Source organism: Bradyrhizobium betae, from assembly GCF_008932115.1.
GTDB lineage: Bacteria > Pseudomonadota > Alphaproteobacteria > Rhizobiales > Xanthobacteraceae > Bradyrhizobium > Bradyrhizobium betae.
In genome coordinates, this window is the sequence record NZ_CP044543.1 from 3,157,810 (window position 1) to 3,213,104 (window position 55,295).

At 65.5% G+C, this 55,295-nt stretch carries 56 protein-coding genes and 1 pseudogene (2 of these 57 only partly in view); 32 read left to right on the forward strand and 25 right to left on the reverse strand.

What is annotated here, in order from left to right; all coding sequences use genetic code 11:
• A protein-coding gene (locus tag F8237_RS15055) for a complex I NDUFA9 subunit family protein (protein WP_151645759.1) crosses the window boundary here: on the forward strand, positions 1-488 show its 3' portion. 478 nt of this gene lie to the left of the window's left edge; 488 of the gene's 966 nt are visible here — the last part of the coding sequence; its start codon lies off the left edge, out of view; the stop codon is at positions 486-488.
• A 186-nt stretch (positions 489-674) separates the two neighbouring features.
• On the opposite strand, the gene F8237_RS15060 is transcribed toward F8237_RS15055, so the two are convergent.
• The 3 genes from F8237_RS15060 to F8237_RS15070 form a co-directional block, all read right to left on the reverse strand.
• Entirely contained in the window at positions 675-1,415 is a 741-nt protein-coding gene (locus F8237_RS15060; RefSeq protein ID WP_151645761.1) for an SDR family oxidoreductase, read from the reverse strand.
• A gap of 3 nt (positions 1,416-1,418) precedes the next feature.
• A complete protein-coding gene (locus tag F8237_RS15065; RefSeq protein WP_151645763.1) occupies positions 1,419-2,744 on the reverse strand; it encodes an FAD-binding oxidoreductase in 1,326 nt (441 codons plus the stop codon).
• Positions 2,745-2,938: 194 nt separating this feature from the next.
• On the reverse strand, positions 2,939-3,745 hold the full coding sequence (locus F8237_RS15070; protein WP_151645765.1) for an undecaprenyl-diphosphate phosphatase: 807 nt from the start codon (positions 3,743-3,745) through the stop codon (positions 2,939-2,941).
• 169 nt (positions 3,746-3,914) lie between these two features.
• Between F8237_RS15070 and F8237_RS15075 the strand changes: the two genes are divergently transcribed.
• Both F8237_RS15075 and queG read left to right on the forward strand, forming a co-directional pair.
• Positions 3,915-4,607, forward strand: coding sequence for a glutathione S-transferase family protein (locus F8237_RS15075; RefSeq protein WP_151645767.1), 693 nt, complete (start codon positions 3,915-3,917; stop codon positions 4,605-4,607).
• 32 nt (positions 4,608-4,639) lie between these two features.
• The gene (queG, locus tag F8237_RS15080; RefSeq protein ID WP_374761614.1) at positions 4,640-5,797 is read left to right on the forward strand and encodes a tRNA epoxyqueuosine(34) reductase QueG; all 1,158 of its coding nucleotides are present in this window, start codon (positions 4,640-4,642) and stop codon (positions 5,795-5,797) included.
• 10 nt (positions 5,798-5,807) lie between these two features.
• On the opposite strand, the gene F8237_RS35915 is transcribed toward queG, so the two are convergent.
• Positions 5,808-6,026 (reverse strand): hypothetical protein, encoded by a 219-nt coding sequence (locus F8237_RS35915; protein WP_154696360.1) that lies wholly within the window; start codon positions 6,024-6,026, stop codon positions 5,808-5,810.
• Here F8237_RS35915 and F8237_RS15085 point away from each other — a divergent pair.
• Positions 6,016-6,816 (forward strand): acyl-CoA thioesterase domain-containing protein, encoded by an 801-nt coding sequence (locus tag F8237_RS15085; RefSeq protein ID WP_151645771.1) that lies wholly within the window; start codon positions 6,016-6,018, stop codon positions 6,814-6,816. The two genes, F8237_RS35915 and F8237_RS15085, sit on opposite strands and share 11 nt — an antisense overlap.
• A gap of 8 nt (positions 6,817-6,824) precedes the next feature.
• Here the strand turns inward: F8237_RS15085 and F8237_RS15090 are convergent, their stop codons facing one another.
• Together F8237_RS15090 and F8237_RS15095 are read right to left on the reverse strand one after the other, a co-directional pair.
• Positions 6,825-7,292: a nuclear transport factor 2 family protein gene (locus tag F8237_RS15090; protein WP_151645773.1), complete on the reverse strand. Its 468-nt coding sequence runs from the start codon at positions 7,290-7,292 to the stop codon at positions 6,825-6,827.
• A gap of 148 nt (positions 7,293-7,440) precedes the next feature.
• Positions 7,441-8,229 (reverse strand): alpha/beta hydrolase, encoded by a 789-nt coding sequence (locus tag F8237_RS15095; protein ID WP_151645775.1) that lies wholly within the window; start codon positions 8,227-8,229, stop codon positions 7,441-7,443.
• A gap of 244 nt (positions 8,230-8,473) precedes the next feature.
• Between F8237_RS15095 and infC the strand changes: the two genes are divergently transcribed.
• Positions 8,474-9,013: a translation initiation factor IF-3 gene (infC, locus tag F8237_RS15100; protein WP_143846126.1), complete on the forward strand. Its 540-nt coding sequence runs from the start codon at positions 8,474-8,476 to the stop codon at positions 9,011-9,013.
• A 63-nt stretch (positions 9,014-9,076) separates the two neighbouring features.
• Here the strand turns inward: infC and F8237_RS15105 are convergent, their stop codons facing one another.
• Positions 9,077-9,481 (reverse strand): hypothetical protein, encoded by a 405-nt coding sequence (locus tag F8237_RS15105; protein ID WP_151645777.1) that lies wholly within the window; start codon positions 9,479-9,481, stop codon positions 9,077-9,079.
• 275 nt (positions 9,482-9,756) lie between these two features.
• Here F8237_RS15105 and rpmI point away from each other — a divergent pair, with 275 nt between their 5' ends.
• Together rpmI and rplT are read left to right on the forward strand one after the other, a co-directional pair.
• Positions 9,757-9,957 (forward strand): 50S ribosomal protein L35, encoded by a 201-nt coding sequence (gene rpmI, locus F8237_RS15110; protein WP_008143958.1) that lies wholly within the window; start codon positions 9,757-9,759, stop codon positions 9,955-9,957.
• 80 nt (positions 9,958-10,037) lie between these two features.
• Positions 10,038-10,397 carry a 50S ribosomal protein L20 gene (gene rplT / locus F8237_RS15115; RefSeq protein WP_014438774.1) on the forward strand — a complete coding sequence of 120 codons (360 nt, stop codon included), beginning with the start codon at positions 10,038-10,040 and terminating at the stop codon, positions 10,395-10,397.
• Between the two features lie 14 nt (positions 10,398-10,411).
• On the opposite strand, the gene F8237_RS15120 is transcribed toward rplT, so the two are convergent.
• Complete coding sequence (locus F8237_RS15120; protein WP_151650556.1) at positions 10,412-10,819, reverse strand: hypothetical protein; 408 nt, start codon at positions 10,817-10,819, stop codon at positions 10,412-10,414.
• Between the two features lie 133 nt (positions 10,820-10,952).
• Between F8237_RS15120 and pheS the strand changes: the two genes are divergently transcribed.
• Genes pheS through F8237_RS15135 form a run of 3 tightly spaced genes read left to right on the forward strand, consistent with a single transcriptional unit; the run spans position 10,953 to position 15,207 of the window.
• Positions 10,953-12,035, forward strand: a complete 1,083-nt coding sequence (gene pheS, locus F8237_RS15125) for a phenylalanine--tRNA ligase subunit alpha (protein WP_151645779.1) — start codon at positions 10,953-10,955, stop codon at positions 12,033-12,035.
• The gene (gene pheT, locus F8237_RS15130; protein WP_151645781.1) at positions 12,032-14,440 is read left to right on the forward strand and encodes a phenylalanine--tRNA ligase subunit beta; all 2,409 of its coding nucleotides are present in this window, start codon (positions 12,032-12,034) and stop codon (positions 14,438-14,440) included. Before pheS ends, pheT begins: the two co-directional genes overlap by 4 nt.
• Positions 14,437-15,207 carry a sulfite exporter TauE/SafE family protein gene (locus F8237_RS15135; RefSeq protein ID WP_151645784.1) on the forward strand — a complete coding sequence of 257 codons (771 nt, stop codon included), beginning with the start codon at positions 14,437-14,439 and terminating at the stop codon, positions 15,205-15,207. Before pheT ends, F8237_RS15135 begins: the two co-directional genes overlap by 4 nt.
• Before the next feature lie 163 nt (positions 15,208-15,370).
• On the opposite strand, the gene F8237_RS15140 is transcribed toward F8237_RS15135, so the two are convergent.
• Complete coding sequence (locus tag F8237_RS15140) at positions 15,371-16,768, reverse strand: flavin monoamine oxidase family protein (protein WP_151645786.1); 1,398 nt, start codon at positions 16,766-16,768, stop codon at positions 15,371-15,373.
• A 192-nt stretch (positions 16,769-16,960) separates the two neighbouring features.
• On the opposite strand from F8237_RS15140, the gene F8237_RS15145 reads away from it, so the two are divergent.
• On the forward strand, positions 16,961-17,941 hold the full coding sequence (locus F8237_RS15145; RefSeq protein ID WP_151645788.1) for a YiiX/YebB-like N1pC/P60 family cysteine hydrolase: 981 nt from the start codon (positions 16,961-16,963) through the stop codon (positions 17,939-17,941).
• Between the two features lie 106 nt (positions 17,942-18,047).
• On the opposite strand, the gene F8237_RS15150 is transcribed toward F8237_RS15145, so the two are convergent.
• On the reverse strand, positions 18,048-18,323 hold the full coding sequence (locus F8237_RS15150) for a metal-sensitive transcriptional regulator (RefSeq protein ID WP_007598521.1): 276 nt from the start codon (positions 18,321-18,323) through the stop codon (positions 18,048-18,050).
• Positions 18,324-18,385: 62 nt separating this feature from the next.
• Here F8237_RS15150 and F8237_RS15155 point away from each other — a divergent pair, with 62 nt between their 5' ends.
• Together F8237_RS15155 and nikR are read left to right on the forward strand one after the other, a co-directional pair.
• Complete coding sequence (locus tag F8237_RS15155) at positions 18,386-20,839, forward strand: heavy metal translocating P-type ATPase (protein ID WP_151645790.1); 2,454 nt, start codon at positions 18,386-18,388, stop codon at positions 20,837-20,839.
• Between the two features lie 56 nt (positions 20,840-20,895).
• A complete protein-coding gene (gene nikR, locus F8237_RS15160; RefSeq protein WP_151645792.1) occupies positions 20,896-21,342 on the forward strand; it encodes a nickel-responsive transcriptional regulator NikR in 447 nt (148 codons plus the stop codon).
• Positions 21,343-21,538: 196 nt separating this feature from the next.
• Here nikR and F8237_RS15165 read toward each other — a convergent pair whose 3' ends face one another.
• Complete coding sequence (locus F8237_RS15165; RefSeq protein WP_151645794.1) at positions 21,539-23,182, reverse strand: S53 family peptidase; 1,644 nt, start codon at positions 23,180-23,182, stop codon at positions 21,539-21,541.
• 268 nt (positions 23,183-23,450) lie between these two features.
• On the opposite strand from F8237_RS15165, the gene F8237_RS15170 reads away from it, so the two are divergent.
• Together F8237_RS15170 and F8237_RS15175 are read left to right on the forward strand one after the other, a co-directional pair.
• Complete coding sequence (locus F8237_RS15170; protein WP_151645796.1) at positions 23,451-24,623, forward strand: phosphorylase family protein; 1,173 nt, start codon at positions 23,451-23,453, stop codon at positions 24,621-24,623.
• An 86-nt stretch (positions 24,624-24,709) separates the two neighbouring features.
• On the forward strand, positions 24,710-25,450 hold the full coding sequence (locus F8237_RS15175; protein ID WP_151645799.1) for a sulfate transporter family protein: 741 nt from the start codon (positions 24,710-24,712) through the stop codon (positions 25,448-25,450).
• Between the two features lie 21 nt (positions 25,451-25,471).
• Here the strand turns inward: F8237_RS15175 and nth are convergent, their stop codons facing one another.
• Positions 25,472-26,224 (reverse strand): endonuclease III, encoded by a 753-nt coding sequence (gene nth / locus F8237_RS15180; protein WP_162006059.1) that lies wholly within the window; start codon positions 26,222-26,224, stop codon positions 25,472-25,474.
• Positions 26,225-26,246: 22 nt separating this feature from the next.
• On the opposite strand from nth, the gene F8237_RS15185 reads away from it, so the two are divergent.
• Both F8237_RS15185 and F8237_RS15190 read left to right on the forward strand, forming a co-directional pair.
• Positions 26,247-26,765, forward strand: a complete 519-nt coding sequence (locus F8237_RS15185) for a DUF2244 domain-containing protein (protein WP_151645803.1) — start codon at positions 26,247-26,249, stop codon at positions 26,763-26,765.
• A 54-nt stretch (positions 26,766-26,819) separates the two neighbouring features.
• A complete protein-coding gene (locus tag F8237_RS15190) occupies positions 26,820-27,716 on the forward strand; it encodes a methylated-DNA--[protein]-cysteine S-methyltransferase (RefSeq protein WP_151645805.1) in 897 nt (298 codons plus the stop codon).
• 97 nt (positions 27,717-27,813) lie between these two features.
• Here F8237_RS15190 and F8237_RS15195 read toward each other — a convergent pair whose 3' ends face one another.
• The 8 genes from F8237_RS15195 to dnaK all read right to left on the reverse strand — a co-directional run bounded on the left by F8237_RS15195 (position 27,814) and on the right by dnaK (position 35,163).
• Positions 27,814-28,437, reverse strand: a complete 624-nt coding sequence (locus tag F8237_RS15195; protein ID WP_151645807.1) for a 2,3-bisphosphoglycerate-dependent phosphoglycerate mutase — start codon at positions 28,435-28,437, stop codon at positions 27,814-27,816.
• An 82-nt stretch (positions 28,438-28,519) separates the two neighbouring features.
• Positions 28,520-29,335: a 4-hydroxy-tetrahydrodipicolinate reductase gene (gene dapB, locus F8237_RS15200; RefSeq protein ID WP_151645809.1), complete on the reverse strand. Its 816-nt coding sequence runs from the start codon at positions 29,333-29,335 to the stop codon at positions 28,520-28,522.
• A 144-nt stretch (positions 29,336-29,479) separates the two neighbouring features.
• Positions 29,480-29,791 (reverse strand): DUF1330 domain-containing protein, encoded by a 312-nt coding sequence (locus F8237_RS15205; protein WP_151645811.1) that lies wholly within the window; start codon positions 29,789-29,791, stop codon positions 29,480-29,482.
• A 23-nt stretch (positions 29,792-29,814) separates the two neighbouring features.
• A complete protein-coding gene (pyrF, locus tag F8237_RS15210) occupies positions 29,815-30,525 on the reverse strand; it encodes an orotidine-5'-phosphate decarboxylase (protein ID WP_151645813.1) in 711 nt (236 codons plus the stop codon).
• Positions 30,526-30,531: 6 nt separating this feature from the next.
• Positions 30,532-31,110 carry an NADPH-dependent FMN reductase gene (locus F8237_RS15215; RefSeq protein WP_151645815.1) on the reverse strand — a complete coding sequence of 193 codons (579 nt, stop codon included), beginning with the start codon at positions 31,108-31,110 and terminating at the stop codon, positions 30,532-30,534.
• 57 nt (positions 31,111-31,167) lie between these two features.
• Positions 31,168-31,767: a class I SAM-dependent methyltransferase gene (locus F8237_RS15220; protein WP_151645817.1), complete on the reverse strand. Its 600-nt coding sequence runs from the start codon at positions 31,765-31,767 to the stop codon at positions 31,168-31,170.
• An 88-nt stretch (positions 31,768-31,855) separates the two neighbouring features.
• Entirely contained in the window at positions 31,856-32,986 is a 1,131-nt protein-coding gene (dnaJ, locus tag F8237_RS15225) for a molecular chaperone DnaJ (RefSeq protein ID WP_151645819.1), read from the reverse strand.
• Positions 32,987-33,261: 275 nt separating this feature from the next.
• Positions 33,262-35,163, reverse strand: a complete 1,902-nt coding sequence (gene dnaK / locus F8237_RS15235) for a molecular chaperone DnaK (RefSeq protein WP_151645821.1) — start codon at positions 35,161-35,163, stop codon at positions 33,262-33,264.
• Positions 35,164-35,560: 397 nt separating this feature from the next.
• Here dnaK and F8237_RS15240 point away from each other — a divergent pair, with 397 nt between their 5' ends.
• Both F8237_RS15240 and pncA read left to right on the forward strand, forming a co-directional pair.
• Positions 35,561-36,502: a hypothetical protein gene (locus tag F8237_RS15240; RefSeq protein WP_162006060.1), complete on the forward strand. Its 942-nt coding sequence runs from the start codon at positions 35,561-35,563 to the stop codon at positions 36,500-36,502.
• A 169-nt stretch (positions 36,503-36,671) separates the two neighbouring features.
• Entirely contained in the window at positions 36,672-37,394 is a 723-nt protein-coding gene (pncA, locus tag F8237_RS15245) for a bifunctional nicotinamidase/pyrazinamidase (RefSeq protein WP_151645825.1), read from the forward strand.
• Between the two features lie 60 nt (positions 37,395-37,454).
• Here pncA and grpE read toward each other — a convergent pair whose 3' ends face one another.
• Both grpE and hrcA read right to left on the reverse strand, forming a co-directional pair.
• The gene (gene grpE, locus F8237_RS15250) at positions 37,455-38,069 is read right to left on the reverse strand and encodes a nucleotide exchange factor GrpE (protein WP_151645827.1); all 615 of its coding nucleotides are present in this window, start codon (positions 38,067-38,069) and stop codon (positions 37,455-37,457) included.
• A gap of 101 nt (positions 38,070-38,170) precedes the next feature.
• Positions 38,171-39,253, reverse strand: a pseudogene (gene hrcA, locus F8237_RS15255) (heat-inducible transcriptional repressor HrcA); the annotation flags it as partial.
• 174 nt (positions 39,254-39,427) lie between these two features.
• Here hrcA and rph point away from each other — a divergent pair.
• The 3 genes from rph to hemW are packed head-to-tail and all read left to right on the forward strand — an operon-like array spanning position 39,428 to position 41,989.
• Positions 39,428-40,141 carry a ribonuclease PH gene (rph, locus tag F8237_RS15260; RefSeq protein WP_151645829.1) on the forward strand — a complete coding sequence of 238 codons (714 nt, stop codon included), beginning with the start codon at positions 39,428-39,430 and terminating at the stop codon, positions 40,139-40,141.
• An 11-nt stretch (positions 40,142-40,152) separates the two neighbouring features.
• A complete protein-coding gene (gene rdgB / locus F8237_RS15265; RefSeq protein ID WP_151645831.1) occupies positions 40,153-40,788 on the forward strand; it encodes an RdgB/HAM1 family non-canonical purine NTP pyrophosphatase in 636 nt (211 codons plus the stop codon).
• 16 nt (positions 40,789-40,804) lie between these two features.
• Positions 40,805-41,989 carry a radical SAM family heme chaperone HemW gene (gene hemW, locus F8237_RS15270; protein ID WP_151650558.1) on the forward strand — a complete coding sequence of 395 codons (1,185 nt, stop codon included), beginning with the start codon at positions 40,805-40,807 and terminating at the stop codon, positions 41,987-41,989.
• 119 nt (positions 41,990-42,108) lie between these two features.
• Here the strand turns inward: hemW and F8237_RS15275 are convergent, their stop codons facing one another.
• Complete coding sequence (locus F8237_RS15275; RefSeq protein WP_201280196.1) at positions 42,109-43,362, reverse strand: penicillin-binding protein activator; 1,254 nt, start codon at positions 43,360-43,362, stop codon at positions 42,109-42,111.
• A 338-nt stretch (positions 43,363-43,700) separates the two neighbouring features.
• Here F8237_RS15275 and rsmI point away from each other — a divergent pair, with 338 nt between their 5' ends.
• The 7 genes from rsmI to F8237_RS15310 all read left to right on the forward strand — a co-directional run bounded on the left by rsmI (position 43,701) and on the right by F8237_RS15310 (position 50,908).
• On the forward strand, positions 43,701-44,651 hold the full coding sequence (rsmI, locus tag F8237_RS15280; RefSeq protein WP_151645833.1) for a 16S rRNA (cytidine(1402)-2'-O)-methyltransferase: 951 nt from the start codon (positions 43,701-43,703) through the stop codon (positions 44,649-44,651).
• On the forward strand, positions 44,638-45,069 hold the full coding sequence (locus tag F8237_RS15285) for a YraN family protein (protein ID WP_151645835.1): 432 nt from the start codon (positions 44,638-44,640) through the stop codon (positions 45,067-45,069). Before rsmI ends, F8237_RS15285 begins: the two co-directional genes overlap by 14 nt.
• A 10-nt stretch (positions 45,070-45,079) precedes the next feature.
• A complete protein-coding gene (gshB, locus tag F8237_RS15290; protein ID WP_151645837.1) occupies positions 45,080-46,024 on the forward strand; it encodes a glutathione synthase in 945 nt (314 codons plus the stop codon).
• 458 nt (positions 46,025-46,482) lie between these two features.
• Positions 46,483-47,301: a Flp pilus assembly protein CpaB gene (gene cpaB / locus F8237_RS15295; protein WP_151645839.1), complete on the forward strand. Its 819-nt coding sequence runs from the start codon at positions 46,483-46,485 to the stop codon at positions 47,299-47,301.
• A gap of 13 nt (positions 47,302-47,314) precedes the next feature.
• Positions 47,315-48,832, forward strand: a complete 1,518-nt coding sequence (locus tag F8237_RS15300; protein WP_151645842.1) for a type II and III secretion system protein family protein — start codon at positions 47,315-47,317, stop codon at positions 48,830-48,832.
• A 52-nt stretch (positions 48,833-48,884) separates the two neighbouring features.
• Positions 48,885-49,619, forward strand: coding sequence for a CpaD family pilus assembly protein (locus tag F8237_RS15305; RefSeq protein WP_151645844.1), 735 nt, complete (start codon positions 48,885-48,887; stop codon positions 49,617-49,619).
• Positions 49,616-50,908: a CpaE/TadZ family protein gene (locus F8237_RS15310; RefSeq protein ID WP_151645846.1), complete on the forward strand. Its 1,293-nt coding sequence runs from the start codon at positions 49,616-49,618 to the stop codon at positions 50,906-50,908. Before F8237_RS15305 ends, F8237_RS15310 begins: the two co-directional genes overlap by 4 nt.
• A 79-nt stretch (positions 50,909-50,987) precedes the next feature.
• Here F8237_RS15310 and F8237_RS15315 read toward each other — a convergent pair whose 3' ends face one another.
• Complete coding sequence (locus F8237_RS15315) at positions 50,988-51,761, reverse strand: tetratricopeptide repeat protein (RefSeq protein WP_151645848.1); 774 nt, start codon at positions 51,759-51,761, stop codon at positions 50,988-50,990.
• Positions 51,762-51,841: 80 nt separating this feature from the next.
• Complete coding sequence (locus F8237_RS15320) at positions 51,842-52,087, reverse strand: PilZ domain-containing protein (protein WP_027534981.1); 246 nt, start codon at positions 52,085-52,087, stop codon at positions 51,842-51,844.
• Between the two features lie 227 nt (positions 52,088-52,314).
• Between F8237_RS15320 and F8237_RS15325 the strand changes: the two genes are divergently transcribed.
• From F8237_RS15325 to F8237_RS15335, 3 genes are all read left to right on the forward strand, one after another.
• Positions 52,315-53,853, forward strand: coding sequence for a YifB family Mg chelatase-like AAA ATPase (locus tag F8237_RS15325; RefSeq protein WP_151645850.1), 1,539 nt, complete (start codon positions 52,315-52,317; stop codon positions 53,851-53,853).
• Between the two features lie 121 nt (positions 53,854-53,974).
• Positions 53,975-54,448, forward strand: coding sequence for a hypothetical protein (locus F8237_RS15330; protein WP_151645852.1), 474 nt, complete (start codon positions 53,975-53,977; stop codon positions 54,446-54,448).
• 125 nt (positions 54,449-54,573) lie between these two features.
• Positions 54,574-55,295 carry the 5' end (the start) of a response regulator gene (locus F8237_RS15335; protein ID WP_162006377.1) on the forward strand. Its footprint extends 1,504 nt past the window's final position, so the window shows 722 of its 2,226 coding nt (coding positions 1-722); the start codon lies at positions 54,574-54,576; the stop codon falls past the right edge of the window.

A 55,295-nucleotide genomic window follows, 5' to 3' on the forward strand; every position in this document is an offset into this window, starting at 1 on the left:
CCGAGGACCAGTTCACCAACCGCTTTGCCGCGCTGGCCCGGATGTCGCCGGTCATGCCGCTGATCGGCGGCGACACCAAGATGCAGCCGGTCTATGTCGGCGACGTCGCCACCGCGATCGCGGATGCCGTCGACGGCAAGGCCAAGGCGGGCGCCACCTACGAGCTCGGCGGACCGGAAGTGCTGACCATGCGTGAGATCATCGAGGCGATCCTCGAGATCGCCGATCGCAAGCCGATGCTGGTGCCGCTGCCGTTCGGCCTCGCCCGTTTCCAGGCCAATTTCCTGCAATTCGCGCCGGGCATGCTGAAGCTGACGCCGGACCAGGTCACGCTGCTTGCGCGCGACAATGTCGTGTCGGATGCGGCGAAGGCCGCCGGCCTGACGCTGGAAGGACTCGGCATCACGGCCGATTCGCTCGAAGCGGTCGCCCCGCAATATCTCTGGCGCTTCCGCCCGCAGGGCCAGTTCCAGCGCAAGAGCGCGTAGGTTTCTTTCTTCACCTCGCCCCGCTTGCGGGGAGAGGTCGGATCGCTCTTGCGATCCGGGTGAGGGGGTACAGGTCTCTCGACCATCTCACGTGGGGAGAGAGGCCCCTCACCCCAACCCTCTCCCGGTAAGAACGGGGCGAGGGAGCACACTGCCGATGCGGCTGCAGCGCAAGCCCATCAAGTTTTAAAACCTCAGCTTCTTGAACACCGCTTCCGGCAGCGTCTTGATGATCAGCATCACGAGGCGCCATTTGCCGCTGACGTAGACGACATCGGTCTTGTTCTCGACGGCGCCGAGGATCGCGTCGCCCACCACCGGCGCATCCACGGTGAGCGGGCCGATCAGCTTCATGCCCTCGGTCATCCTGGTGCGGACGAAGCCCGGCTTCACCGTGACGACGTGAACGCCGCCGCGGCTCGCGCGCGCGCGCAGGCCTGAGAGAAACGCCGAGAAGCCTGCTTTCGCCGAGCCGTAGACATAGTTCGAGGCGCGGCCGCGATCGCCTGCGACCGAAGACACACCGACGATCGTGCCGGTGCCGCGGCCTAAGAATTTTTCGGCGAACAGGCCGAGGATCAGCGACGGGCCTTCGTAGTTCGAGCGCATGATCGTGGTGGCGTGGGCGAGATCGCTCTCGGCGTTCTCCTGCACACCCAGCAGGCCGACGATCGAGATGACGACGTCAGGCAACGCCGGAAGCCCGTTCACGAATCCCTCGAACGAGGCGGTGTCGAGCACATCGAACTTGTAGAGACCAACAACGACATCGTAACGCGCGCGCAGGTCCGCGGCGTCGGGCTCCAGCGCGGCGACATCGCGGCCCGCGAGGGCGACATCGTATCCGGCCTTGGCAAAGGCGCGCGCGGCAGCGCGGCCGATATCGGAGGAACCACCGAGCACAATTGCGGTCTTGCGTGATGTCACGGCTTAAACCTCATCGAACAGGCGTTGTGAAAGTTTCGAGCGAATGTTTCCGGCGGGATCGAGCGATCTGCGGATCGCGTTGAAGCGTTGGAGGGCCGGATAGCCGACCTCGAACGTCGTGCGCGACTGGCGCGCGTCCTTGGCGAGATAGAGCCTTCCGCCGGCGGCGACGACGAGGCGGTCGACCTCGTCGAGGAAGTTCATGATGTCGCCCTTCACCGGAAAATCCAGCGCCAGCGTATAGCCGGGCAACGGAAACGACAAAATGCCGTCGCCCTCGCCGAGCTTCTTGAGCACCGCGAGGAAGGACGCGTCGCCGCGCTGTGCGACGCGACCCAGGATCTCGCCGAGCACGGCGCGCGCGCCAGCTTGCGGAATCACGCATTGATGCTGAAGGAAGCCGCGACGTCCATAGATGCGATTCCAGTCGGCGATAGCGTCGAGCGGGAAGAAATAGGGGTAGAGCGAGACCACATGGCTGCCGCCGGCGCGCCGCGCGCCCATGCGGTAGTAGAGCTCGTTGAAGGCGCGGATGCTGGTGCGATTCAATGTCATCGCCGGCAGGTCGACGGGCACGGCGAGCCCGGGATTCTTGCCGACGGGAAATGCCGCGGCGCCGTCGGCAAGTTCGCCCGGCCCTGCATGCTCACCGAGATAGATCAGCGAGCGGCCGAGATCACGCCCTTTCGCCGCGCAATCGATCCACGCCACCGAATAGGTCGCGGCATCGCCGTCGTCGAGCGCACGCATCGCGGCATCGAGATCGGATGCGGCGATCACCCGCTCGCGGATCCAGCCAGTCTCGACGGCGCGCAGCCGCATCGTCGCTTCGAGAATGATTCCGGTGAGGCCCATGCCGCCGATGGTCGCGAAGAACGCATCGGAATTCTCCTCGCGCGAGGCCTCGATGGTCTCGCCCTGGCCCGTGCGCAGCAGGATGCTGTCGACATAGCGGCCGAAACCGCCCTCGCAATGATGGTTCTTGCCGTGGACGTCAGCGGCAATGGCACCGCCGACGGACACAAAGCGCGTGCCGGGAACGACGAAGGGCAGAAAGCCGCGCGGACCGAACGTGTCGATCAGGTCCGACAGCAGCACGCCGGCTTCGAGGCGGATGCGCCCGGTCGCGGGATCAAACGACCTGACCCGGTCGAAGCCTGTCATGGCGACGGTTCTGACGGCGCCGATCGCGGCATCGCCATAGGCGCGGCCGTTGCCTCTGGCCACCGAGCCGGCCACCACGGCTTCGCCCACGGCCTCGAACGACCGCGGCCGCAGGAGTTCGCTATCGACGACCGGGAAGCGTCCCCAGCCGCTGACGAGGGTCATGGTTCAGCTCCTGTGCAGGGCGAACCGCCCCGCGTGGAAACTGCCTACCGATCAAAAGCTTATATTGCGTTGAGAAAAGCCGGCATAGCCGGGCGGGATAGCCCGGATGGAGCGTAGCGCAATCCGGGGCCGTCAGCGCGTGTGGCACGATTCCCGGATTTCGCTTCGCTCCATCCGGGCTACGGCTCAATCGCTTAACGTCCCAGCGCCAGCGCGATCAGGCCGAGGGTGCCGACGATGACGCGCCACCAGGCGAACACCACGAAGCCGTGGCGGGTGACGTAGGACAGGAACGTCTTCACCACGATGATTGCGGTGATGAACGACACCACGAAGCCGATCGCGACGATGCCCATGTGGTCCATCGTCATCTCGGAGCGGTTCTTGTAGAAGTCATAGGCGAACGCGCCGATCATGGTGGGAATGGCGAGGAAGAACGAGAACTCCGCCGCCGCGCGCTTGTCGGCGCCCAAGAACATCGCCGCGACGATGCTGGCGCCGGAGCGCGACACGCCCGGGATCATCGCGACGCACTGCGCGATGCCGATATAGAGATACATCAGCAGCGGAAAGCGGGTGGCATCATGCTCGCGCGCCTTGAGATCGAGCCGGTCGACCCACAACAGGATGGCGCCGCCGACGATCAGCGAGAAACAGACGACCCACGGATTGAACAGCAGGCTCTTGATGTATTTGCCGGCGACGAGGCCGACGATGACTGCGGGCAGGAACGCGACCAGCACGCCGATCACAAAGCGGCGCGCATCGGCATCGCCGGTGAACATGCCGATCGCGACGTCCCACAATTTCTTGAAGTACAGCACGACGATCGCAAGGATCGCGCCGAGCTGGATCAGAACGGTAAACGAATCCCAGAACGCGCCTTCGCCAAGATGGAAGAAACGCTCCGCAAGCAGCAGGTGGCCGGTCGAGGAAACGGGAAGGAACTCGGTCACACCCTCGATGATGCCGAGGATCACTGCCCGTATTGCGTCTGACATATTTACGGTCCATTTCCGCTGGAAAAACGGGGTTCTTCTCGCCTATTCCCCCCAATGCTGCAATCGCAAAATGCGACATCTCGCCCTTGCTTCGCGGTTTTGAAGGACTAGTGTGGCGCCGCACAAACATTGATGGATTCTTAAGCACCATCACATAGTCAAAGGCTTCATGTTTACGCTGTATCATCATCCGTTCTGTCCGCATTCGCGCTTCATCCGCCTGATCGCGGGGGAATACGGACTCGAAACTCGGCTGGTCGAAGAGCGCAGCTGGGAGCGGCGCGAGGCATTTCTGCTGCTCAATGCGGCAGGGACGACGCCGGTCCTGGTGGACGAGGAGCAGCCGCCGATCCCCGGCGCGGCCATCATCGCCGAATATGTCGACGAAGCCTATGGTCACGAGATGGGGCCCAAGCGCCTGATGCCGGACACCATTGCCGAGCGCGTCGAGGTGCGCCGGCTGATGGCCTGGTTCAACGAAAAATTCTTCGAGGAAGTCTCTCATCCTCTCGTCACCGAGCGAATCTACAAGCGCTTCATGAGCGAGGACAACGGCGGCGGCGCGCCCTCGGCCGACGTGATGCGCGCGGCCAAGGCAAATGTACGCTATCATCTGGCCTATATCGGCTGGCTGGCGCAGACGCGTAACTTCCTCGCCGGCGACCGGCTCACTTATGCGGATCTCGCCGCCGCGGCGCATCTCTCGGCGATCGACTATCTGGGCGACGTGCCATGGAGCGAGGACGACGCGGCAAAGGCGTGGTACGCGCGGGTGAAATCCCGCCCGTCGTTCCGTCCGCTGCTGAGCGAATGGCTGGCCGGCGTGCCGGCGTCGCGGACCTACGTGGACCTGGATTTCTGATGAAGGTCGTCATGCCCGGGCTTGTCCCGGGCATGACGAGTGTGGATGCATCGGTGATGAAATCCAGCATCGACATTGATGAGATTCGGACGGCGCTTGCGCACGAGGCGCGCGCGCTCGGCTTCGACTGCATCGGCGTCACTGTGCCGGGTACGATCGAGAACGCGGGACAGCATTTTCTCGAATTCATCGCTTCGGGCGGCCATGGCGACATGGACTGGCTGGCCGCGCAACCGGAGCGCCGCGTCGATCCGCGCGGGCTGTGGGCCGACGTGCGCAGCGTGATCATGCTCGGCGTCAATTACGGCCCCGACTCCGATCCGCTCGAGATCCTCAAGCAACGGACTCGCGCGGCGATCTCGGTCTATGCGCAAGGTGACGACTATCACGACCTCATCAAGAAGCGCCTGAAGGCGCTGGCGCGCTGGCTGGTCGCGACCGCACCGTCGGAGGTGAAGGTGTTCGTCGACACCGCCGCGGTGATGGAGAAACCGCTGGCGCAGACCGCGGGTCTCGGCTGGCAGGGCAAGCATACCAATCTCGTCTCCCGCGAATTCGGCTCCTGGCTGTTTCTGGGCGCGATCTACACCACGCTCGAGCTGCCGCGCGACGATGCCGAGATCGATCATTGCGGCTCGTGCCGGGCCTGCCTCGAGATCTGCCCGACGTCGGCGTTTCCCGCGCCCTACAAGCTCGACGCGCGGCGCTGCATCTCGTATCTCACCATCGAGAACAAGGGACCGATCCCGCGCGCGTTTCGCAAAGCCATCGGCAATCGCATCTATGGCTGCGACGATTGTCTTGCGGCGTGCCCCTGGAACAAGTTCGCGCAAGAGGGCCGCGAGGCGAAGCTCGCCGCGCGCGAGGAATTGCGGGCGCCGGATCTCGCCGAACTCGCACGGCTGGATGACGCTGCGTTCCGTGCGCTGTTCACGAAGTCGCCGGTGAAGCGCATCGGCCGCGACCGGTTCTTGCGGAACGTGCTGATCGCGATCGGCAACTCCGGCGAGATAGCGCTGGCCGCGGAGGCGCGACGATTGCTGGAGGACGAGAGTCCGTTGGTGCGTGGGGCCGCGGTGTGGGCGTTGGGGCAGTTGGTGCCACGAGATGAGTTCGTCGCGATGAAGTCTGCCGCGATGGGCACAGAGCGCGACGAAAGCGTGCATGAGGAGTGGCACGCCGCCTCCTAATCCTCCGCTGTCATCCCCGCCACCGGGTCTCGCCTTCGGCGAGCCCGATGACAGGCTCCGGCGGGGGATCCAGTACGCTGCGGCCTATCGATTCAATCGCTGCCATCTCGGAGTACTGGATCGCCCGGTCAAGCCGGGCGATGGCACCGTTGTTGCGGCCACAGTGCATGCTCTCCCCACCCTTGATTTCCCCGCAGCTTCCTTCAAGGTCGCGCGTCATGACAAACATGCCTTTCTTCACCCGCGACGGCGACACATTCCACCCGACGGAAGTCGCCAACGGTCCGTGGGATCCGAACTCGCTGCACGGGCGCGTCATCGTCGGCCTGCTCGGCTTCGCCATCGAGGAGCGCCATTCCGGGCCTGAATTCGTGCCGGCGCGGCTCACCGTCGACATGTTTCGGCTGCCGACCATCGACAAGCCGATTCACGTGACGACGCGCCTGGTGCGCGACGGACTGCGTATCCGCGTGGTCGAGGCGGAGTTCTTGTCCGGCGGCGTCAGCATGGCGCGCGCCTCCTGCCAGTTGCTGCGCCGAACGCAAAATCCCGACGGCAATGTCTGGTCGCCGCCGAACTGGGACGCACCGAAGCCGGCCGACATTCCCAAGCCGACCGATCCGAGACTCGGCATGAACGGCAAATGGACGACGCGGCCGATCGTGGGCCACATGGGCTCGCTCGGTCCGCGGCGGCTGTGGATGAGCGAGGTGCGCGAGCTGGTGGCGGGCGTGCCGATGACGCCGTTCGTGCATGTCACTGTCGGTGCCGATTTCGCCAGCCCGTTTGCGAATGCCGGCGACAAGGGGCTCGGCTACATCAACAGCGACGTCACGATCTATCTGCACCGGCTGCCGGTGACGAACTGGATCGGCTTCGACGTGGTCAATCACCAGGCCACCGACGGCGTCGCGATCGGCGAATGCTGGCTCTATGACGAAGAGGGTCCGATCGGCACCGCCACGGTCGCAGCGCTGGCGCAGCGCAAGCCGATGGCGAAGCTGCCACCGCCGCCGTAGGGCGACCGTCAGGACAAATGCCGCTGCATCTCCGGCCGTGCCTTCAGCTCGGCACCCTGCTTGGCGACGATCTTGGCAATACGCTCCGGCGCGAACTTCAGATCGACGAAGGCCGTCGCGGTGTTGGCGACTTCGTGATAGTTCACGATCCTGCCGTCGCGGAGCGTCATGATCGCGACACCCTCGAACATCGCCCGCGCGCCGCCCGCCTCCGGCAAGGTCGAGCGATAACTGAAGGTGTAGCGCGCATAGAGCGTGGTGCCGTCGGTGACGGGATCGTGCATGTCCCAGCGAAAATCGGTCGCCGTGCGATAGAACCAGTCGTCGACCATCGCTGCGATTTTGGAGCGGCCTTCGAAGGCGCCGTAGAAGACGTCATGATAAACGCCGTCCTCGGTGAATAGCTCGGCGAACGCTTTGCCGTTACGCTGTTCAACAGCGTCGCAGAAGGCGCGCAGCATGGCGGTGGTGGTCATTGGCGTTTCTCCCGATCTCCCTCTCCGTCATGCCCCGGCTTGACCGGGGCATCCAATACGCCGAGGCTTCTCGGCTCAATCACGACCGCTGGTGGAATACTGGATCATCCGCCTTCGCGGATGATGACATCGAATTCTGAGCATCACTTCACCCGATCTCGGCCACCGCGGCAAGAATGCGCGCGATGTCCTGCGGGCGGGAGAGGCGGTGATCGCCGTCCTGGATCATGGTCAGCACGACATCGTCGGCCGGCAGGCGATGGGTCAGCGCGAAGGCGTGCTGCCAGGGCACGTCAGGATCCTGCGCGCCCTGCAGGATGCGGACGGGACAGCCGAGATCGATCGCGCTGCCGAGCACGAGATGATTGCGCCCCTCCTCGATCAGGTTTCGCGTGATCGGATAGGGCGAGCCGTCGCCATAGTCCGACGGACGCAGCCAGAAACCCTTGGTCTCGATCTCCTGCTTCACCTCGGGCGAGAAATTCTTCCACATCAGCTCCTCGGTGAAGTCGGGCGCCGGCGCGATCAGCACGAGCCCCGCCAACGACGCTTTGCTGGTCCGCTTCCTGATCTCGCGGGCGAGCAGCAGCGCCATCCAGCCGCCCATGGAGGAGCCGATCAGGATCTGCGGGCCGTCGCAGAACCGCTCGACCACCGCGACGCTGTCCTCGAGCCAGCGTCCGATGGTTCCGTCAGCGAAATCACCGCCGGATTCGCCGTGGCCGGAATAGTCGAACCGGACCACGGCGCGGCCGTGGTCCTTGGCCCAGCCGTCCAGCGCCACGGCCTTGCCACCCAGCATGTCCGACTTGAATCCGCCCAGCCACACCAGGCCGGGGCCCTTTCCGGGACGGCTGCGCACCGCGATCCTGCGCGCGGACGGGCCCTCGCCCACATCGATGAAGTCGAGCACGGCGTCGGAAATGGCATCGGTCATGGAACGTTTACTCCGGCTGTGCAGTTTGAGCTGTCCGGGCGTGTTCCGCGGCGCGGCCCGGGATTGGCCCTTTGGGACGCTTGCGGAACAGAAGCAAGGTGTCTATGTCCGTCAGCGTGCCGATCGGCGTGACCGAAATGCCTCGCATTTGAGGCTATTTCGCCTCCGCCCGAGCGAATTGCTTGCCGGCAAACCTATCTTCCTGCACAGTAGCTGCCTCTTTCACAACTTTGGAGAACCACCCATTCGCCGTCCCAATAAAGCCCCGCCCGTTGCCAGCAAAGACGGGCCGCGCATCAATGATGATATTCGCAATGCGCAGATCCAGCTGATCGATCAGACCGGTGACAACAAAGGCACGGTCGAGACCGTCATGGCCATCCGCATGGCCCAGGAAGCCGGCATGGATCTGGTCGAGATCTCGCCGAACGTCAGCCCTCCCGTCTGCAAGATCATGGACTACGGGAAGTATAAGTATTCCGCCCAGAAAAAAGCCGCCGAAGCCCGCAAGCGGCAGAAGATCGTCGAGATCAAGGAGATCAAGCTCCGCCCGATGATCGACGACCACGATTACGAAGTTAAGATGCGCGCGATGCAGCGCTTCTTCGAAGAGGGCGACAAGGTCAAGATCACGCTGCGCTATCGCGGCCGCGAAATGGCGCACCAGGAGATCGGCACCAAGCTGCTCGACAAGATCAAGACCGACGTTGCCGAGCTCGCCAAGGTAGAGCAGGACGCGCGGTTCGAAGGCCGCCAGGTCGTCATGGTGCTGGCGCCGCGCTGACGCAGGCTCTTTAAGGTAAAGAATTCAACGGCCCGTCCGGCTCTCCGGCGGGCCGTTTTGTTGTCAGGTCCGCGTCGCCTGCCAGGTGCCGCTGCAGCGGTCGCCGGAAATGATGCCGTTCCAGGAGCCGGTGCCGGCCACACCGGCGAGCCGGCCGCCGCCGCTGGCGTGGGACGCGCCGACCGAGACCTGGACCGCGACGGCGCCGCCGCGCCTGACCGTGCCGGAAACCCGGCCGCCACCGGCCGACGAGACCCGGCTGCCGGTCACGGCGAAGGGGACGCTGTAGCCGGAGCTGCAATTGCCCCGGGTGGTGGCGAAAGTGACATTCCAGATGCCGTCATAGCCGCCGACACGGGCATCGGCGGTCGAGGGCAGCAAGGCGGCCGCAACCACGGCAAGCAGCGCCAGGCGGCGTGGGCGGGCAAGAGCGGCGAAAGACGAAATCAACTGCGGGAAATGAGCCATTTTGGTCCTGCTTCTGGCGACACGACTTGGACAAGGATGGTAGCAATTCCGAATAGTCGGCCGCCAGGTTTCACCGGTTCATCGTTGCCAATTCGCCCGTTCTCTGTCATAAGCCCGGCCTTCATCGCCCGGCTGATTAAGGGCTGCCGTGGCGGTGTTTCGTGCGGGTTTCGCGCTTGTTCGTAGAAACCTGAGCACAATCAACGCTCTAACGAGCATTTTTGACGGCCAGGCCGCCTTCGCGGGCGGATTTCGTTGGCCATTAGGAGAGCCAAATGCCCAAGCTGAAGACCAAATCGGGCGCTAAAAAGCGCTTCAAGGTGACTGCCACCGGCAAAGTGATGTTCGCCCATCGCGGCAAGCGTCACGGCATGATCAAGCGGACGAAGAAGCAGATCCGTCAGCTCCGCGGCACCGCCGTGCTGTTCAAGACCGACGGCGACAACGTCAAGAAGTACTTCTTGCCGAACGCCTGATCGCGTCCAAGATCATTGCCATCAGCGCCGCGTTTTGCGCGGCGATCCGAAAAACCAAGTCATCTCTGAAGGATTTTGTCATGTCTCGCGTCAAACGCGGTGTGACCGCCCACGCCAAGCACAAGAAAGTCTACAAGGCCGCCAAGGGCTTCTACGGCCGCCGCAAGAACACCATCCGCGCCGCCAAGCCGGCCGTGGAGAAGGCCCAGCAGTACGCCTTCCGCGATCGCAAGCGCAAGAAGCGGACGTTCCGCGCGCTCTGGATCCAGCGCCTCAATGCTGCCGTCCGTCCGTTCGGCATGACCTACAGCCGATTTATCGACGGCCTCGCCAAGTCGGGCATCACCGTGGACCGCAAGGTGCTGTCGGATCTCGCGATCAACGAGCCTGCGTCGTTCCAGGCGATCGCCGAGAAGGCCAAGGCCGCGCTGGCCGCCTGAGCCAGGCTTGCGTGCTAACGGCCGGCTCCGCCGGCCTTCAGCGCGCGTCGCGAGTAACGCTGGGCGACCTCCGCCCGGCAGAAGGCTGTTGCCGAAATATACATGGTGCCGGACTTGTTCCGGTATTTCCGGTCGCAGACCCCCAACTCGCGCTGATAGCTGAGCTTCTGCGGCGTTTTCAGCTGGCCGAGAAAGTCCGCCTCGCACTTCTTCTCGACGACCTCCCCGAACTGAACGTCGCCACTGGCGCCGTATGAGCAGGCCTCGAACAGCTTCATGGCGCGGTCGCAGCTCGGCGCCGCGTTGAGGGCCGATTTGATGTCGTCCATCGCATTGGATTTGGCCGGACATTCCTCGGCGGCGTGAGCCACGCCTGCCATGAGAACCAGGGCCAGGCCGGCCAGGCAGGATCGTAAACGCATCCTCCGCTCCTTCGTCAGGTTGGTGCCGGCCATGCTTGTACGGCTCAAATGCCCTGCATTTGCGACGGCTATTCGGCTTGACGTTCCGGCCCGGCTGCGGCCACAACCGGCAGCCTTTTGAAAGGATCCGACCGTGTCCGACCTTGCCAGCCTCGTCCAATCCATCCTCGCACAGATCACCTCCGCCGGCGACGAGGCAGCCCTCGAAGCCGTCCGCGTGGCCTCGCTCGGCAAGAAGGGCTCGATCTCAGCTCTTCTCGCAACGCTCGGCAAGATGTCGCCTGAAGAGCGCAAGACGCAGGGCGCCGCGATCAACCAGGCCAAGGACGAGGTCACCCAGGCGCTCGCGGCGAAGCGCGACGTTCTGAAGTCGGCAGCGCTCGACGCACGGCTTGCCTCGGAGACCGTCGACGTCACGCTGCCGCTGCGCGAGGCACCGACTGATGCCGGCCGCATCCATCCGCTGAGCCAGGTCTGGGACGAGCTGACGACGATCTTCGCCGACATGGGATTCTCGGTCGCCGAAGGCCCCGATATCGAGACCGACGACTACAATTTCACCAAGCTGAACTTCCCGGAAGGCCATCCCGCGCGCGAGATGCACGACACGTTCTTCTTCCATCCGAAGGAGGACGGCTCGCGCATGCTGCTGCGGACCCACACCTCGCCGGTGCAGGTGCGCACCATGCTGAGCCAGAAGCCGCCGATCCGCGTGATCTGCCCGGGCCGCACCTACCGCATCGATTCGGACGCGACCCACACGCCGCAATTCCACCAGGTCGAAGGCCTCGTCATCGACAAGCACTCGCATCTCGGCCACCTCAAATGGATCCTGCACGAGTTCTGCAAGGCGTTCTTCGAGGTCGACAACATCAACATGCGCTTCCGTCCCTCGTTCTTCCCGTTCACCGAGCCGTCGCTGGAAGTCGACATCCAGTGCCGCCGCGACAAGGGCGAGATCCGCTTCGGCGAGGGCGAGGACTGGCTCGAGATTCTCGGCTGCGGCATGGTGCATCCGAACGTGCTGCGCGCCTGCGGCATCGATCCCGACGAATACCAGGGTTTCGCCTGGGGCATGGGCATCGACCGCATCGCCATGCTGAAATACGGCATCGCCGACCTGCGCCAGCTGTTCGACAGCGACGTCCGCTGGCTGTCCCATTACGGCTTCAAGCCGCTCGAAGTGCCAACGCTTGCCGGAGGGCTGAGCTCGTGAAATTCACCCTCTCCTGGCTGAAAGACCATCTCGACACCGACGAGCCCTTGGAAAAGCTCGCCGACAAGCTCACCATGATCGGGCTCGAGGTCGAGAACATCGAGGACAAGGCGAAGGCGCTGAAGCCGTTCACCATTGCGAAGGTGATCTCGGCCGAGCAGCATCCGAATGCGGATCGGCTGCGCGTCTGCATGGTCGACACCGGTAACGGCGCGGCACCGGTGCAGGTGGTGTGCGGCGCGCCGAATGCGCGCGCGGGGCTCGTCAGCGTGTTCTCGCCGCCCGGGACCTACATTCCCGGCAAGGACATCACGCTCGGTGTCGGCACCATCCGCGGCGTCGAGAGCCGCGGCATGCTGTGCTCGGCGGCTGAGCTGCAGATCTCCAACGATCATGACGGCATCATGGAATTGCCGGCGGACGCGCCTGTTGGTGCCGGCTACGCCGAATGGGCCGCGCTCGGTGATCCCGTGGTCGAGATCAATTTGACGCCGAACCGGCAGGACTGCACCGGCGTGCACGGCATCGCGCGCGACCTCGCCGCTGCCGACATGGGCAAGTTCAAGGACCCCACGATCAAGCCGATCAAGGGTGAATTCCCCTGTCCGGTGAAGGTCACGGTCGAGGATGCCGCGCTGTGCCCGGGCTTCGCGCTGCGGCTGGTGCGCGGCGTCAAGAACGGCCCGTCGCCGGAATGGCTGCAGAAGCGATTGACCGCGATCGGTCTGCGCCCGATCAACGCGCTGGTCGACGTCACCAACTTCATGACCTATGACCGCGCGCGCCCGCTGCACGTGTTCGACGCGAAGAAAGTGAAGGGCAATCTCGTGGTGCGCCGCGCGCGTGACGGCGAGACGCTGCTCGCGCTCGACGGCCGCACCTACACTCTCGATCCCGCAACCTGCGTGATCGCGGACGAGCACGGCGTCGAATCGCTCGCCGGCATCATGGGCGGCGAAGCTTCGGGCTGCGACGAGAATACCACCGACGTGCTGATCGAATCGGCGCTTTGGAACGAGATCAACATCGCCCAGACCGGCCGCAAGCTCGGCATCAATTCGGACGCTCGCTATCGCTTCGAGCGCGGCGTCGATCCGGCCTTCATGGTCCCCGGGCTCGAGCTCGCGACCAAGCTGGTGATGGAGATGTGCGGCGGCACGCCGTCCGAGAACGTCGTGGTCGGCAAGGCCTTCGGCGACGACCGCGTGATCGATTTTCCGCTCACCGAGGTGAAGCGTCTCTCCGGCATCGAGGTGCCGCAGCCGGAAATGAAGCGCATCCTCAGCCATCTCGGCTTCATGATGGCAGGCCCGGGCCCCGTGGTGAAGGTCGCCGTGCCTTCCTGGCGCACCGACGTGCACGGCAAGGCCGACATCGTCGAGGAGGTCGTCCGTATCTATGGCGTCGACAAGGTGCCGATGACGCCGTTCGAGCGCGGCGCCGATGCGCGAAAGCCCGTGCTGACGCCGCTGCAGCTTCGCACCCGCCGCGCCAGGCGCGCGCTTGCGAGCCGCGGCATCATCGAAGCCGTCACCTGGTCCTTCATCACCAAGCCCGCGGCAGAACTGTTCGGCGGCGGCCAGCGCGAGCTCGAAGTCGCCAACCCGATCGCATCCGATCTGTCCGACATGCGCCCGACCCTTTTGGCGGGCCTGATCGCGGCGGCGCAGGCCAATGCCGATCGCGGCTTTGGCGATGTCGCACTGTTCGAAGTCGGCCAGGTGTTCAAGGGCGATCGGCCGCAGGATCAGTTCATGGCGGCAAGCGGCGTGCGCCGTGGTTTTGCCTCCTCGGAAGGTCTCGGCCGCCACTGGTCGGGCTCGGCGCAGGCTGACGTGTTCGACGCCAAGGCCGATGCGCTGGCGGTGCTCGCCGCGGCCGGTGCGCCGATGCAGGCGCTTCAGATCGTCGCCGGCGGACCCGCCTGGCTACATCCGGGGCGCTCGGGCACGATCCAGATCGGACCGCAAAACGTGCTCGGCCATTTCGGCGAGATGCATCCGCGCGCGCTCGAAGCGCTCGGCGCGGATGGCCCGCTGGTGGTGTTCGAGGTGATCCTCGACCGCGTTCCCGAGGCCAAGAAGAAGCCGACCCGCGCCAAGCCTGTGATCGAGCTGTCGGCCTTCCAGCCGGTGTCCCGCGACTTTGCGTTCATCGTCGACCGCAGCGTGAAGGGCGGCGACATCGTCCGCGCGGCGCAAGGCGTCGACAAGAAGCTGATCACCGGCGTGAATGTCTTCGACGTCTACGAGGGCAAGGGTATCGACGACGGCAAGAAGTCGATCGCGATCGCGGTGACGATCCAGCCGCGCGAGAAGACCCTGACCGACCAGGAGATCGAGGCCGTCGCCGCCAAGATCGTCGCGGAGGTGACGAAGAAGACCGGCGGCACTCTGCGGGGATGACATTTACTGACCTTCTCCCAAAGGACGTCAGCCTCACCATTGCGATGGCGCTCTGCGCCGTCGCTTTCGTTTCGGGCACCGCGCGCGGCTTCTCGGGCTTCGGCTCGGCGCTGATCTTCATGCCGCTGGCGAGCAGCATCGCGGCGCCGCGGCTTGTCGCCGCGCTTCTCCTCGTCATCGACTTCGTCGCGGCAGCACCGCTGCTGCCCGATGCATGGCGAAAGGCGGATCGCAAGGCCACCGCCGTAATCGTACGGGGCGCATTGGTCGGCGTACCCATCGGCACCTACTTCCTCAGCGTGCTCGAGCCCGTCACCACGCGCTGGATCATCTCCTGCTTCGTCGCCGCGCTTCTGCTTCTATTGCTGTCGGGCTGGCGCTATCGCGGCAAGGACCATGCATGGCTCTCGATCGGCATCGGCAGCCTCTCCGGCTTCTGCAGCGGCCTCGCGCAAACCGGCGGCCCGCCGATCGTCGGCTACTGGCTCGGCCGTCCAATCGCACCGATCGTCGCGCGCGCCAACATCGTGCTGTTCTTCGGCGCCTCGGACTTCTTCTCGATGGTCAGCTACGCAACCACGGGCCTGATCAGCCGCGAATCGCTGCTGCTCTCGCTCATCGTCGGACCGGTCTATGCGATCGGCGTCGCGTTCGGCGCCTCGCTGTTCGGCCGCGCCAGCGAAACGGTCTTTCGTCGGATTTGCTACGGGCTGATCGCGATGGCGGTGATCACCGGGCTGCCGGTGCTGGACGGCATCTTGCGCTGATCCATCCGTCGTCCCGGCGAACGCCGGGACCCATACCGCGTGATCTCGCGAATGAGATCGGTTGCTGTACCAAGCGCAAAGTCTTCGCCAAACTTCTCCCTGGGCGTATGGGTCCCGGATCTGCGCTTCGCTTGTCCGGGACGACAGCGGAGTTGGTTGCTGCTTAGTTGCCCTGCTGCCGCGGTGCCCTGCGGCGCTTGGTCGACTGCGTCGGCACATCAGTCGGCTCATCCTTGAGCGCGCCGATCTTGCGCAGGGCCGCGTCCGCGGCGCGTTCGCCGCTTTCCCAGGCGCCGTCGACCGTGCCCCACAGCGTCTCGTGCGTGGCTTCGCCGGCGAGAAACAGATTGCCGATCGGCTCGCTCAATATCTTTCGCGAGAGCTGGCCGCCCGGTGAAGCCGCCGACATCGCGCCCATCACGAAGGGCGAGGCGTTCCAGCGCGTCGCGCTGGTCTTCTGCACGGCGGCCGCGGCCTCGCTGCCGAACAGCTTCGTGATCCATTCCCTGGCGAAGGCGGTCATCGCCTTTTCACCCTGCTCGGAGAGATCGCGGCCGAACGAGCCGCCGACATCGATCGAGCACAGCGAGGAGCCGCCGATATTGGCGAACATCAGCGCCGTCCGCGTCGAGTTGCTCTGTTCGATCAGAATGTCGTCGCGCGACAGGCCGAGCGGATTGCCCGGCAGTTGCAGCACGATGTGATCATAGCTGCCGAGAGCGAGCTTCGAGGCCGCATCGAGCGTCCGCTTGGGAATATCGGGGCCGAATTTGATCGCGCCCGAATTCAGCACGTTGGTCGAGACGGTGATGATGGCGGCGCGGGCGGCGATCTTGCCGGATGGCGTCTCCACGCTGACGTCGCGATTGCTCCAGACGATGCGACTCGCCGGAGTCGACAGCGCGACAGGCGCCTGCTCGCCGAGCCTGGTGATCAGCGTGCCCAGCCCCTGGCGGCAGGCGATCGCGGCGTTGCGGTCCTGCGCCCGCGCCTTGTCGATCGCCGACAGCTCCTTCAAATCCTTGCCGGCAAAGCCCGCGCCCAGCATGAATTCGGCCGCACCGGCCCAGTCGCCGAGATCCTTCGGCAGCACCGACGCGCAGGAGGTATCGAGCTTGCCGCGCGAGGCTTCGTCGATGGCGCGGTTGGCGCGGACCAGCGCCGCCAGAAATTCCTCGGTCTCGCCCGCGCGCGCGTTGCGGCGGCCGATGCGCATCTTCTGACCTGACGGCGCCGGCAGCACGTCGAGCCCGACGCTGCGGCCCAGCCGGATCATCGGATTGGTGTCGGGATTGTGCATCCAGCGCGCGCCGCGATCAAACGGCACGTCGAAGGTGGTAGTGTCCGTGATGCAGCGGCCGCCGATCTGCGAGGCTGCTTCGACCACCACGACCTTGCGATTGGCCGCCATGATGCGCCGCGCCGCGGCAATTCCGGCCGCGCCCGCGCCGATCACGACGATGTCGGCCTCGCGCGGCAGGGGGGCGGCGGTTGCGCGCAGGACCGGCATCGCGGCAAGGGCCGCCGACGCCGACAGGAAACCACGGCGGGTGATTGTCATGGCATGGTTTCCGGGAACTTGCGGCGAACGGGAACAGCCCGCGAACCTTGCTGCATCTGGTGTTGCACGGCAACCATCATGGTGAATCAATCGTGCTTGATCTCACAGAACGATGAACCGAATTGCAACACGTTTCGACCATGATAGAGATGACAAAAAAGACGGCCGGAAAAGGCCGTGGGGGAGTTTGAAATGGGGACGGTCCTGGACTCAGTCGGCAAGCTGATTGCCGCGTACCTCTCGAAGGAGGTGCCGGGCTATGAGCCGTTCACGCCGAGCGACCCGGAACACCTGCGCGGCGTGATCGAGCCCGGCGACGTTCTGCTGGTCGAGGGCAACAACCGCATCTCCGGCATCATCAAATATCTGACGCAGTCGACCTGGTCGCACGGCGCGCTCTATGTCGGCCCGGTCGAAGGCGCCATGGAGCCCGACGGCGAGCCGCATGTGCTGATCGAGGCCAATATCGGCGAGGGCGTCACCTCGGCGCCGCTGTCGAAATATTTCCCCTATCACACCCGCGTTTGCCGCCCGGTCGGGCTGTCATACGAGGATCGCACCACGGTCTGCCGCTATGCGATCAACCGCATCGGCTTCGGTTACGACACCAAGAACATCATCGATCTGATGCGCTTCCTGTTTCCGTTGCCGATCCCGCAGCGCTGGCGGCGGCGCATGATCGCGATCGGGTCGGGCGATCCGACCAAGATCATCTGCTCGGCGCTGATCGCGCAGGCCTTCGACGCCGTGCGCTACCCGATCCTGCCGAAGATCACCAAGGCCGGCAGCCGCGCCGCACGGCGCGAGATCCTGCACATCCGCGATTCCTCGCTCTACATGCCCCGCGACTTCGACATCTCGCCCTATTTCGAGGTCGTCAAACCCACCATCGTGCACGGCTTCGACTACACAGCGCTGCACTGGGCCGACAAGCAAAAGCCGCTCGAGGAGGTAGCGGGCTCATTCGGTGTGTTTCCAGAAACGTTCATGGCGCCGCCGCTCGTTCCTGAAGCGCTTGACGAAGAAGCGCCGGCTGAGGTTTCGGCTGAGCAAGTGATGCGAGAGGCGGCTGCTGCGATGAACGCCGCCTGCTCCGAACATTTCGTGCTGCTGAACGACCTCGCGGCATACCGCGCCCAGCGTCGTGGCGACGCGTGCGAGATGGCGGCGTAGCTTTCCTCTCCTCGTCATTGCGAGCGAAGCGAAGCAATCCAGACTGCCTCCGTGCAGGGATTCTGGATTGCTTCGTCGCTGCGCTCCTCGCAATGACGGCGAAAACCTACCGCTCCGCGCGCCCGATCACCGCCATCAATTCCGCGATCTTCTCGCGCTGATCTGCCTTGTCGCCGCTGGCGATCGCGTGTTCGACGCAGTGCGCGACGTGATCCTTCAACACCTCTTCCTCGACACGGCGCAGCGCGGCGCGAACCGCCGAGATCTGCGTCACGATGTCGATGCAGTAGCGGTCTTCCTCTACCATTTTCGACAGGCCGCGAACCTGGCCCTCGATCCGGCCGAGACGTTTTCCGACGGATGCCTTGATGTCCTTGCGCATGGGGTCTATATACCCCTACCAGGTATGGGTTGCAAGCCCCGGTATACGTCAGGAGCACGCGCATGGACAAGGCGGGCCACGAGCATCAGCACAAGGGCCACTCCGGATGCGGTTGCGCCGCCAAGGCCCCCACGCCAGCGCCGGCTGCGACCTCGTCGTGCTGCGGCGGACACGGCGATCCCGCCGGCCATGCGCATCATCATGAGAGCGGCGCCGCCAAGGTCACCGATCCCGTCTGCGGCATGACGGTCAATCCCGCGACGTCGAAGCATCGCTTCGAGCATCACGGCGAGACCTTCCATTTCTGCTCGGCCGGTTGCCGCACCAAATTCGCCGCCGATCCCGGCAAATATCTCGCCAAGAGAAACGCAGAGCACAAGGCGCCCGATCCCGAGATGCCGGCGGGCACGATCTACACTTGCCCGATGCATCCGGAGATCCGCCAGGTCGGACCCGGCAGCTGCCCGATCTGCGGGATGGCGCTGGAGCCGGAGGTCGCGAGCCTGGAGACAGGACCCAATCCGGAGCTCGCCGACATGACGCGGCGGTTCTGGATCGGCGGCGCGCTGGCGCTGCCGGCGGTGGTGCTGGAGATGGGAGGCCATCTCGCGGGGTCGCACAACTGGATCGATCCGACCTGGTCGAACTGGATCCAGCTCGTTTTCGCAACCCCCGTGGTGCTGTGGGCCGGCTGGCCGTTCCTCGTCCGCGGCTGGCAGTCTCTGCTGACCCGCAATCTCAACATGTTCACGCTGATCGCGATGGGCACCGGCGTCGCCTATGTCTACAGCCTGATCGGCACTCTCGCGCCGCAGACCTTTCCGGAGACCTTCCGCGGCCATGGCGGCGCGGTCGCCGTCTATTTCGAGGCCGCGGCTGTGATCACCGTGCTGGTGCTGCTCGGCCAGGTGCTGGAGCTGCGCGCGCGCGATGCGACCTCGGGCGCGATCAAGGCACTGTTGCAGCTTGCACCGAAGACCGCGCGGCGCGTCGCCTCTGATGGCAGCGAGCATGAGGTTGAGATCGACACGCTTCACGCCGGCGATCACCTGCGCGTTCGTCCCGGCGAGAAGGTGCCGGTCGACGGGATCATCCTCGAAGGCCGCTCCGCGCTCGACGAATCGCTCGTGACCGGCGAGTCCATGCCGGTCACCAAGGAGGCCGGCGCCAAGGTGATCGCGGGCACGCTGAACCAGTCCGGCAGCTTCATCATGCGGGCCGACAAGGTCGGACGCGAGACGTTGCTGTCGCAGATCGTGCAGATGGTCGCGGACGCGCAGCGCTCGCGCGCGCCGATCCAGCGCCTCGCCGATCAGGTCGCGGGCTGGTTCGTGCCGACGGTGATCGCCGTCGCCATCGCCGCCTTTGCCGCCTGGGCCTGGTTCGGGCCGGAGCCGCGGCTGGCCTTCGGTCTGGTCGCCGCCGTGAGCGTGCTGATCATCGCCTGCCCCTGCGCGCTTGGCCTGGCGACCCCGATGTCGATCATGGTCGGCGTCGGCCGGGGTGCACAGGCCGGCGTGCTGATCAAGAACGCCGAGGCGCTGGAGCGGATGGAGAAGATCGACACGCTCGTGGTCGACAAGACCGGCACGCTGACGGAGGGCAAGCCCAAGGTGGTTGCGATCGTGCCGGCGGCCGGCTTTGCAGAGGACGACATCCTGCGGCTTGCAGCCAGCGTCGAGCGCGCCAGCGAGCATCCCCTCGCAGACGCCATCGTGCGTGCCGCCAAGGAGAAGCAGCTTGCGCTGAGCCAGGTCGAGCAATTCGATTCGCCGACGGGCAAGGGTGCGACTGGGAAGATCGACGGCAAGACCATCGTGCTCGGCAACGCCAAATACCTCGCGTCGATTGGCATCGACACCAGGGCGCTCGATGCCGAGGCAGAACGCCTGCGCGGCGACGGCGCCACCGTGATCAACATGGCGATCGACGGCGCGCTTGCCGGCCTGTTCGCCATCGCCGATCCGGTCAAAGCGTCGACGCCGGAGGCGCTGAAGGCGCTCGCGGCGGAGGGCATCAAGGTGATCATGCTGACGGGCGACAACCGCACCACGGCGGAAGCCGTCGCGCGCCGTCTCGGCATCGCCGACGTCGAGGCCGAGGTGCTGCCGGACCAGAAGAGCGCGGTGGTGACCAAGCTGCAAAAAGCTGGCCGCAGCGTCGCGATGGCCGGCGACGGCGTCAACGACGCGCCGGCGCTGGCGGCGGCCGAGGTCGGGATCGCGATGGGTACCGGGACGGATGTGGCGATGGAGAGCGCGGGCGTGACCCTGCTGAAGGGCGACCTCACCGGGATCGTGCGCGCGCGAAAACTGTCGCAGGCGACGATGAGCAACATCCGGCAGAACCTGTTCTTCGCCTTCATCTACAACGCGGCCGGCATTCCGATCGCCGCCGGAATCCTCTATCCCACGTTCGGCGTGCTGCTCTCGCCGATCATCGCCGCCGCGGCGATGGCGCTGTCCTCGGTCAGCGTGGTCGGGAATGCGCTGCGGCTGCGTGGGACGCGGCTGTGAGGGCGACGAAATCCGTGTAGAACGGGTCCATTCGGCTTACGCGCGGAGTGGACCTGATGCAGCGGATTACGATCACGATCGAGGACGATCTCCTGGCGGAGATCGATGCCGCGGCGCAAGTGCGCGGCTACCAGAACCGCTCCGAGATCATCCGCGACCTCGTCCGCGCCGGGCTTCAGCAGTCGGCTGAAGATACCGCGCAGACCGGCCCCTGCGTCGCCGGCCTCGTCTATGTCTACGACCATGCCGCGCGCGATCTCTCAAAACGGCTCGTTCAGGAATTCCACGGCCATCACGACCTCGCGCTGGCGACCCTGCATGTTCATCTCGACGACAACAATTGCATGGAGATGACGGCGCTGCGCGGCGATGCCGCCGAGGTCAGGCATTTCGCCGACCACATCATCGCCGAGCGCGGCGTGCGCTATGGGCGTGTGATGATGATTCCGACGGGTGAAGCGAAGCCGGCGAAGATGCGGAAGCATGGGCACCGGCATGATTAGGAACGTTTAGTCGCCGCGCAAACGGTGCGAACCCCTCTCCCCCTTGTGGGAGAGGGTGGCTCGCCGCATAGCGGCGAGACGGGTGAGGGGTCTCTCTCCGCGAGTTCGACTGTCATTCGAATTCGCAGAGACGAACCCCTCATCCGGCGCTTCGCGCCACCTTCTCCCACAAGGGGAGAAGGAAAGAAATGAAGCATCACGCCGCCAGCAGGTTCTGCAGCGCCGCGCCGTTGGGGACGCCGAGGCCGGTGCAGGCGTCCCAGCCGGACCCGGCCTTGTACATGCCGTGCAGGTCGCCGCTGATGTCGTTGTTGCCTTGCGTGATATCGCGGAACACGCCTTGCTCGTGCGAGGCGTAGATCAACGGGTTGATGAAGCCGACCGTCTTGCCGAACTTCTTGGTCGTGGCCTCGTTGATGCGGGCGATCAAGCCGGCCATCAGCGGCGCCACCGCGCTGGTGCCGCCGATCGTGGTGCCGACGCCGTTGAGGAAGATCTGGTAGCCGGTCGCGGGATCGGCATCGCCGGCAACGTCGGGCACGCCGCGACCATTGTGATGCGTCGGCGATTTCGGCACATGCGCGTGAGCCTGGTATTGCGGCCGCGGGAACACGACGCTGACACCACCGCCCCCCGCGCCGCCGTGCAGCCCACCGTTCCAGACCACCTCGTTGATCGTCCCGTTCGACGCCTTCAGATTGGTGCCGCCGCAGGCGAGCGCGAACGGGCTCGAGGCCGGGAAATCCGCATGAGGCCTGCCGTCCCAGCCCTCGCCCATATCGGCCGAGCCGTTGTCGCCGGAGGCAACGCAGACGGTCACGCCCATCGCGGCAGCATCGCGGATCGCCTCGTTCAGGCCGTCGACGAATTGCTGCGAGCCTTCCGAATCTTCCGGGCCGCCCCAGCTGATCGAGATCACCGACGGCTTTCGCGCGGTATCATGGACCGCGGCCTTCACCGCGTCGATGAATCCGTTGGTGGTGTTGGGCGCGAAATAGACCACGATCCTGGCGCCCGGCGCGATCGCACCGGCGACTTCGATGTCGAGCACGACCTCGCCATCGGCGTCGGAATGACCGGGCTTGTTGGCGCCGCCGTCGACGCTCGCGGGCGCGACCAGCGGCATCGGGATGCCCGCCTTCTTGAAGAAGGTTTTCAGATCGGACGCCTTGTAGCCGGCGCCCGTTGGATGACCCTTCTGGTCGATATCGTTGAGCTCGATGATGGCGATGCACTGGCCGGCGCCGGTCTCGCCGCCCGGGAAATTGTAGAGCTGGGCGATCTGCTCGACCGAGAAGCTGCCACCCTGCCCCGCGCGTGCCGTCGCACCCTTCTGGGGAAGCTTGCGCCGGAAGTGCGGTTGCGCCACCGGCCGGTTGTCGAGGCCGTGCACACCGACCACGATACCTGCGAGCTCGGCCGGAATCTGCACGCTGCCCTTGCGCATCCGATAAGTCGCGCCCTCGTGCCTGACCTTGTTGAGCTTGACTCCGAAGGCCGCGCTCATCGCCTTCACCGTGCCCGTCAGCTTCACCGTTCGAGAGGCCAGATGCACGCTCTTGACGTTGAGCTCGTGATGATGCGCGAAATCGTCGATCCTGGCGACGTCGGCGGGATCAGCGCCCATCTCCGCGCCGAACTCGGCGCGCGAGAGATATTGACGCTCGCGCGGCGGTTGCGCCCCGAGCGCCATCACCAGTTCATCGTCCGCGCGCCTGGCGCGCAGGCGAACACTGATCTCGATTTCCTGCTTGGGATCAGCCGCGCCGACGAGCTTGGCTCCCTTGGGCAATTTCCGTGCGCTGTTCGCCAGCGTCACGCGCGTGGTCGAGCTTGCCATGACTTCCTCCGTTTGTGATTGGAAGGCAGATTGTCGCACCTCAACTATAGGTGTAGTCTCACCCCCGAATTGGTTCAGTCACTGAACAAAGTTTTTTCAGAACGACCCTTGTTCGGCAGAGGAAATCTTCCGCCACTCAAATCGACACGGAATCGGTCAGCAGACCCGACCATTCGGTGTCGATGAATTCGATCTAAGATTGTGGCGCCGGCTCACCTGCCCGACGGATGGAATGCGTTTGTCAAAATCAATTGGCGGAGACGATGCGATGCTGGCCGACCGCAAATGGGTTGAGAGAAATCTTGGTTTCGATCCGATCACGACGCCGCCGCCGCGCGAAACCTTTACGGTGAAGCGCGTGGCGAAGGCGGCGGTGAAGAAGTCCGCGAAGGTCACGGCGGAAGACTTTCGCCGCGAGATCATCGATTTCGATTCCGAATCCACCGAGGGCCGCGCGTTCATGGCCTTCTCGACCTCGACCGGGCTGTCGCGCTTCACCGACATACCCTGGCCGAAGGGACTGGCGCCGCAAACCGGGCCGAAGCCGAAGGGCAACGGCAAGGGCCCGCTGCCGCGAGGGGACGTGCTGGTCGTGACCTGGACCGTCGACGAGGGCCACGCGCTCAGCCGCGTGCTGACGCCGGGCAAGGACTCCCGCAACGACTACGTGCCCTACACGCATAATTACGCGGCCATCTCCAGCAAGATGCGCAACGGCTGCCCGGCCAAGGAACTGAAGCGGCTCGGCACCTACTGGACCACCACGATCGGCAAGAAGAAGGTCGTGGTGTTCAAATCGGACTCGCACATGTCGCAGGACGGGCCGGAGCTGCCGAACATCGACGTCTGGCGCCAGATCATCACCGAAGTGCAGCCGACGCTCGTCATTACCACGGGCACGGCCGGTGGCATCGGCAAGCAATTCGAGGTCGGCGACGTCGTCGTCAGCCCGATCGTGCGCTTTGATTGCCTGTCCAAATTCAAGAAGCAGCCGTTCGCGCAAGAGCATTTCTCCAGCAGGCCGGCCGTGAGCAAGAAATTCACGCAGGCCAAGGCCCTGTTCAAGGCCAATGCCGGGCAACTGCCGAAGGACAACACCAGGGCGCCGAAGATCGTCGTGCTCAAGCCGAGCGGCCTGACATCGTCCGTCGTCACGACCGACTTCTTCGGCTTCGACACCTCGGATGACCATTTCCATCTCCAGGGCCTCGGCGATGTCTCCGAAATGGGCGACGCCATCCTCGGCCTCGTGGCCCAGGAGATGGGCGACAAGGCGCCGCGCTGGCTCGCGATCCGCAACGTCTCCGATCCGCAGATCAAGGCCGAGGGCACCCTGAAGCAGCAGGAGCAGCTCGCCGCCCCGATCTACAAGGGGTTCGGCCGCTGGAGCACGGTCTGCAGCGCCATCACCTGCTGGGCCAGCATCGCCGCGGAGCCTTAAGACGCAGCCGAGGCAAGGTCAGCCTCCCTTGCCGAAGCGATCTGGCATGTCTACCTCTCGCGGGTGATTTCGTGAGAGGAACTCCCATGCTGGATGCCGCCGTCAAGGCGCTGTCGCAAATGATCTCGCCGCCGATGCGCTCGATCCTGTGGCGATCGATCGGGCTTGCCCTGGTGCTGATCATCGTGCTGGCGATCGGATTGCAGCGGCTGCTGAGCTGGTTTGCAACCTATGGCGAGGTCTGGCTCGAGGGCATGCTCGGACCGGGCTGGCACGCGTCGCTGGAAGTGCTCGCCTGGATCATCTCGATCGCGGCCGGACTTGGCGTCGTGTTCGGCAGTGTGTTCCTGATGCCCGCGATCACCTCGCTGGTGGCGAGCCTGTTCGTCGACGACGTCGCCGACATCGTCGAGCGCGAACATTATCCCGCCGAGCAGCCGGGCGTCGCGCTGCCCTTCAACCAGGCGATCTACGAAGGCATCAAGACGGCGCTGCTGACGATTCTGGTTTATCTGATCGCGCTGCCGCTGGTGTTCCTCGCAGGCGCCGGTTTCCTGGTCTTCTTCTTCGCCGCCGCCTGGCTGCTCGGCCGCGAATATTTCGAGCTCGCCGCGATGCGCTTCCGTTCGCCGGAGGAGGCCAAGGCGATGCGCCGCGACAATGCCGCGATCATCTTCACCGCCGGCCTGTTCATCGCGGCCTTCGTCTCGATCCCGATCGTGAACCTGGCGACGCCGATCTTCGGCATGGCCTTCATGGTTCACATGCACAAGCGCCTGTCGGGGCCGCGGCCCGAACTGATCGAGCCGGCGCGGCAGATGCGGTGATCGCCTCTACCTCTCCCCGGCTCAGACCGTCTTCTCCGGCCACCGGCAAAGATCGTTGATCAGGCATACCTCGCAGCGCGGCTTGCGCGCGAGGCAGGTGTAGCGGCCGTGCAGGATCAGCCAGTGATGCGCATGCAGCATGAACTCGGCGGGGATCACCTTTTCGAGCCCGAGCTCGACCTCGAGCGGTGTCTTGCCCGGCGCAAGCCCAGTGCGGTTGCCGACGCGGAAGACATGCGTGTCGACCGCCATGGTGTGCTCGCCGAATGCCATGTTGAGCACCACGTTGGCCGTCTTTCGCCCGGCGCCCGGTAGCGATTCGATCTCCGCTCGCGTACGCGGCACCTCGCCGCCGAACTCGCTGAGCAGCTTGGCAGACAGCGCGATCACATTCTTCGCCTTGGTGCGATAGAGACCGATGGTCTTGATGTACTCGCGCAGGCGCTCTTCGCCGAGGTCGAGCATCTTCTGCGGCGTGTCGGCGACCTCGAACAGAGCGCGCGTAGCCTTGTTGACCCCGGCATCGGTCGCTTGCGCCGACAGCACGACGGCGACCAGCAGCGTGAAGGGATTGACGTGCTCGAGCTCGCCCTTCGGCTCGGGATTGGCCTTGCGGAAGCGGCTGAAGACCTCGCGGACCTCGGCTGGAGTCCAGGGCTTTGGAGCCTTCAGTGAAGTCCTTGCGGGGGCTTTCGGCTTCGCGGCCGCCGCCTTTGCCTTCTTCTTCGGCACAGCCGCTTTGCGCGGAGCCGGCTTGCGGGTGATTTTCGCCATGATCGGGATATACTGAGGGACGATGAGCACAGGCAACGAAATTGAGCGCGAGAGAGACGTAGAGATATTCTCCGCGCGGCTGACGCCCCACCGCTCGCTGAACCGCACCGGCTTCCTCGCCGTGATGCTGTTCCTGAGCGCGGTCAGCTTCGTCACTGGCCTGGTCTTCCTGATGATGGGCGCCTGGCCCGTATTCGGCTTCTTCGGCCTCGACGTGCTGGTGATCTGGTGGGCCTTCAAGGTCAATTTCCGCGCGGCACGGGCGAGCGAGGAGATCGTGGTCACGCCGTCCGAATTGCGGGTGCGGCGGGTCAGTCATCGCGGCCAGGTCGTCGAATGGGCATTCAATCCGCTCTGGGTCCGGCTCGACACGGAGATCGACGAGGATTTTGGCATCGAGCATCTCTATCTGATCTCCCGCGGCCGCCGGCTCCGCATCGCGGGCTTTCTGGGGCCGCAGGAAAAGGCAAGTTTCTACAATGGCTTGGTTGAAGCACTCAATGCAGCCAAGCGGGGACCGACCTACAATCCGATCACCTGATCCGGGGCGGAAATCGGGTGGTTTCCAATCGGCCCGTCTCCTACATTCCCGGCCATGATGACACTCGCCATACATGACCAGCGCCTGGCCAAGCCGGGCCCCCAGAACGCCGCGCTGCGCGACTATGATTCCGTGCGACGGGCGATCGCCTTCATCTCGGAGAAGTGGCGCGCGCAGCCGACCATCGAGGCGATGGCGGATGCCGCCGGCGTGACACCGGATGAGCTGCACCATCTGTTCCGCCGCTGGGCCTCGATCACACCGAAGGCCTTCATGCAGGCGCTGACGCTCGACCATGCCAAGGGCCTGCTCAGGGACTCCGCGAGCATCCTCGATGCCGCACTCGACTCAGGCCTCTCGGGTCCGGGCCGGCTGCACGATCTCTTCGTCACGCATGAAGCGATGTCGCCGGGCGAATGGAAGAACGGCGGCGCGGGATTGACGCTGCGCTACGGCTTCCATCCCTCCCCCTTCGGCACGGCGATCGTGATCGCGACCGATCGCGGCCTGTCGGGCCTCGCCTTCGCCGATCCCGGCGAGGAGAAAGCCTCGCTCGCCGACATGACCCGGCGCTGGCCGAAAGCCACTTACGTCGAGGACCATGAAGGCACCGCGCCGCTGGCGCAGCGCATCTTCGATACGAAATTGTGGCGGCCGGACCAGCCGCTGCGCGTGGTGATGATCGGCACCGATTTCGAGGTGCGGGTGTGGGAGACGCTGCTGAAGATCCCGATGGGCCGCGCCGTGTCCTATTCCGACATCGCCTGCAACATCGACAAGCCGAAGGCGTCACGCGCCGTCGGTGCAGCGGTCGGTAAGAACCCGGTGTCGTTCGTCGTGCCCTGCCACCGCGCGCTCGGCAAGAGCGGCACGCTCACCGGCTATCACTGGGGCATCACCCGCAAGCAGGCGATGCTCGGCTGGGAGGCCGGTCAGTTGGGGATGCAGTAGCTCTTCTCCCTCGCCCCGCTTGCGGGGAGAGGGTCGGGGTGAGGGGGACTCTCCGCAGGAACGGTGACGTTTGGATTCGCGGGGAGAGGCAAAGAACTCAGCCCGCCAGGTCCAGCTTCGAGGCCACGGTCGAATCCGCATTGAGCCGGTAGATGATCGGCACGCCGGTCGCGAGCTCGCGCTTCAGGATGCCTTCGGGCGACAGCTTCTCCAGCACCATGATCAGCGCGCGCAGCGAATTGCCGTGGGCGGCGACCAGCGTGCGCTTGCCGTTGAGCACGCCGGGCAGGATCTCCTGGACGTAATAGGGCAGCGCGCGCGCGAGCGTGTCCTTCAGGCTCTCGCCGCCGGGCGGCGGCACGTCGTAGGAACGGCGCCAGATCAGCACCTGGTCCTCGCCCCATTTCTTGCGCGCGTCGTCCTTGTTGAGGCCGGAGAGATCGCCGTAGTCGCGCTCGTTCAGCGCGAGGTTCTTCGTGGTCGGCAAGCCTTTCTGGCCGAGCTCGCCAAGAATGAGATCGAGCGTGTGCTGCGCGCGCAGCAGAACCGAAGTGTAGGCGACGTCGAACACGAGGCCCTGCGCCTTCAACTTGCGGCCGGCTTCAGTGGCTTCCTTGACACCGAGTTCGGTGAGATCGGGGTCCTTCCAACCGGTGAACAGGTTCTTCAAATTCCATTCGCTCTGGCCGTGGCGCACGAGCACGAGGAGACGTTCACTCATTGACTATTTCCGTTCTTTATTTTTTGAGCATGACCTTGTCGGAAAACCGCTTCACACTTTTCCGGGTCATGCTCGCCTTCGTTCAGAGATCCGCGAGGCCGAGCACGTCGGCCATGGAGTAGTGCCCCGGCTTCTTGCCATGCGCCCATAGCGCCGCCTTCAGCGCGCCGTGCGCGAACAGCATGCGGTCTTCGGCGAGATGCGACAGCGTCAGCCGCTCGAACGGGCCGAGGAAGGTCACGCTGTGCTCACCCGCGACAGTGCCGCCGCGCAAGGAGGCAAAGCCGATCGCACCTGGCTTGCGTGCGCCGGTGATGCCGTCGCGGCCGCGTTCCGCATTGTCCTCGAGCGAGATGCCGCGGCCGCTGGCTGCCGCCTGGCCCAGCATCAGCGCGGTGCCGGAGGGCGCGTCGACCTTCATGCGATGATGCGTTTCGACGATTTCGATATCGAAGCTCTCGTCGAGCGCCTTGGCGACGCGCTTGACCACGGCGGCGAGCAGATTGACGCCGAGGCTCATATTGCCGGACTGGACCACGACCGCGCGATTGGTGACGCTCTTGATCACGGCGTTGTCGGAGGCCGACAGGCCGGTGGTACCGATGACGTGGACGATGCCGCGCTCGGCCGCGATCGCGACATTGGCGATGGTCGCGGCCGGCACGGTGAAATCGAGGATGCCGTCGGCGTCCTTCGACATCGCCCAGAGATCGGCGGAGAGCTTGATGCCGTTGGCCGGGAGCCCCGCGAGCACGCCGGAATCCTTGCCGAGCAGCTCCGAGCCCGGAGCCTCCAGGGCGCCGGCCAGCACCGCGCCCTTGGTATCGGCGATCGCCCGCGTCAGCGCACGGCCCATCCGGCCGCCGGCTCCAGCAACAATCAAGCGCATGTCGGACATGGTGCGATCCTCTTCGGGGCCGTTTTAGCGGGGGGATGCAGTTCCGGCAACCGAGGGGGCAATACTCCATCGTCATGCCCGGGCTTGTCCCGCCTGCGGGGCCGAAGCCCCTTCGGCGCGGCGAAGGCCCGGCCATGACGGAGGCTAGCCGTCCGCTGGCTGCGGGCCGTCATAGCCCTCGATGATGATGAGGTCGGCGATCGAGTGCGGCTGGCGCACCTTGATGTTGGCCTGGTATTCCGGCGAGTTGTAGCAGGCGATCGCGGTCTCGTAGTCCGGGAATTCGATCACGACGTTACGGGTGCGGCTGGCGCCTTCGACGGTGGTGAATTTGCCGGCGCGGACGACGAAGCGGGCGCCCCATTTCTTGAAGATCGCGCCGTTGGCGACGGCATAGGGCTTGTAGCCCTCGTCGCTGCTCACATCGACGCGTCCGATCCAGTAGCCCTTTGCCATTGTTCTTCTCCCTTGTTGGTTGGTCAGCCGAGCGCCTGGGCGATCTCGGCCTGGATGGCGTCTGCGACCGCCCTGGGGTCGGCGGCTTCCACGACCGGCCGCCCGACGACGAGATAATCCGCGCCCGCGCTGATCGCGCGGCCCGGCGTCATGATGCGTTTCTGGTCGCCGCTCGCCGCGCCCGCCGGACGGATGCCGGGCGTGACGAGATGCAACTGATGACCGACGATCTTGCGCAGGCTGCCGACTTCCTCGGGCGAGCAGACGAGGCCGTCCACGCCGAGCACCTGCGCCTGCTGCGCGCGCGCTTCGACGAGCTCGGAGACGCCGAGCCGATAGCCGGCCGCATGCAGATCATCGTCGTTGTAGGAGGTCAGCACCGTGACAGCGAGGATCTTCAGGCTCGCGCTGCCGCGGCCTTCGACGGCGCCCTTCATGGTCTGCGGATAGGCATGCACGGTGAGGCAGGTCGCGCCCAGCCGGGTGATGCTCTCGACGCCTTGCGCCACGGTGTTGCCGATGTCGTGCAGCTTGAGGTCGAGAAAGACCTTCTTGCCCTTGTCGGCGAGCCTGGCGACGAGCGGCAAGCCGCCGGCATAAGCGAGGCGATAGCCGATCTTGTAGAAGGTGACGCTGTCGCCGAGCCTTGCGATCATCGCTTCGGCGGCATCGACGCCGGGCAAATCGAGCGCGACGATCAGACGGTCTTTCGGGGCGATCTCGGCTGGCGTCATGTCACCTCACATCATGCGTTGGGAAATGTCGATCAGCTGCGCGACCAACTCCTTCAACGCGGCGATATCGCCTTCGTTCTTCAGCCTGTCCATATCGTCATAGGCCTGGTCGGCAAAGGCGAGCGTGAACTGGCTGGCGATCACATTGGCGTGGCAGGAGGTCAGAATCAGGCGCAGCGCCTGCAGCGCGCGGGCGGCACCGAGCCGGCTCTGCGAGGCGCCGGCGAGCGCGAAGGCGCGGTTGCGGAAGACTTCGCAGCGCGTCTCGTGCGGATCCTGCACGCGGCTGACCCAGTCGATCGCGTTCTTCAGCAGCGGCGGCACCGAGGCGTTGTATTCGGGCGAGACGAACAGCACGCCATGATGTGTGCCGATCATGCGCTTGAGATTGATCGCGTGCTTGGGCACGCCGGATTTGGCCTGGAGATCACCGTCGTAGATCGGCAGCGGAAAATCGGCGAGCGAGATGCGGGTGACGTCGACGCCGGCCCGGGCAAATTCATAGGCGGCAACCGCCGCCAGCTTCGCATTGTGCGAGCCGGTGCGCAGCGAGCCGGGAATGACCAGGATTTTGGGTGCGGACATCCGCTTCCATGCGTTCGGCGAAACGAGCCCGCCGCGCAAGGGAGAATGCCGACGGAATTAGTCCTTGCGATACACCCAGACGCGCGCCGGCGGAAGGTTCATCCAGATCCGTTCCGAGGCCTCTGTGGACACGCCGGGCAGCGACTTCGGGATCGGCGGCACAACCGCGTAGGTGAACTGAACGAAGGGCGCCCCGGGCGCGAGCGCCGTGAAGGCGTCGCGGATCAGCCGCAGCCGCGTCAGCATCGGCTTTGTGACGAGCGGGAGGCCCGAGACGACGGCGGAGGCCGGCGCACCCAGAACGTTCCAGAGCGTGTCACGCAGGCGATAGGCATCACCCTGCACCACCTTGGCCTGCGGATAGCGGTCGCGCAGCAGGGCGCAGAAACCGGGATTGTATTCGACGAGGACGAGGCGCTTCTGGTCGATGCCGCGCTCGACCAGCGCCGAGGTGATTGCGCCGGTGCCGGGCCCGAGCTCGACCACAGGAGCGTCCGAATTGACGTCGACGTAATGGGCCATGGTCCGGGCGAGCAGCTTGCCCGACGGCATCACCGCGCCCATGTGGAGGGGCTTTTCGATCCACGACCTTAGAAATCGCACCTCGTCATCGAGACGGGGCTTCTTCAACGCACGCGCGGACGATGGCAATGGCATGTCTGGACCGGACGGGACCGCAGGAACGCGGCGTGTCAGAAAATAGTCATAAACAGGTATAGGCCGAAGGCGGCACGGTCAAGACGAGTCAGCTCGCCCGATTGCTGAATAGATCCTTGACCTTGGCGAAGAAGCCGACGGATTCGGGCTGGGTATTGCCGGAGGAGAGCTTTTCGAACTCGGCCAGCAATTCCTGCTGTTTCTTGGTGAGATTTTGCGGGGTCTCGACCGCGACCTGGACGTACATGTCACCGGTCTGGCGCGAGCGGAGCACCGGCATGCCTTTTGATGCAATGCGGAATCGGCGACCCGTCTGGGTTCCGGCCGGCACTTTCACCTTGGTCTTGCCCTTGTCGATGGTCGGCACCTCGAATTCGCCGCCGAGAGCGGCCGTCACCATCGAGATCGGCACACGGCAATGCAGATCCGCGCCGTCGCGCTGGAAGAGCTGGTGCTGGGCCAGCGACAGGAAGATGTAGAGATCGCCGGGCGGACCGCCGCGGACCCCCGCCTCGCCCTCGCCGGCGAGCCTGATCCTGGTGCCGTCCTCGACGCCCTGTGGAATGTTCACCGACAGCGTCCGCTCGCGGGTGACCCGGCCCTGGCCCGAGCAGGACGGGCAGGGGTCCTCGATCATCTGGCCGCGGCCCTGGCAGCCGGGGCAGGTGCGCTCGAGCGTGAAGAAGCCCTGCGACTGCCGCACGCGGCCGGCGCCGCCGCAGGTCGAGCAGGCCTTCGGCTTGGTGCCGGCCTTGGCGCCGGTGCCCGAGCAGTCCTCGCAGGTCACCGAGACCGGGATCTCGATCTGCGCGGTCTTGCCGCCGAAAGCTTCTTCGAGCGTGATTTCCATGTTGTAGCGCAGATCGGCGCCGCGCTCGCGGCCGCCGCCGCGGCCGCGCTGTCCGGCCATGCCGAACAGATCTTCGAAAATGTCGGAGAAGGAAGAGGCGAAGCCGGCGCCGAAACCAGGACCGCCGCCGGGGCCACCCTGCTCGAAGGCCGCATGACCGAAACGGTCATAGGCAGCGCGCTTGTCCTTGTCTTTCAGGACCTCGTAGGCCTCGTTGATTTCCTTGAACTTGACCTCGCTGGTGTCGTCCCCGGGATTGCGGTCGGGGTGAAACTTCATCGCAAGCTTGCGGAAGGACGATTTCAGCACGGAATCGTCGGCAGAGCGTTCGACTTCGAGGGTTTCGTAATAGCAGCGCTTGGTGGACATGTCGGACCCGGTCTATCCAATCGCGATTCAAGTCGGAGCGAAACAGCGTCGCCGCGCGACGATACAGGCAGCTTTGATATAGGCGTCGCTGCGCGTTGCGGCAGAGGGCTGCTTCGCGGCGTTGAGCATAACGGCTGGGAATTGATCGATCGTAACGGGGCCGATCGCGACAGAGCCTTGCCCCGTTGAGCCCGACACGACGGCCTCCCCCACGAGGGGGGAGGCCGGTGAAGCGTGTTGGGTCCAAGCCGTCCGCATCATCACCCTCTTGGGGATCAGGCGGACTTCTTGTTGTTCTTGTCGTCGTCGACTTCGGTGAATTCCGCATCGACGACGTCGTCCTTGGCCGCATCCTTCTTGGCGTCGGCCTCGGCCTGCTGCGTGTACATGGCCTCGCCGAGCTTCATCGAAGCCTGGGCCAGCGTCTGGGTCTTGGCCTTGATCGCCTCGGCATCGTCGCCCTTCAGCGCTTCCTTGAGGTCGCTGACGGCATCCTCGATGGCACGGCGTTCGGTCTCGGCGACCTTCGAACCGTGCTCGGCCAGCGCCTTCTCGGTGGAGTGCACCAGCGCGTCCGCATGGTTCTTGGCATCGACCGCCTCGCGGCGCTGCTTGTCGGCCGCGGCGTTGGCCTCGGCGTCCTTGACCATCTTGTCGATGTCGGCTTCCGACAGACCGCCGGAGGCCTGGATGCGGATCTGCTGCTCCTTGGCCGTGGCCTTGTCCTTGGCCGAGACGTTGACGATGCCGTTGGCGTCGATATCGAAGGTCACCTCGATCTGCGGCATGCCGCGCGGGGCCGGCGGAATGCCCATCAGGTCGAACTGGCCGAGGATCTTGTTGTCGGCCGCCATTTCACGCTCGCCCTGGAAGACGCGGATGGTGACCGCGTTCTGGTTGTCCTCTGCGGTCGAGAACACCTGGCTCTTCTTGGTCGGGATCGTGGTGTTGCGGTCGATGATGCGGGTGAACACGCCGCCCAGCGTCTCGATGCCCAGCGACAGCGGGGTCACGTCGAGCAGCAGCACGTCCTTGACGTCGCCCTGGAGCACGCCGGCCTGGATCGCGGCGCCGATCGCCACGACTTCGTCCGGGTTGACGCCCTTGTGCGGCTCCTTGCCGAACAGCTGCTTCACGACTTCCTGGACCTTCGGCATGCGCGACATGCCGCCGACCAGAACCACTTCGCCGATCTCGGCTGCGGTCAGGCCCGCGTCCTTCAGCGCCTTGCGGCAGGGCTCGACGGTCCTCTGGACGAGCTCGTCGACCAGCGCCTCGAACTTGGCGCGGGTGAGCTTCATCGTCAGATGCTTCGGACCGGTCTGGTCCGCGGTGATGAAGGGCAGGTTGATCTCGGTCTGCGTCGTCGACGACAGCTCGATCTTGGCCTTTTCAGCGGCTTCCTTCAGGCGCTGCAACGCGAGCTTGTCGTTGCGCAGGTTGATGCCCTGCTCCTTCTGGAACTCGTCGGCGAGATAGCCGACCAGGCGCATGTCGAAATCTTCGCCGCCGAGGAAGGTGTCGCCGTTGGTCGACTTCACCTCGAACACACCGTCGCCGATTTCGAGAATCGAGATATCGAACGTGCCGCCGCCGAGGTCGTACACCGCGATCGTGCCGGTCTTGGTCTTGTCCAGACCATAGGCCAGCGCCGCCGCGGTCGGCTCGTTGATGATGCGCAGCACTTCAAGGCCCGCGATCTTGCCGGCGTCCTTGGTCGCCTGACGCTGGGCGTCGTTGAAATAGGCGGGAACGGTGATGACGGCCTGATCGACCTTCTGGCCGAGATGGGCTTCCGCGGTCTCCTTCATCTTCTGCAGGATGAAGGCGGAGACCTGCGAGGGCGAGTAGGTCTGGCCGTCGGCCTCGACCCAGGCGTCGCCGTTGGAAGCCTTCACGATCTTGTACGGAACGAGCTTCTTGTCCTTCTCGACCATCGGGTCGTCGTAGCGGCGGCCGATGAGGCGCTTCACTGCGAAGAAGGTGCGCTCGGGATTGGTGACGGCCTGGCGTTTGGCAGGCTGGCCGACGAGGCGCTCACCGTCGTCCGTGACGGCGACGATCGAAGGCGTCGTGCGCATGCCTTCGGAATTCTCGATGACTTTGGCGTTCTTGCCATCCATTACGGCGACGCACGAATTCGTGGTGCCGAGGTCGATCCCAATGACCTTTCCCATGGTCCTGATATCCTTCTTTTTGCGGCAGGTTGGCTGGGCCCAGAAGGCACCCGAACCGCAACCCCCTAAGATCAAACATTCGCGATATTGCGATGGTTGACGCTCATATAGGAGGGGGGAGGGGCCCGCAAGGACCGAACGCAAGTTTCGGCCGTGAAAACATTGGGTTTTGGAAGATCATATCCGGGCTCGACCGCACTTGCGGGTGAGGAATTATTAACAGGTCCGCGCGATCCGCCGGCCCGCGCCACATTGATCCGCCCCACCCTGTTACGGCCAGACCAAACCCGTTAAAAGGCGGACCGGCCGGACAGCCGCCACCGAGGCTGCCTCGCGCGACAAAGCGGCCCGGTCGCCGACCATCGAACGGCCTCAATGTGAACCAATCAGAGTGCCCATGAAGCTGATCCGCCCCCTCGCCGCGCTCGCCCTCCTCGCCGCCACGGCACTTCCGGCCTTTGCCGCCGACGCCGTTTTCCCGCCCGGCTTGCGCCTCGGCATGGTGCCGCTGGTCGGCCTCAACACGGCAAAGACCTTTCCGGGCTTCGAGAGCGAGGACGGCAACGTCAAGGTCCTGATCACCGAGCTGCCGCCGGCCGCCTATGGCGAGGTCGTCAGCGCCTTCAATTCCAATCCGAACGGCGCCAATGGCGTCAAGCAGGACAAGGTCGAGACCCCCGCCGGCCTTGCCTATTTCACCACCGAAACCGGCAAGGCCGGCGATACCCCGGTGAAGCGCTATTCGATGATCGTGCCGGGTGCCGGCTTCTCCGGCTATGTCGCGGTGCAGATCCCCGAGAATGCGACCAAGATCTACACCGACGAGGCGGTGCGGCAGATGTTTGCGAGCGCCACCACGCGCAAGCAGGTCTCGGCCGAAGAGCAGATCGGGCTGATGCCGTTCAAAATCACCGATCTCGCCGAATTCAAGGACATCCGCACGCTGGCGCCGGGCTCCAGCATCATCCTGGCCGACGGCGACGAGGCCACCGGCTACGAGTCGAAGCCGTTCATGATCCTCGGCCTGATCGGCGCCACCCCGCAAGCCGCCGACGACCGCGCCCGCTTCGCCCAGGAGGCCGCGCTGCAGATCCCCGGCGTGCGCGAATCGCGCGTCACCATGTCCGAGCCGATCCGCATCAACGGCCAGCAGGGTTTCGAGACCCGGATCGACGGCATCAGCGGCAAGGACAAGACCCCGGTGACCGTGGTGCAGTGGATCCGCTTCTCCAGCGGCGGCGCCTCGCTGCGCATCATCGCCAGCGCCCCGCGCGACCAGTGGGCGGCCGCCTTCACCCGCTTCCGCACCGTGCGCGACGGGATCCAGCCGAAGGGGTAGCGCATCCACGAGCGAGATGCGCTCCCTCCCCCGCAAGCGGGCGAGGTGCACCGAGCCCGCGGCGCAAGCTCGATTGCTCACCAAGTCCGGCTGCATTTTCGGGCTTCTGTTCGTATACGAACGGAACTAGGCTGCCCTCCCGTTGGATCATCCTGGAGGGAGGCGAGCAATGCTCGATCGGCGACAAATCCTCACGGCACTCGGGACGACGGCCCTGGTAGCCCTCGCACCAACCGCACTGTTTGCAGCCGGCTCGATCAAGCCGGACGATGCCTCCGCGCTGCTCGTGATCGACGTGCAGAACTGCTTCCTGCCGGGCGGCAGCCTCGCGGTGAAGGAAGGCGAGCAGGTCGTGCCCGTGATCAACAAGATGGCCAAGGCTTTTGCGAACGTAGTGATGACGCAGGACTGGCACACGCCCGGCCACGTCTCGTTTGCGTCAGTCCACTCCGGCAAGAAGCCGTTCGAGACCGTCGATCTTCCCTACGGCAAGCAGGTGCTGTGGCCCGACCATTGCGTGCAGGGCACCGACGGCGCGGCGCTGTCGAAGGACCTTGCGATCCCGCATGCCGAGCTCATTATCCGCAAGGGTTTTCACAAGGACGTCGACAGCTACTCGGCCTTCCTCGAAGCCGACGGCAAGACTTCGACGGGACTTGCCGGTTATCTGAAGGGCCGCAAGATCAAGCGGGTCTTCGTCGCGGGCCTGGCGACAGATTTCTGCGTCGCCTGGACCGCGCTCGACGCGCGCAAGGCGGGTTTCGAGGTCTATGTGGTGGAGGATGCCTGCCGCGGCATCGACAATCAGGGCTCTCTCGCCAAAGCCTGGGCCGATATGGCCAAGGCCGGCGTGAAGCGGATTCAGTCTGCGGATATCGCGGCGAGCGCGTAAGCGGCAAAAGGAGTCATTCCGGGGCGGCTCGCAGAGTCGAACCCGGAACGACATCAAAGATCAGTTCGGCGCGCCGTTCGACTCGTTGCTGTTGGCCGCAGGCGCCTTCGCGCCGCCCTTGGCGACACCGACCAGAGCCGGACGCAGCACGCGCTCGCCGATGGTGTAGCCGGCCTGCATGACTTGCACGACGGTGCCGGCGGGCACCGACGCATCCGGCACCTCGTACATCGCCTGATGGAAGTTCGGATCGAACTTCTGGCCCTGCGGATCGAGCTTCTTCACGCCGTGCTTTTCGAGCGCGCTGATCAGCGAGCGCTCGGTGAGCTCGACGCCCTCGATCAGCGCGGTCAGGCCGGGATCGGCCGCCGCCCGCGCTTCGGCCGGAACGGCATCGAGCGCGCGCTGGAGATTGTCGGCGATGTCGAGCACGTCGCGGGCAAAGCCGGTGATGCCGTAGAGCTTGGAGTCGGCAACCTCCTTGGCGGTGCGCTTGCGCAGATTTTCCATCTCGGCCAGCGTCCGCAGCATGCGGTCGCGCGCCTCGGCGGCTTCCTTCTGCAACAGCTCGACCGAACCAGGCTCGGGATCGTCGGGCATGATGTAGGGCTTCGACACCACGGGCTCGCCGGTCGCAGCAGTCGTGTCTTCGGGTTGCCGGTCTCGATCGGTCATCGGGTCTCTTTTCGAATTCGTCGCAGGTAGTTTTCTCGCCCGGATATCGTGCTTCGGGCGGTGAAAATCAAGCGCCCGTGATCGCGGGACCGCCGGTCAGCCCCCAGAAGGCGGCTGACGATGCGGGCGGCGTAGTCCACGGTCGGGATCACACGGGCATAATTCAGCCGTGTCGGCCCGATCACGCCCAGAACGCCGACGATGTGGCCGGCGGCATCCCGATAGGGCGAGATGATCGTGGAGGAGCCTGACAAGGAAAACAGCTTGTTCTCCGAGCCGATGAAGATTCTGACGCCCTCGGCGGTCTCGGCGCGTCCAAGCAGATCCACCACACCGCGCTTGGTCTCGAGGTCATCAAACAGCAGCCGGACCCGCTCGAGGTCCTCCAGCGCGTGCAGATCCTCCAGCAGATTGGCGTGGCCACGCACGATCAACTGACGGTCCTCATTCTCGCCGCCGGACCAACTGGCGATGCCGGCCGCGATCACCTTCTGGGTGAGCTGGTCGAGCTCGGCACGGGCTTCGCCGAGTGCAGTTTCGAGCTCGAGCCGGGCCTCGGCCAACGTCCGGCCGCGAATCCGCGCATTGAGGAAATTGCCGGCCTCCGTCAGCGCCGAAGAGGGAACTCCGGGCGGCAGCGTCAAGACGCGGTTTTCGACCTGGCCGTCCTCGCCGACCAGGATCACCAGCGCCTTTTCGGGTTCCAGCCGGACGAATTCGATGTGCTTCAGCCGCGAATTGGATTTCGGCGTCAGCACCACGGCGGCGGCGCGGGTGAGGCCGGACAGCCGCGTCAGCGCCTCCGACAGCGCCGCCTCGACCGACTGGACGTGGCCCACCGACGTCAACTGGCTCTGGATCGACTGCCGCTCGGCCTCGTTGAGGTCGCCGACCTGCATCAAGGCGTCGACGAAGAAGCGCAGGCCGAGTTCCGTCGGCAGACGGCCGGCGGAGGTGTGCGGCGCATAGATCAGGCCGAGCTGCTCCAGATCGGCCATGACGTTGCGCACCGAGGCCGGCGACAGCGGCATGGCGATCAGGCGCGAGATATTGCGTGAGCCCACCGGCTCGCCGGTCGCCAGATAGCTTTCGACAATTTGACGAAAGATGTCGCGGGAACGCTCGTTGAGCTGGGCGAGGCCCGCGCGCGGCGCGATCAGATGGATCGGATCATGATGGGCCACAAACGGTAACTCCTCTCAGACGCTTGTAATTTGTCTATCCGCACCGCCCATGACAAGCGTGGTCTTGCGGTTGGTTCAAGGTTGCCTGGGGACCGAAAAGGCCTTGCCGCTCACCCTCACCCCACTTACAAGCACCGCGAACAGCCCTTTTCCGAGAGTTTTGGAGGATTTCTCATGCGGCCAAGCCGCCGTGCGCCCGACGAATTGCGCCCCGTGACGCTGGAGCGCGGCGTGGTCAAATATGCGGAAGGCTCCTGCCTGGTGAAATTCGGCGACACCCATGTGCTGGTCACCGCCACGCTGGAGGACCGCCTGCCGCCATGGCTGAAGGGTCAGGGCCGCGGCTGGGTCACCGCCGAATACGGCATGCTGCCCCGCGCGACCTCCGAACGCACCCGCCGCGAAGCTGCCGCGGGCAAGCAGAGCGGCCGTACCGTCGAAATTCAGCGCCTGATCGGCCGCTCGCTTCGTGCCATCGTCGATCTCGAAGCGCTCGGCGAGCGCCAGATCACGGTCGATTGCGACGTGCTCCAGGCCGACGGCGGCACCCGCACCGCCTCGATCACCGGCGCCTGGGTGGCGCTGGCCGATTGCATCAGCTGGATGAAGGCGCGCAACATGATCAAGACCAACGTGATGCGCGACAACGTCGCCGCGATCTCCTGCGGCATCTACAACGGCACCCCCGTGCTCGATCTCGATTATGCCGAGGATTCGGCGGCCGAAACCGACGCCAATTTCGTCATGACCGGCGACGGCCGCATCATCGAGGTGCAGGGCACCGCGGAACGCGAGCCGTTCACGCAGGACGAGTTCCTGGCGTTGATCGCGCTGGCGCAGAAGGGCATCGCGCGTCTCGTGGACTTGCAGAAACTGGCCGTGGCGTAGTCAATCAGCCGATGCACCGCCGAATCACCGGAAAGCTCGTCATTGCGACCCACAATCCCGGCAAGCTCGCCGAGATGAAGGAGCTGCTCGCGCCTTACGGCATCGAGGCGGTGTCGGCCGGTGAGCTCGGCCTGCCCGAGCCTGAAGAGACCGGCAACGATTTCCGCAGCAACGCCGCGATCAAGGCGATCGCGGCGGCGCAGGCAACCAAGCTTCCCGCATTCGCCGACGATTCCGGCATCGTCGTCGACGCGCTCGACGGCGCGCCCGGCATCTACAGCGCGCGCTGGGCCGGCCCGAGCAAGGATTTTTCCGCGGCGATGGCGCAGATCGAACGCCTGCTGCAGGAGCGCGGCGCGATCACGCCGGACAAGCGCACCGCGCATTTCGTCTCCGCGCTCTGCGTCGCCTGGCCCGACGATCATCTCGAAGAGGTCGAGGCGCGCGCCGACGGCACGCTGGTGTGGCCGCCGCGCGGCACAGCCGGATTCGGCTACGATCCGATGTTCCTGCCGAGCGGTCATGACCGCACCTTCGGCGAGATGACCAGCATCGAGAAGCACGGCCTGCCGCCGCTCGGCCTCGGCCTGTCGCACCGCGCCCGCGCCTTCGTGAAACTGGCGGAGATCTGCCTTGAGCCGCGATAGAGCGCTTTCGAGCGAAGTGGGTACCGGTTCGCGCCAGGAAAGCGCGTCAAAACAAGACTCCGAAGCCTTCGGCGTTTACGTCCACTGGCCGTTCTGCCTGTCGAAGTGCCCCTATTGCGACTTCAACAGCCATGTCCGTCACGCCGCGATCGACGAAGCCCGCTTCGCTTCGGCTTTTGCGCGTGAGATCGAAACCACCGCGCAGCGCGCCCCCGGCCGCAAGGTCACCTCGATCTTCCTCGGCGGCGGCACGCCGTCGCTGATGCAGCCGGCAACCGTCGGCGCCGTGCTCGATGCCATCGGCAAGCACTGGCGCGTCGCCAGCGATGTCGAGGTGACGCTGGAGGCAAATCCGACCAGCGTCGAGGCCACCCGCTTCGCCGGCTATCGCGCCGCCGGCGTCAACCGCGTCTCGCTTGGCGTGCAGGCGCTCGACGATGCCTCGCTGAAAGCGCTGGGCCGCATGCACAGCGCGCGCGAGGCCCTCGATGCGGTCGCGATCGCGCGCCGTTCGTTCGACCGTTATTCGTTCGACCTGATCTACGCCCGCCCCGACCAGACGCCGGCGATGTGGGCCGATGAACTCAAGCTCGCGATCGACGAAGCAGCCGAGCATCTGTCGCTCTATCAACTGACGATCGAAGAGGGCACGCCGTTCTTCGGCCTGCACCAGGCCGGCAAGCTGAAGACACCGGACGAAGCGGTCGCGCGCGCGCTCTACGACGTCACGCAGGAAACCTGCGACAAGCTTGGCCTGCCCGCCTACGAGATCTCGAACCACGCGCGGCGCGGCGCCGAATGCCGGCACAATCTGGTGTACTGGCGCGGTGAGGAATATGCCGGCATCGGTCCCGGCGCCCACGGCCGCCTCGACATCGACGGCATCCGCCACGCCACCGCCACCGAGAAGCGTCCCGAAGCCTGGCTGATGCGGGTCGAGACCAACGGCCACGGCAACATCACCGACGATCTCCTCAACAGCGAAGAGCGTGCCGACGAATTCCTGCTGATGGGACTGCGTCTGGCCGAAGGCATCGACCCCGAGCGCTACAAAGCGCTCTCCGGCCGCCCGCTCGATCCCAAACGCATCGCGCTGCTGCGCGAAGAGGGCGCGATCGTCGTTGATGCGACAGGGCGGTTGCGCGTGACCAGCAGCGGCTTTCCGGTGCTGGATGCGGTGGTCGCGGATCTTGCGGCGTAGCAAGACGCCGTAGGGTGGGCAAAGCGAAGCGTGCCCACCATTCTCACGGCGTTTACGGATAGACGGTGGGCACGGCGCAAAGTGCGCCTTTGCCCACCCTACCGCACCGTCGTCGCGAACTACGCCCCAAAACTCTTCGGCGAGCCCGCGACCGCCACACCACCGCCGGTCGTCACCTTCATCACCGCGAGCCCGCGTTCATTGGTGCCATCGGCGCGGAAACGAAACAGGCCGTCGATGCCGGCGAAGCCGGAAGGGTTGGTCAGCACGTCCGGCGAGAAGCGCGTCGGGCCTTGCGTGCGCGCGAGCGCGGCGACGAGAGCAACCGCGTCATAGGCGAGCGTCGCGGTGCGGATCGGATCGGCGCCGTATTTGGTGCGATAGCGGCCGGAGAACGCGCGGAAGCCGGCCGGATCCGGCGCGGCATAGAGACCTCCTTGCAGGCTCGCATTGGCGTAGACGCGCGGGCTGTCCCACAGGCCGGTGCCGAGCAGCTGGATGTTGCGCAAATTCGCGCCCGCTGCGGTCATCGCGTCGGCCACCGAGACGACGGCATCGCCGTCATCGGCAATGAACAGCGCATCCGCGCCGCCGAGCTGCTGCGCCACGGTGCGCGCCGGCGTGGCGCGATCGGCGCCGTATTTCTCGAACGCGACGATGCGCCCGCCACGGCGCGGCACCGCCGCCTTCACCGCGGCCTCGACGACATTGCCGTAGGCATTGTCAGGCACGAGCACGGCGACCGAGCGCTTTCCGATGCTGGCGGAATATTCGACGATGCGGTTGACATCAGACTCCGGCAGGAACGAGAGCAGATAGACGCCGCGGCCGGCGATGCTGGAGTCGGTCGAGAACGCGATCACGGAAATGCTCCGCGTGCGCGCGACCTGCGCGACCGCGGGCACCGACTGCGCGAACAGCGGCCCCAGGATGATCTCGGCGCCTTCGTCGACCGCCTGCTGTGCGCCTTGTTGCGCACCTTGCGGGCTGCCGTTGTCGTCCTTGATCAGGAGCTGGATGTTGGGATTCTGGAACTCGGCCAGCGCCATCTCGGCGGCGTTGCGCATGGATTGCGCGGCAAGGCCCGCGTTACCGGCAGCCGAGAGCGGCAGGATCACGGCGACCTTGACGCCACCGGTGCCGGCGGTCGTTGCCTGCTGCGGCGGGCCGGCCGGCTGGGCCGGCGGCGGGGAAGAGCTGCTGAACGGATTGGAGAACTGGCTGAGACTCTGCTGCACGCCGGCGCAGGCCGACAGCAGGGGCGTGCCGAGCAACAGGCCGACCGCGCTCCGCCGGGTCGCTCCCGAGAATCGGGGCCCCTGAACGGGAGACTCCTCCGAAAAGGAAGATCTGGGATCACGCGGGCCCGGCATGGCAGCTTCTCTTCTGACCGGCCCTCGCCAGCCGGTCACTACATTCTTTCCACGACACAAGCCGCGGATTCAGGCATATTGTCGGCAAATAGTTAACTAAAACAAAAGGATAATACCCGCTTAACGCGGCCACCCTTCAGGTCCTGGCTAGCTGTCCACCGTCCGTCACCCAGCATCAAGGCGGCGTTTCCGCCGCGAATATGGCGCTGATGCTTCATTCCCTCTGCAATGTGATGCCGGATGGATCACATTCCAGTCTTCCCACCCCTTCCCTCGGCATGATCTTTTTCGCGGGACCGGTTCCCAGCCCCTGATATCATGCCTAAGTTCGTTTGATTATGCGCGCAAAGCCGGCCCCGATAAATACACCTGAAGCCACGGACGCCGCCCCGCGCGGTTTCTCGATCGACGCCCATCGGCTGACCGCGCCGAAGGCGGCGCCGGGCCTGCATCTGGTCGCGACCCCCATCGGCAATCTCGGCGACATCACGCTGCGCGCGCTCCAGACGCTCGCCGGCGTCGACGTCATCGCCTGCGAGGACACCCGCATCACGCGGCGCCTGACCGAGCGCTACGACATCTCGGCGCAGCTCAAGCAATATCACGAGCACAATGCGGAAGCTGCCCGCCCGAAGATCCTGGAGGCGCTGGCGCGGGGCGGCTCGGTCGCGCTGGTCTCCGACGCCGGCACGCCGCTGATCTCCGATCCCGGCTTCAAGCTGGTGCGCGAGGTCTGCGCAGCCGGCCATGCGGTCTATGCGCTGCCTGGCCCGTCCTCGGTGCTGGCGGCGCTGTCGGTCGCGGCATTGCCGACCGATCGTTTCTTCTTCGAGGGTTTTTTGCCGGCGAAATCGGCCGCACGCCGGTCGCGCCTTGCCGAGCTTGCCCGCATCGATGCCACGCTGGTCATGTTCGACTCCGGCAACCGCGTGCAGGATACGCTGGCCGAGCTCGCCGAGATCATGGGCACCCGCGAAGCTGCGATCTGCCGCGAGCTGACCAAGCTGCACGAGCAGATTTCGCGCGCGACACTGACTGAGCTTGCGCGCGACGCCGATACGCTGGAGACACGCGGCGAATTCGTGCTGGTGATCGCTCCGCCAGCGGCCGATGCCGATCGGCTGACATCGGATGCGCTGGACGATCTGCTGCGCGCGCAGCTCGCCACCCATAGCGTCAAGGACGCCGTCGCGCATGCGGTCGCGCTGTCGGGACGGCCGCGCCGCGAGGTCTATGCCCGCGCGCTCGGGCTCGCAAAGGATTTGCGGGGCGACGATGGCCAAGACTGACGGGGCCAAGACTGACGGGACCAAGGCCGAGCGCGCCAAGGCGCCGAAAGTCGCCTCGCCCGAACGCGTCGCCGCGTTCCGCACCGGCATCTCCGCGGAAAGCCGCGCTGCGGCCTATTTGATGGCCAAGGGCTATCGCATCCTCGCCAGGCGCTACCGCACACCGCATGGCGAGATCGACATCGTGGCGCGCCGCCGCAATCTGATCGCCTTCGTCGAGGTCAAGGCCCGTGCGACACTGGATGACGCCGCCTTCGCCGTGACACCGCGCCAGCAGCAGCGCATCATCGACGCCGCGCAAGGCTGGCTCGTCGCGCATCCCGAGCAGGCCGAATTGGAGTTGCGATTCGACGCCATGCTGATTGCGCCGCGGTCACTTCCGCGCCATGTGTTGGCGGCATTCGACGCCTCGAGCTGAAAGGCAGACCATGAAACTGAACGTCGCCGTCCAGATGGACCCCATCGCCCGCATCAACATCAAGGGCGATTCGACCTTTGCGCTGCTGCTGGAGGCGCAGAAGCGCGGCCATGGCCTGTCCTATTACACGCCCGACAAGCTCTCGCTGGTCGGCGAGGAAATCGTCGCTCCCGTCCAGCTCCTGACGGTGCGCGACGAGCCCGGCAATCACTTCACGCTGGGCGAGCCCAGGCGCGAGGCACTGAACGGCTTTGACGTGGTGCTGCTGCGCCAGGATCCGCCGTTCGACCTTGCCTACATCACCTCGACCCATCTGCTCGAACGCATCCATCCGAAGACGCTGGTCGTCAACGATCCCGCCTCGGTGCGCAACGCGCCGGAAAAGCTGTTCGTGATGAACTTCCCGCAGCTGATGCCGCCGACGCTGATCTCGCGCGACCTCGACGAGATCAACGCGTTTCGCGACAGGCACGGCGCCGTGGTGATGAAGCCGCTGCACGGCCATGGCGGCGCGGCGGTGTTCCGCGTGATGCCACAGGACATGAATTTCGGCTCGCTGTTCGACATGTTCTCGGTGACGTTCAGGGAGCCCTGGGTGATCCAGCAGTTCATTCCCGAGGTGAAGCACGGCGACAAGCGCATCATCCTGGTCAACGGCGAGTTCGCCGGCGCGGTGAACCGCGTGCCCGCCGCCGACGACCTCCGCTCCAACATGGTGCGCGGCGGCGCCGCGCAGGAGACCGAGCTCACCCCGCGCGAACGCGAGATCTGCGCCACCGTCGGCCCGGCGCTGCGCGAGCGCGGCCTGCTGTTCGTCGGCATCGACGTCATCAACGGCAACCTCACCGAGATCAACGTGACCTCGCCGACGGGCATCCGCGCCATTGCACGGCTTGGCGGGCCCGATGTCGCGGCGAAGGTCTGGGACGTGATCGAGCAGAAGCGGAAGAGGTAAAGCGCACGTAACTTCGTAGCCCGGACACTCAATCTATCACCGTCACCCTGAGGCGGCCGCTTCTTCAGCGGCCCTCGAAGGGCGACGGCCCGGCTGCATCGCGGCCGCACATCCTTCGAGGCTCCGCGTGCGATGCGTTGCATCGCAAGCTTCGCACCTCAGGATGACGGATCGCTCCTTGTACGCTGCGGTGGCACTGTAACTACGATTCCCTCACCACTAACCACCCATTCACCATGACGCCCCGCGCCTCATTCGAACGCAGCAGCCGTCACGCGTGAAACTACGGGGCCATTGGCCGACCGGATAACGCCCCGTTCACCATTCGCCCAGAACGCGCATCGTGACCGGCCGTCACGCGCGGCCTCGCAACACCCCTTATACTTTTACTCCCTACTCATCGATGCAGGGGAACCCGCCACGTGCGGTTCGAGTGCCCCGCGTAAGAGTAGAAGCGTATGAACACCGCACGCATTGTCGTTCTCGTCATCGCGCTGGCCGCCGGCGGCGTCGCTGCGTATCTGGCGAGCGGCTACGACAACAAGCCCGCGCCCGCGCTTCCCGTCGCCGAGAAGTTGCCGACGGTCGAAGTCCTGATCGCGAAGAACGACATCCAGCTCGGCCAGGCCGTCAAGCCCGAGGACCTGCAATGGCAGTCCTGGCCGGCGGCAACGGCCAGCAGCGCCTTCATCCGCCGCGACAGCCGGCCCGAAGCACAGACCCAGATCGCCGGCTCGATCGCGCGCGTCCCCCTGATGCAGGGTGAGCCGATCCGCGAGCAGAAGCTGGTGAAAGCCGAAGGCTCCGGCTTCATGGCCGCGATCCTGCCGACCGGCATGCGCGCCGTTTCCACCGAAATTTCAGCCGAGACCGGCGCCGGCGGCTTCATCCTGCCGAACGACCGCGTCGACATCGTCCTGACGCGGCGCCTGAAGAATCCCGAGGGCGCCAACGGCCCGACCGGCGGCAACGACCTCATCCTGTCCGAGGTCGTCCTGACCAACATCCGCGTGCTCGCGATCGACCAGGCGCCGAAGGAAAAGGACGGCCAGAACGCCGTCATCGGCAAGACCGTCACGCTCGAGCTCAAGCTCGACCAGGTCGCCACGCTCTCGGTCGCGCGCCAGGCCGGCACACTGACACTCGCGCTGCGCAGCATCGTCGATGCCAACGCAATCGACCTCTCGGCTGAAGACCTGGCGCTCAAGCGTCAGGGCGGCGGCGTGAACGTGATTCGTTACGGGGTACAGGCGCGGCAATTGACGTCACAGAAGTGATGATGGGGACACCATGAACTACGGGGACAATCGGACGGGCCTGCGCCTTCGGGGGAAGCGCACGCACTCGTTCTGGGCAGGGGCAATGCTGATGCTGGGGCTGGCCGCAGCTCCCGACTTCGTCAGCGCCGCGGATGCGCCGGTCGGTGACCAGGCGCCGTTGCAGGCACCGGATCTCGGCGTGTCGCCGGTTTCGACCATCGCGCCGACGCGCTCGCGCTCGCTGTCGCTCGGCGTCGGCAAGTCGGTCGTCATCGACCTGCCGCGCGAGGTCAAGGACGTGCTGGTGGCCGATCCCAAGATCGCCAACGCGGTGATCCGTTCGTCGCAGCGCGCCTATATCATCGGCGGCCAGGTCGGCCAGACCAACGTGGTGTTCTTCTCCTCCGACGGCCAGCAGGTCGCCTCCTACGACATCGCCGTGAAGCGTGACCTCAACGGCATGCGCACCGCGCTGCGCCAGTCGCTGCCGGGCGTGCAGATCGAAGGCGTCGGCGACAGCGTCATGCTGACCGGCTCGGTGTCGAGCCCGGTTGAAGCACAGCAGGCCGGCGACGTCGCCGCCAAGCTCGTCGGCGGCAGCGACAAGGTCGTCAACAACATCGTCGTGCGCGGCCGCGACCAGGTGATGCTCAAGGTCGTCGTCGGTGAAGTCAGGCGCGACATCGTCAAGCAGCTGGGCGTCGATCTCAGCGCCAGCCTGAATGCCGGCACCGCGGTGGTGAATTTCAACAATTCCAACCCGTTCTCGGTCAGCGGCGGGCCGATCGTCGGCAGCAACGGGCTCGGCGTGGCCGGGCTCGCCAAGGGCGTCGCCACCGTCAGCGCCACGATGCGCGCGATGGAAAGCGCCGGCGTCATGCGCACGCTCGCCGAACCGAGCCTGACGGCGATCTCGGGCGAATCCGCCACCTTCATCGCCGGCGGCGAATTCCCGATTCCCGCAGGCTATTCCTGCGATCCGGTCACTCACGTCTGTACCACCCAGGTCACCTACAAGAAGTTCGGCATCTCCCTGAACTTCACCCCGGTCGTGCTCAGCGAAGGCCGCATCAGCCTGCGCGTCATGACCGAGGTCTCGGAGCTGTCGAACACGAACGCGATCACGCTGACGCAGGCGGTGTCCTCGACCTCGAGCAACTCGATCACCATTCCCTCGGTACAGACCCGCCGCGCCGAGACCACGCTGGAAATTCCCTCCGGCGGCTCGATGGCGATGGCCGGCCTGATCCAGCAGCACACCAAGCAGGCGATCAACGGCCTGCCCGGCGTCGACCAGGTGCCGATCATCGGCGCGCTGTTCCGCAGCCAGGACTTCGTCAACAACGAGACCGAGCTGATGGTCATCGTGACACCCTATGTGGTGCGCGCGGTTGCCCAGAAGGAATTGTCGCGGCCCGACGACGGCTTCGCGCCGGCCTCGGACGCACAGACGGCGCTGCTCGGCCGCATGAACCGCCTCTATGGCATCGCGCGCCGTGTCGATCCAATCGAAGGCGACCGCGGCGATTTCGGTTTCATCATCGACTGAGGCGGACGGTTTGGGGACCGGGGCAAGAAACGGGGCAAGAGGGGACCAGGCGATGACGACAACATCAGCCGATCGACGCCGCAATCTGCGGATCGCGCTCGCACTGACGGGGCTCTCCGTCATGCTGGGCGCCTGCAACACCACCGGCGAGATCGTCACCCAGACGGTGCCGACCGATTACCGCCAGCGCCACCCGATCGCGGTTCAGGAGGGCAAGAAGTCGATCGTGATCTTCGTCGGCAAGGCGCGAGGCGGCCTCTCCGCCGCGCAGCGCTCCGACGTCGCGGGCATCGCCCGGGACTGGGTGCGCGAGGGCACCGGCTCCGTCGTCGTCGACGTGCCGGTCGACACCGCGAATTCACGCGCCGCGGCGGCGACCTATCACGACATCAGGTCCGTGCTCGCATCCGGCGGCGTGCCGTCGCGCGCCATCGTCCAGCATCCCTATCGCCCTGAAGATCCCGGCCTGCTGCCGACCATCCGCCTGAGCTTTTCGAAGATCGCCGCGGTCGCCGGTCCCTGCGGGCTGTGGCCGGAAGACATGGGTCCGAACATCCTCGACCGCGGCTACAACGAGAACCGGCCCTACTTCAATCTCGGCTGCGCCACCCAGCGCAACCTCGCCGCCATGATCGACAACCCGGCCGACCTCGAGCAGCCGCGAGCCGAGACGCCCGCCTATACCGCACGGCGCGACATCGCCTTCGAGCGCTACCGCAAGGGCTCGACCACCACGACCACCTATCCCGAGGCCGACAAGGCCAAACTCAGCGACACCGGCAAATGACAGGCATTCTCGACGACGAAGACGCGGGCGATCCGCGCCACCCCGAGGAACACATTGCGCCGGTTCCTCGCATTTCCGTGCAGGCGTTTTGCGAGACCGAGCAGACGCTCGCCGCGGTGACCGCGGCCGGGCAGGATCGCCGTCTCGCCAAGGCGCATCTCACCGCCAAGGGCGGCGGCCTTGCCGCTGCCATCGAAGTCTATGACACGATGCCGACGCCGAACGTCATCGTGATCGAATCCGACGGCACGCGCGACATTCTCGAGGGCCTCGACGATCTCGCCGGCGTCTGCGATCCCGGCACTCGCGTGGTCGTGATCGGCAATCCCAACGACACCGCGCCCTATCGCGAGCTGGTGCGCCGCGGCGTCAACGATTACGTGGTCGGGCCGGTCGAAACCCTCGACGTCGTCCGCTCGATCTGCAGCTTGTTCTCGGCCTCCGAGGCCATCATCACCGGCCGCGTGATCGCGGTGGTCGGCGCCAAGGGCGGCGTCGGCGCTTCCACCGTCGCGCACAATTTGGCCTGGACCATCGCGCGCGACCTCGCGCTCGATTCCGTCGTGATCGATCTCGACCTCGCCTTCGGCACTGCCGGCCTCGACTACAATCAGGACCCCGTGCAGGGCATCGCCAATGCGGTGCTGTCGCAGGACCGCCCCGATACGGCGCTGATGGAGCGCCTGCTCTCCAAATGCACCGAGCGCCTCAGCCTTCTCGCGGCGCCCGCGACGCTCGACCGCGTCTACGATTTCGGCGCCGAAGCCTTCGATGCGATCTTCGACACGCTGCGCATGACCACGCCCTGCATCGTGCTCGACGTTCCCCACCAATGGTCGGGCTGGACGCGCCGCGCGCTGGTCAACGCCGACGATATCGTCATCGTGGCCGAGCCCGATCTCGCGAACTTGCGCAACACCAAGAACATGCTGAACGTGCTGAAGGCGGCGCGGCCGAACGACCGGCCGCCGCTGTATTGCATCAACCAGGTCGGCATGCACAAGCGCGCGGAGATCGACGTCAAGTCGTTCGCCAAGACCATGGAAAGCCAGCCGATCGCGGTGATCCCGTTCGATTCGAAGCTGTTCTCGACCGCAGCCAACAACGGCCAGATGATCGCGGAGGTCTCCAAGAGCCACCGCACCACGCTTCTGTTTCAGAACATGGCGAACCGTCTCGCCGGTCGCGGCGAGGTCAAGAAGCCGAAGAGCTCGTTGTTCGGACCGCTGCTGAAGAAGCTGAAGGGCAGGACGGGCCGCAGCTCGGCCCCGCATCGCAAGGCGTCTTGAGGAAAAGCGTTTTCGAGCGAAGTGGATCCCGGTTCGCGTCAGGAAAACGCATCTGACAAGAGGCAAACGAGAGGGCGGATTACTTGTCCGCCCGCTGCTGCTTCTTCACCAGCAACTGCCGCAGCGCCGTGACCTTTGCCGCGGCCTGATCCGGCGGCAGATCGCCCTTCACGATGGTCTCGGCCTCGGCTTGCCTGCCTTGCAGGCCCACCACCAGCGCCAGATTGGCGCGCACGCGGGAATCGCTCGCGTTGCGCCCATACGCGCGGCGCAGCGTTTCCTCGGCCCGCGGCAGATTGTTCTGGAGCATGTAGGACAGGCCGAGATTGGACAGAACCTGCGGCTCGTCGGGCACGATCTTCAGTGCGGTCGCATAATATTGCTGCGCCTCTTCGTTGCGGCCGAGCTGGTCGAGCGCAGCGCCTTGCGCCGACAGGATTCGCCAGTCGGGATCCTCCGGCGTATGCGCGCGGCTGAGCACGTCGAACGCCTGCTGGAAGTTGCCGCTGTCGGCGAGCGCGCGGCCGTAGCCGGCAAGCAGCGCCTTGTTGCTGGAATTATTGAGCACGGCCTGCTCCATCACCGCGACGGCCTGGGCGCGCTGGCCGGTCACGCGCAGAGCCGTGCCGTATTCGAGGGCGACGTTGGGATCACCAGGCTTGGCCCGATAGCGCTCGCGCAGCGCGTCCATGTCCGGCTTGGGGTCGGCCTTGCCGGCCGTCTCCGGCTTGCCGCCGAGCGCGCCGGTGATGTCCTCGATACCGGTGGTCTGGCAGCCACCGAGCGCTAGCGCAAGGAGGCAAGGAAGCAGGAATCTCGCCGGGGGACAGGCAAGGGGCGAACGCTTGGACATACTCTGATCACTCGGCGACTGATCAGGGATGCTTGCCGATTAACGCTAAAGTCCCGTTAAGGACGTGCCCCTCGACGACCTCAGTCGGTGAATTCGGCACCGAATTCGCAACCGATGCGCCAGCGCAGGCGGCATTGGCGCGAATAATCCGGCGCGAAGATGATCGTGAACTGCGGCGGCACCTCCAGGAATTCCGCCACCACTTTCACGCCCCCGTCCGAAATATCCGTGATCGTGCAGTCCCGCGGCAGCGAGCCCGCGCCAAAATGAATCTTGGCGAGCCGCGTGCACACCCGTCGTTCGCTTCTGCGGCGATTTGCAAGCATGTTGATTGTTCACTCGTTAGACTACGGCCCATCCCGTTGCCCTAGCTGTAGCGAACATTCGTTGGGATGTGCTGTGCGGAGCCGCTCGCATTCGAGCCGTAGTGTCCACGTCGTGTTTACGACTTGTTAGGGTCGGTCCAGCCAGCGCGAATGTTCCCGTATTGTTCTTGCAAAAAGGACCGGGCTCTGCTACCCCTAATTGTACAAGAGGGCAGGCTGGTTCGGGCATGGTTCAGCGGGTTTCTACCGTCGCCTTTGAGGGGATCGAGGCCCGCGCCGTCGACGTGCAGGTGCAGGTCGCGCCGGGCTTGCCCGCCTTTGCCATCGTCGGCCTGCCGGACAAGGCGGTGTCGGAAGCGCGCGAGCGGGTCCGCTCGGCGTTGATCGCCTCGGGTCTGGCGCTGCCGGCGCGGCGGATCATCGTCAATCTCGCGCCCGCCGACCTGCCCAAGGAGGGCAGCCATTACGACCTGCCGATCGCGCTGGGGCTGATGGCCGCCATCGGCGCGATTCCGCCGGATGCGCTGACGGGTTTTACTGTGCTCGGTGAGCTCGGGCTGGACGGCTCGATCGCGCCCGTCGCCGGGGTTCTGCCCGCGGCGATCGGCGCCAATGTGCGCGAGGAAGGCCTGATCTGTCCGGCCGCGTGCGGCTCGGAGGCCGCGTGGGCGAGCCCGGACATCCAGATCATCGCGGCACACTCGCTGATCCAGATCGCCAACCACTTCAAGGGCACGCAGGTGCTGTCGCGGCCGGTGCCGAAGGTGCACGAGGCCGCCGCCTCGACGCTCGACCTGCGCGACATCAAGGGCCAGGAGAGCGCCAAGCGCGCGCTGGAGATCGCGGCCGCCGGCGGACATCATCTGTTGATGATCGGCGCGCCCGGTGCCGGCAAGTCGATGCTGGCGGCGCGGCTGCCGTCGATCCTGCCGCCGTTGTCGCCGGGCGAATTGCTGGAGGTCTCGATGATCGCCTCCGTTGCCGGGGAAATCGAGGGCGGCGCGCTGACGGCGCGGCGGCCATTCCGCTCGCCGCATCATTCCGCCAGCATGGCCGCGCTCACCGGCGGCGGCATGCGCGCAAGGCCCGGCGAGATCTCGCTCGCGCATCAGGGCGTGCTGTTCCTCGACGAGCTGCCGGAGTTCGATCCGCGCGTGCTGGATTCGCTGCGCCAGCCGCTGGAGAACGGCGAGGTCTCGGTGTCTCGCGCCAATCATCGCGTGACCTATCCGGCGCGCTTCATGCTGGTCGCGGCCATGAACCCCTGCCGCTGCGGCAATGCGTTCGAGCCGGGCTATGCCTGCAAGCGCGGCCGCATCGACCGCTGCACCAGCGATTATCAGGCCCGCATCTCCGGCCCGCTGATGGATCGCATCGACCTGCGCATCGAGGTTCCCGCGGTGACGGCGGCCGATCTGATCCTGCCGCCGGCGGCGGAAGGCTCCGCCGAAGTCGCCGCGCGCGTGGCTGCGGCGCGCGACATCCAGCTCGCGCGCTACGCCGACGCCGGCCTGCCACAGGTGCGCACCAATGCCGAAGCACCGAGCTCCGTGCTGGAGGAGATCGCCAGGCCGGATGCGCAAGGCCAGAAGCTGCTGCGTGATGCCGCCGAGACCATGCGGCTGTCGGCGCGCGGCTATCACCGCGTGCTGCGGGTGGCGCGCACGCTCGCCGACCTCGACAGCGCCGAGAAGATCGGCCGGCTGCATCTGGCCGAGGCCCTGTCTTACCGCGCACTCGCGGAGGATGTGCGCCAGATGGCGTGATCACTCCGCGCATCAACCCGACGGTAACGAGTTTCCTTTACGCTCTGCAAACCATAAGGCCCAAAGTTCCAATCGCAGCTTCATTGACGAGTTCCACACCGGGCCTGGCGAGTAGCGTGTCATGTTGCGTTTCAATATCCTGGCCTCGGTCGTTCCCCTGTTGGCGGCCGCGGTGTTCGCCCGCAGCGAAATCGTGACGGTCTCGCATCCCTGCATCGCCCTGGGCGATACCTCGGTCGAACTGACCACGCTGTTCTGGACGGCCGGCGTCCATGTCGCCTTCACCGACGATCTGTCGCGGGCCACGGTGCGGGTCCGGATCACCGACGATGCAGACGACGCGGACTTCGCGGTCGTCGACGACGGCCTCGGCTCCGAGACGGACTCCTGCCAGGCCAATCCGGCGAACCGCCTCATCACCATCGCGGCGCAGCCTGTCGACGGCGGCCCGGTCATCTACCTCTCCACCGACGGTCCCGCCGATTACCGCGTCTATGTGCGCTCGAAGACGTTCTCGCAGCGCGAGGCGGCAGCGCTGATCGTCGGCGCCCATGGCGGCCATCGCCCGCTGCCGCTGCAGGCAGCCTCGCTCTGAAGCGCTAACACCTCGCTAACCCTGTTCAGAGCCGGAAACAAAGCCTCAAGCTGTTTGCAAGGTCGGCGAGACATCGTCGCAACCGGCGGCGGTGTGGTTTCGGACAAGAGTCGGGGTCGGTGAAGATGGGTCGAACGTTCCGGATCAAGGTGCGCATGCGCCGCTTCAGGCGGCAGCATCCCAGAATCGCCTTCGCGATCCGTTCCTTCATGATCTTCTCGGCGACGTTCGGCGGCGCCTATGGATTCGTCACCGGAAGCCGGTCCGAGGCGTCAGGCTACGATCCCAAAGCGTTCGCGATCGGCGCGAGCTTCCTGTTCGCGCTCGCCTGCCTCGGCCTCGCCACGCTCAGCATGCGCCTGCGCTTCGTCAACAAGCGGATGCGCACGCTGGCCGCCCACAACGAGGCTCTGATCGACCGCAACTGGGAACTGAAGGAAGCCGAAGAGCGCTCCCGCAGCCTGTTCGAACAGCAGGGCGATTTGATCGTGCTGCGCGATCATCAGGGCCGCATCACCTTCGCCAATGACGCCTATTGCGCGCTCGCGGGGCAGGCGCGCCGTGCGCTGGTCGGCACGCGTTTCAATTTCGACGTACTGGAGCAGGGTGACAGCGCGCGCGAGAGCAACGGCACGCGCATTCACGACCAGAGGATCACCACGCCGCTCGGCGCGCGCTGGATCGCCTGGCGCGAGGGGTATGTTCGGCTCGATGCCGGCCAGCCCGCCGAATTGCAGAGCGTGGGACGCGACGTCACCGATCGCACCGAGACCGAACGCGCGCTGTCCGACGCACGCGACCAGGCCGACGCCGCCAACCGCGCAAAATCGCGCTTCCTCGCCATGGC

Excerpts from the sequence above, each read along its gene's own strand:
- F8237_RS15070 (WP_151645765.1), bottom strand. The coding sequence starts at position 3,745 with ATGTCAGACGCAATACGGGCAGTGATCCTCGGCATCATCGAGGGTGTG.
- F8237_RS15215 (WP_151645815.1), bottom strand. The coding sequence starts at position 31,110 with ATGTCCGCACCCAAAATCCTGGTCATTCCCGGCTCGCTGCGCACCGGC.
- rsmI (WP_151645833.1), top strand. The coding sequence starts at position 43,701 with ATGCGCGCAAAGCCGGCCCCGATAAATACACCTGAAGCCACGGACGCC.
- F8237_RS15195 (WP_151645807.1), bottom strand. The coding sequence starts at position 28,437 with ATGAGTGAACGTCTCCTCGTGCTCGTGCGCCACGGCCAGAGCGAATGG.
- F8237_RS15190 (WP_151645805.1), top strand. The coding sequence starts at position 26,820 with ATGATGACACTCGCCATACATGACCAGCGCCTGGCCAAGCCGGGCCCC.
- queG (WP_374761614.1), top strand. The coding sequence starts at position 4,640 with ATGACGAGTGTGGATGCATCGGTGATGAAATCCAGCATCGACATTGAT.
- pyrF (WP_151645813.1), bottom strand. The coding sequence starts at position 30,525 with ATGACGCCAGCCGAGATCGCCCCGAAAGACCGTCTGATCGTCGCGCTC.
- F8237_RS15155 (WP_151645790.1), top strand. The coding sequence starts at position 18,386 with ATGGACAAGGCGGGCCACGAGCATCAGCACAAGGGCCACTCCGGATGC.
- pncA (WP_151645825.1), top strand. The coding sequence starts at position 36,672 with ATGCTCGATCGGCGACAAATCCTCACGGCACTCGGGACGACGGCCCTG.
- F8237_RS15320 (WP_027534981.1), bottom strand. The coding sequence starts at position 52,087 with ATGCTTGCAAATCGCCGCAGAAGCGAACGACGGGTGTGCACGCGGCTC.
- dnaJ (WP_151645819.1), bottom strand. The coding sequence starts at position 32,986 with ATGTCCACCAAGCGCTGCTATTACGAAACCCTCGAAGTCGAACGCTCT.
- rpmI (WP_008143958.1), top strand. The coding sequence starts at position 9,757 with ATGCCCAAGCTGAAGACCAAATCGGGCGCTAAAAAGCGCTTCAAGGTG.
- F8237_RS15090 (WP_151645773.1), bottom strand. The coding sequence starts at position 7,292 with ATGACCACCACCGCCATGCTGCGCGCCTTCTGCGACGCTGTTGAACAG.
- F8237_RS15075 (WP_151645767.1), top strand. The coding sequence starts at position 3,915 with ATGTTTACGCTGTATCATCATCCGTTCTGTCCGCATTCGCGCTTCATC.
- F8237_RS15140 (WP_151645786.1), bottom strand. The coding sequence starts at position 16,768 with ATGACAATCACCCGCCGTGGTTTCCTGTCGGCGTCGGCGGCCCTTGCC.
- dapB (WP_151645809.1), bottom strand. The coding sequence starts at position 29,335 with ATGTCCGACATGCGCTTGATTGTTGCTGGAGCCGGCGGCCGGATGGGC.
- F8237_RS15315 (WP_151645848.1), bottom strand. The coding sequence starts at position 51,761 with ATGTCCAAGCGTTCGCCCCTTGCCTGTCCCCCGGCGAGATTCCTGCTT.
- F8237_RS15085 (WP_151645771.1), top strand. The coding sequence starts at position 6,016 with ATGACAAACATGCCTTTCTTCACCCGCGACGGCGACACATTCCACCCG.
- F8237_RS15095 (WP_151645775.1), bottom strand. The coding sequence starts at position 8,229 with ATGACCGATGCCATTTCCGACGCCGTGCTCGACTTCATCGATGTGGGC.
- F8237_RS15205 (WP_151645811.1), bottom strand. The coding sequence starts at position 29,791 with ATGGCAAAGGGCTACTGGATCGGACGCGTCGATGTGAGCAGCGACGAG.
- nth (WP_162006059.1), bottom strand. The coding sequence starts at position 26,224 with ATGGCGAAAATCACCCGCAAGCCGGCTCCGCGCAAAGCGGCTGTGCCG.
- gshB (WP_151645837.1), top strand. The coding sequence starts at position 45,080 with ATGAAACTGAACGTCGCCGTCCAGATGGACCCCATCGCCCGCATCAAC.
- F8237_RS15065 (WP_151645763.1), bottom strand. The coding sequence starts at position 2,744 with ATGACCCTCGTCAGCGGCTGGGGACGCTTCCCGGTCGTCGATAGCGAA.
- rplT (WP_014438774.1), top strand. The coding sequence starts at position 10,038 with ATGTCTCGCGTCAAACGCGGTGTGACCGCCCACGCCAAGCACAAGAAA.
- cpaB (WP_151645839.1), top strand. The coding sequence starts at position 46,483 with ATGAACACCGCACGCATTGTCGTTCTCGTCATCGCGCTGGCCGCCGGC.
- F8237_RS15240 (WP_162006060.1), top strand. The coding sequence starts at position 35,561 with ATGAAGCTGATCCGCCCCCTCGCCGCGCTCGCCCTCCTCGCCGCCACG.
- F8237_RS15330 (WP_151645852.1), top strand. The coding sequence starts at position 53,975 with ATGTTGCGTTTCAATATCCTGGCCTCGGTCGTTCCCCTGTTGGCGGCC.
- F8237_RS15135 (WP_151645784.1), top strand. The coding sequence starts at position 14,437 with ATGACATTTACTGACCTTCTCCCAAAGGACGTCAGCCTCACCATTGCG.
- F8237_RS15325 (WP_151645850.1), top strand. The coding sequence starts at position 52,315 with ATGGTTCAGCGGGTTTCTACCGTCGCCTTTGAGGGGATCGAGGCCCGC.
- rdgB (WP_151645831.1), top strand. The coding sequence starts at position 40,153 with ATGCACCGCCGAATCACCGGAAAGCTCGTCATTGCGACCCACAATCCC.
- F8237_RS15305 (WP_151645844.1), top strand. The coding sequence starts at position 48,885 with ATGACGACAACATCAGCCGATCGACGCCGCAATCTGCGGATCGCGCTC.
- F8237_RS15105 (WP_151645777.1), bottom strand. The coding sequence starts at position 9,481 with ATGGCTCATTTCCCGCAGTTGATTTCGTCTTTCGCCGCTCTTGCCCGC.
- F8237_RS15120 (WP_151650556.1), bottom strand. The coding sequence starts at position 10,819 with ATGCGTTTACGATCCTGCCTGGCCGGCCTGGCCCTGGTTCTCATGGCA.
- F8237_RS15310 (WP_151645846.1), top strand. The coding sequence starts at position 49,616 with ATGACAGGCATTCTCGACGACGAAGACGCGGGCGATCCGCGCCACCCC.
- F8237_RS15175 (WP_151645799.1), top strand. The coding sequence starts at position 24,710 with ATGCTGGATGCCGCCGTCAAGGCGCTGTCGCAAATGATCTCGCCGCCG.
- F8237_RS15300 (WP_151645842.1), top strand. The coding sequence starts at position 47,315 with ATGAACTACGGGGACAATCGGACGGGCCTGCGCCTTCGGGGGAAGCGC.
- F8237_RS15275 (WP_201280196.1), bottom strand. The coding sequence starts at position 43,362 with ATGCCGGGCCCGCGTGATCCCAGATCTTCCTTTTCGGAGGAGTCTCCC.
- dnaK (WP_151645821.1), bottom strand. The coding sequence starts at position 35,163 with ATGGGAAAGGTCATTGGGATCGACCTCGGCACCACGAATTCGTGCGTC.
- F8237_RS35915 (WP_154696360.1), bottom strand. The coding sequence starts at position 6,026 with ATGTTTGTCATGACGCGCGACCTTGAAGGAAGCTGCGGGGAAATCAAG.
- grpE (WP_151645827.1), bottom strand. The coding sequence starts at position 38,069 with ATGACCGATCGAGACCGGCAACCCGAAGACACGACTGCTGCGACCGGC.
- F8237_RS15150 (WP_007598521.1), bottom strand. The coding sequence starts at position 18,323 with ATGCGCAAGGACATCAAGGCATCCGTCGGAAAACGTCTCGGCCGGATC.
- F8237_RS15170 (WP_151645796.1), top strand. The coding sequence starts at position 23,451 with ATGCTGGCCGACCGCAAATGGGTTGAGAGAAATCTTGGTTTCGATCCG.
- F8237_RS15220 (WP_151645817.1), bottom strand. The coding sequence starts at position 31,767 with ATGCCATTGCCATCGTCCGCGCGTGCGTTGAAGAAGCCCCGTCTCGAT.
- rph (WP_151645829.1), top strand. The coding sequence starts at position 39,428 with ATGCGGCCAAGCCGCCGTGCGCCCGACGAATTGCGCCCCGTGACGCTG.
- F8237_RS15145 (WP_151645788.1), top strand. The coding sequence starts at position 16,961 with ATGGGGACGGTCCTGGACTCAGTCGGCAAGCTGATTGCCGCGTACCTC.
- F8237_RS15185 (WP_151645803.1), top strand. The coding sequence starts at position 26,247 with ATGAGCACAGGCAACGAAATTGAGCGCGAGAGAGACGTAGAGATATTC.
- F8237_RS15285 (WP_151645835.1), top strand. The coding sequence starts at position 44,638 with ATGGCCAAGACTGACGGGGCCAAGACTGACGGGACCAAGGCCGAGCGC.
- F8237_RS15165 (WP_151645794.1), bottom strand. The coding sequence starts at position 23,182 with ATGGCAAGCTCGACCACGCGCGTGACGCTGGCGAACAGCGCACGGAAA.
- nikR (WP_151645792.1), top strand. The coding sequence starts at position 20,896 with ATGCAGCGGATTACGATCACGATCGAGGACGATCTCCTGGCGGAGATC.